47 protein-coding genes (2 of these 47 cut by a window edge) are annotated in these 56,507 nt (G+C 72.4%); 21 read left to right on the top strand and 26 right to left on the bottom strand.

Annotated features, from left to right (window positions below; all coding sequences use genetic code 11):
- Window positions 1-1,160, top strand: partial view of a VWA domain-containing protein gene (locus ACZ4E1_RS11015; RefSeq protein WP_467537941.1) — the 3' portion only. 463 nt of this gene lie to the left of the window's left edge; the window shows 1,160 of its 1,623 coding nt (coding positions 464-1,623); its start codon lies beyond the left edge, outside the window; its stop codon occupies window positions 1,158-1,160.
- A 118-nt stretch (window positions 1,161-1,278) separates the two neighbouring features.
- Entirely contained in the window at window positions 1,279-3,006 is a 1,728-nt protein-coding gene (gene metG, locus ACZ4E1_RS11010) for a methionine--tRNA ligase (RefSeq protein ID WP_467537939.1), read from the top strand.
- Between the two features lie 58 nt (window positions 3,007-3,064).
- On the opposite strand, the gene ACZ4E1_RS11005 is transcribed toward metG, so the two are convergent.
- Together ACZ4E1_RS11005 and aspS are read right to left on the bottom strand one after the other, a co-directional pair.
- A complete protein-coding gene (locus ACZ4E1_RS11005) occupies window positions 3,065-3,655 on the bottom strand; it encodes a Uma2 family endonuclease (protein WP_467537937.1) in 591 nt (196 codons plus the stop codon).
- Window positions 3,656-3,824: 169 nt separating this feature from the next.
- Window positions 3,825-5,591 (bottom strand): aspartate--tRNA ligase, encoded by a 1,767-nt coding sequence (aspS, locus tag ACZ4E1_RS11000; RefSeq protein ID WP_467537936.1) that lies wholly within the window; start codon window positions 5,589-5,591, stop codon window positions 3,825-3,827.
- A gap of 173 nt (window positions 5,592-5,764) precedes the next feature.
- Here aspS and ACZ4E1_RS10995 point away from each other — a divergent pair, with 173 nt between their 5' ends.
- Window positions 5,765-7,891 (top strand): ATP-binding SpoIIE family protein phosphatase, encoded by a 2,127-nt coding sequence (locus tag ACZ4E1_RS10995; RefSeq protein ID WP_467537935.1) that lies wholly within the window; start codon window positions 5,765-5,767, stop codon window positions 7,889-7,891.
- A gap of 11 nt (window positions 7,892-7,902) precedes the next feature.
- Here ACZ4E1_RS10995 and ACZ4E1_RS10990 read toward each other — a convergent pair whose 3' ends face one another.
- The 3 genes from ACZ4E1_RS10990 to ACZ4E1_RS10980 all read right to left on the bottom strand — a co-directional run bounded on the left by ACZ4E1_RS10990 (window position 7,903) and on the right by ACZ4E1_RS10980 (window position 10,616).
- A complete protein-coding gene (locus ACZ4E1_RS10990; RefSeq protein WP_467537933.1) occupies window positions 7,903-8,976 on the bottom strand; it encodes an AI-2E family transporter in 1,074 nt (357 codons plus the stop codon).
- 92 nt (window positions 8,977-9,068) lie between these two features.
- Complete coding sequence (locus ACZ4E1_RS10985; protein ID WP_467537932.1) at window positions 9,069-10,034, bottom strand: pirin family protein; 966 nt, start codon at window positions 10,032-10,034, stop codon at window positions 9,069-9,071.
- Between the two features lie 123 nt (window positions 10,035-10,157).
- Complete coding sequence (locus ACZ4E1_RS10980; protein ID WP_188338044.1) at window positions 10,158-10,616, bottom strand: SseB family protein; 459 nt, start codon at window positions 10,614-10,616, stop codon at window positions 10,158-10,160.
- Window positions 10,617-10,797: 181 nt separating this feature from the next.
- Between ACZ4E1_RS10980 and ACZ4E1_RS10975 the strand changes: the two genes are divergently transcribed.
- From ACZ4E1_RS10975 to ACZ4E1_RS10945, 7 genes are all read left to right on the top strand, one after another.
- Window positions 10,798-12,636, top strand: coding sequence for an acyl-CoA dehydrogenase (locus tag ACZ4E1_RS10975; RefSeq protein ID WP_467537930.1), 1,839 nt, complete (start codon window positions 10,798-10,800; stop codon window positions 12,634-12,636).
- A 331-nt stretch (window positions 12,637-12,967) separates the two neighbouring features.
- Entirely contained in the window at window positions 12,968-14,266 is a 1,299-nt protein-coding gene (locus tag ACZ4E1_RS10970; protein ID WP_467537929.1) for a M18 family aminopeptidase, read from the top strand.
- Window positions 14,267-14,349: 83 nt separating this feature from the next.
- Window positions 14,350-14,568, top strand: coding sequence for a DUF6458 family protein (locus ACZ4E1_RS10965; protein WP_399124493.1), 219 nt, complete (start codon window positions 14,350-14,352; stop codon window positions 14,566-14,568).
- Window positions 14,569-14,646: 78 nt separating this feature from the next.
- A complete protein-coding gene (locus ACZ4E1_RS10960) occupies window positions 14,647-17,664 on the top strand; it encodes an AfsR/SARP family transcriptional regulator (protein ID WP_467537927.1) in 3,018 nt (1,005 codons plus the stop codon).
- A 113-nt stretch (window positions 17,665-17,777) separates the two neighbouring features.
- The gene (locus ACZ4E1_RS10955) at window positions 17,778-18,374 is read left to right on the top strand and encodes a hypothetical protein (protein WP_467537925.1); all 597 of its coding nucleotides are present in this window, start codon (window positions 17,778-17,780) and stop codon (window positions 18,372-18,374) included.
- A 54-nt stretch (window positions 18,375-18,428) separates the two neighbouring features.
- Window positions 18,429-21,161, top strand: a complete 2,733-nt coding sequence (locus ACZ4E1_RS10950) for an AfsR/SARP family transcriptional regulator (RefSeq protein WP_467537924.1) — start codon at window positions 18,429-18,431, stop codon at window positions 21,159-21,161.
- Window positions 21,162-21,258: 97 nt separating this feature from the next.
- Window positions 21,259-21,972 carry a DUF4232 domain-containing protein gene (locus tag ACZ4E1_RS10945; protein WP_467537922.1) on the top strand — a complete coding sequence of 238 codons (714 nt, stop codon included), beginning with the start codon at window positions 21,259-21,261 and terminating at the stop codon, window positions 21,970-21,972.
- Between the two features lie 40 nt (window positions 21,973-22,012).
- On the opposite strand, the gene ACZ4E1_RS10940 is transcribed toward ACZ4E1_RS10945, so the two are convergent.
- Window positions 22,013-23,851, bottom strand: a complete 1,839-nt coding sequence (locus tag ACZ4E1_RS10940; protein WP_467537920.1) for an NHL domain-containing thioredoxin family protein — start codon at window positions 23,849-23,851, stop codon at window positions 22,013-22,015.
- 48 nt (window positions 23,852-23,899) lie between these two features.
- Window positions 23,900-24,316, bottom strand: coding sequence for a cupin domain-containing protein (locus ACZ4E1_RS10935; protein ID WP_467537919.1), 417 nt, complete (start codon window positions 24,314-24,316; stop codon window positions 23,900-23,902).
- A 53-nt stretch (window positions 24,317-24,369) separates the two neighbouring features.
- On the opposite strand from ACZ4E1_RS10935, the gene ACZ4E1_RS10930 reads away from it, so the two are divergent.
- A complete protein-coding gene (locus ACZ4E1_RS10930) occupies window positions 24,370-25,386 on the top strand; it encodes a helix-turn-helix domain-containing protein (protein WP_467537918.1) in 1,017 nt (338 codons plus the stop codon).
- 49 nt (window positions 25,387-25,435) lie between these two features.
- On the opposite strand, the gene ACZ4E1_RS10925 is transcribed toward ACZ4E1_RS10930, so the two are convergent.
- Window positions 25,436-26,737, bottom strand: a complete 1,302-nt coding sequence (locus ACZ4E1_RS10925; protein ID WP_467537917.1) for a hypothetical protein — start codon at window positions 26,735-26,737, stop codon at window positions 25,436-25,438.
- A 102-nt stretch (window positions 26,738-26,839) separates the two neighbouring features.
- Between ACZ4E1_RS10925 and ACZ4E1_RS10920 the strand changes: the two genes are divergently transcribed.
- Window positions 26,840-27,337, top strand: coding sequence for an LURP-one-related/scramblase family protein (locus ACZ4E1_RS10920; RefSeq protein ID WP_399124484.1), 498 nt, complete (start codon window positions 26,840-26,842; stop codon window positions 27,335-27,337).
- Window positions 27,338-27,352: 15 nt separating this feature from the next.
- Here ACZ4E1_RS10920 and ACZ4E1_RS10915 read toward each other — a convergent pair whose 3' ends face one another.
- The gene (locus ACZ4E1_RS10915; RefSeq protein ID WP_467537915.1) at window positions 27,353-28,153 is read right to left on the bottom strand and encodes a carbon-nitrogen family hydrolase; all 801 of its coding nucleotides are present in this window, start codon (window positions 28,151-28,153) and stop codon (window positions 27,353-27,355) included.
- Between the two features lie 193 nt (window positions 28,154-28,346).
- Between ACZ4E1_RS10915 and ACZ4E1_RS10910 the strand changes: the two genes are divergently transcribed.
- Window positions 28,347-29,171, top strand: a complete 825-nt coding sequence (locus ACZ4E1_RS10910; protein ID WP_467537914.1) for a maleylpyruvate isomerase family mycothiol-dependent enzyme — start codon at window positions 28,347-28,349, stop codon at window positions 29,169-29,171.
- Here ACZ4E1_RS10910 and ACZ4E1_RS10905 read toward each other — a convergent pair.
- The 3 genes from ACZ4E1_RS10905 to ACZ4E1_RS10895 all read right to left on the bottom strand — a co-directional run bounded on the left by ACZ4E1_RS10905 (window position 29,161) and on the right by ACZ4E1_RS10895 (window position 32,015).
- Window positions 29,161-29,913: a class I SAM-dependent methyltransferase gene (locus ACZ4E1_RS10905; protein ID WP_467537912.1), complete on the bottom strand. Its 753-nt coding sequence runs from the start codon at window positions 29,911-29,913 to the stop codon at window positions 29,161-29,163. The two genes, ACZ4E1_RS10910 and ACZ4E1_RS10905, sit on opposite strands and share 11 nt — an antisense overlap.
- A gap of 75 nt (window positions 29,914-29,988) precedes the next feature.
- Window positions 29,989-31,326: an MFS transporter gene (locus ACZ4E1_RS10900; RefSeq protein ID WP_467537910.1), complete on the bottom strand. Its 1,338-nt coding sequence runs from the start codon at window positions 31,324-31,326 to the stop codon at window positions 29,989-29,991.
- A complete protein-coding gene (locus ACZ4E1_RS10895; RefSeq protein ID WP_467537908.1) occupies window positions 31,323-32,015 on the bottom strand; it encodes a GntR family transcriptional regulator in 693 nt (230 codons plus the stop codon). Before ACZ4E1_RS10895 ends, ACZ4E1_RS10900 begins: the two co-directional genes overlap by 4 nt.
- Window positions 32,016-32,150: 135 nt before the next feature.
- Between ACZ4E1_RS10895 and ACZ4E1_RS10890 the strand changes: the two genes are divergently transcribed.
- Window positions 32,151-33,065, top strand: a complete 915-nt coding sequence (locus ACZ4E1_RS10890) for a D-alanyl-D-alanine carboxypeptidase family protein (protein WP_467537907.1) — start codon at window positions 32,151-32,153, stop codon at window positions 33,063-33,065.
- A gap of 58 nt (window positions 33,066-33,123) precedes the next feature.
- Here ACZ4E1_RS10890 and ACZ4E1_RS10885 read toward each other — a convergent pair whose 3' ends face one another.
- Genes ACZ4E1_RS10885 through pdhA (ACZ4E1_RS10875) form a run of 3 tightly spaced genes read right to left on the bottom strand, consistent with a single transcriptional unit; the run spans window position 33,124 to window position 36,670 of the window.
- Entirely contained in the window at window positions 33,124-34,479 is a 1,356-nt protein-coding gene (locus tag ACZ4E1_RS10885; RefSeq protein WP_467537905.1) for a dihydrolipoamide acetyltransferase family protein, read from the bottom strand.
- Window positions 34,480-34,493: 14 nt separating this feature from the next.
- Window positions 34,494-35,474, bottom strand: a complete 981-nt coding sequence (locus tag ACZ4E1_RS10880) for an alpha-ketoacid dehydrogenase subunit beta (RefSeq protein WP_467537903.1) — start codon at window positions 35,472-35,474, stop codon at window positions 34,494-34,496.
- A 2-nt stretch (window positions 35,475-35,476) separates the two neighbouring features.
- Window positions 35,477-36,670, bottom strand: coding sequence for a pyruvate dehydrogenase (acetyl-transferring) E1 component subunit alpha (pdhA, locus tag ACZ4E1_RS10875; protein ID WP_467537902.1), 1,194 nt, complete (start codon window positions 36,668-36,670; stop codon window positions 35,477-35,479).
- 390 nt (window positions 36,671-37,060) lie between these two features.
- On the opposite strand from pdhA (ACZ4E1_RS10875), the gene ACZ4E1_RS10870 reads away from it, so the two are divergent.
- Both ACZ4E1_RS10870 and ACZ4E1_RS10865 read left to right on the top strand, forming a co-directional pair.
- A complete protein-coding gene (locus ACZ4E1_RS10870; protein WP_467537900.1) occupies window positions 37,061-37,720 on the top strand; it encodes a response regulator in 660 nt (219 codons plus the stop codon).
- 110 nt (window positions 37,721-37,830) lie between these two features.
- Entirely contained in the window at window positions 37,831-38,256 is a 426-nt protein-coding gene (locus ACZ4E1_RS10865; protein ID WP_467537898.1) for a pyridoxamine 5'-phosphate oxidase family protein, read from the top strand.
- Window positions 38,257-38,282: 26 nt separating this feature from the next.
- On the opposite strand, the gene ACZ4E1_RS10860 is transcribed toward ACZ4E1_RS10865, so the two are convergent.
- Window positions 38,283-39,869 (bottom strand): protein kinase domain-containing protein, encoded by a 1,587-nt coding sequence (locus ACZ4E1_RS10860; protein ID WP_467537896.1) that lies wholly within the window; start codon window positions 39,867-39,869, stop codon window positions 38,283-38,285.
- 402 nt (window positions 39,870-40,271) lie between these two features.
- Between ACZ4E1_RS10860 and ACZ4E1_RS10855 the strand changes: the two genes are divergently transcribed.
- A complete protein-coding gene (locus tag ACZ4E1_RS10855; protein WP_467537894.1) occupies window positions 40,272-41,924 on the top strand; it encodes a protein kinase domain-containing protein in 1,653 nt (550 codons plus the stop codon).
- A 76-nt stretch (window positions 41,925-42,000) separates the two neighbouring features.
- Here ACZ4E1_RS10855 and ACZ4E1_RS10850 read toward each other — a convergent pair whose 3' ends face one another.
- Window positions 42,001-42,543: a bacterial proteasome activator family protein gene (locus ACZ4E1_RS10850; RefSeq protein ID WP_467537892.1), complete on the bottom strand. Its 543-nt coding sequence runs from the start codon at window positions 42,541-42,543 to the stop codon at window positions 42,001-42,003.
- 148 nt (window positions 42,544-42,691) lie between these two features.
- On the opposite strand from ACZ4E1_RS10850, the gene ACZ4E1_RS10845 reads away from it, so the two are divergent.
- Window positions 42,692-43,129 (top strand): hypothetical protein, encoded by a 438-nt coding sequence (locus ACZ4E1_RS10845; protein ID WP_467537890.1) that lies wholly within the window; start codon window positions 42,692-42,694, stop codon window positions 43,127-43,129.
- 15 nt (window positions 43,130-43,144) lie between these two features.
- Here ACZ4E1_RS10845 and ACZ4E1_RS10840 read toward each other — a convergent pair whose 3' ends face one another.
- From ACZ4E1_RS10840 to ACZ4E1_RS10825, 4 genes are read right to left on the bottom strand one after another with little or no spacing between them, the layout of a single operon-like run.
- Window positions 43,145-44,125: an NAD(P)H-quinone oxidoreductase gene (locus ACZ4E1_RS10840; RefSeq protein WP_399124467.1), complete on the bottom strand. Its 981-nt coding sequence runs from the start codon at window positions 44,123-44,125 to the stop codon at window positions 43,145-43,147.
- Between the two features lie 51 nt (window positions 44,126-44,176).
- A complete protein-coding gene (locus ACZ4E1_RS10835; protein ID WP_467537888.1) occupies window positions 44,177-45,274 on the bottom strand; it encodes a potassium channel family protein in 1,098 nt (365 codons plus the stop codon).
- A complete protein-coding gene (locus ACZ4E1_RS10830; protein WP_467537886.1) occupies window positions 45,271-46,914 on the bottom strand; it encodes a molybdopterin molybdotransferase MoeA in 1,644 nt (547 codons plus the stop codon). Before ACZ4E1_RS10830 ends, ACZ4E1_RS10835 begins: the two co-directional genes overlap by 4 nt.
- Entirely contained in the window at window positions 46,911-47,924 is a 1,014-nt protein-coding gene (locus ACZ4E1_RS10825) for a DUF6457 domain-containing protein (protein WP_467537884.1), read from the bottom strand. The genes ACZ4E1_RS10830 and ACZ4E1_RS10825 overlap by 4 nt, the downstream gene beginning before the upstream one ends.
- Before the next feature lie 155 nt (window positions 47,925-48,079).
- On the opposite strand from ACZ4E1_RS10825, the gene ACZ4E1_RS10820 reads away from it, so the two are divergent.
- Window positions 48,080-49,321, top strand: coding sequence for an RNA-guided endonuclease InsQ/TnpB family protein (locus ACZ4E1_RS10820; RefSeq protein ID WP_467537882.1), 1,242 nt, complete (start codon window positions 48,080-48,082; stop codon window positions 49,319-49,321).
- A gap of 88 nt (window positions 49,322-49,409) precedes the next feature.
- Here ACZ4E1_RS10820 and ACZ4E1_RS10815 read toward each other — a convergent pair whose 3' ends face one another.
- From ACZ4E1_RS10815 to pdhA (ACZ4E1_RS10805), 3 genes are read right to left on the bottom strand one after another with little or no spacing between them, the layout of a single operon-like run.
- Window positions 49,410-50,783 carry a dihydrolipoamide acetyltransferase family protein gene (locus tag ACZ4E1_RS10815; protein ID WP_467537880.1) on the bottom strand — a complete coding sequence of 458 codons (1,374 nt, stop codon included), beginning with the start codon at window positions 50,781-50,783 and terminating at the stop codon, window positions 49,410-49,412.
- Window positions 50,784-50,806: 23 nt separating this feature from the next.
- Window positions 50,807-51,829 carry an alpha-ketoacid dehydrogenase subunit beta gene (locus ACZ4E1_RS10810; RefSeq protein ID WP_467537878.1) on the bottom strand — a complete coding sequence of 341 codons (1,023 nt, stop codon included), beginning with the start codon at window positions 51,827-51,829 and terminating at the stop codon, window positions 50,807-50,809.
- On the bottom strand, window positions 51,829-52,980 hold the full coding sequence (pdhA, locus tag ACZ4E1_RS10805) for a pyruvate dehydrogenase (acetyl-transferring) E1 component subunit alpha (RefSeq protein WP_467537876.1): 1,152 nt from the start codon (window positions 52,978-52,980) through the stop codon (window positions 51,829-51,831). The genes ACZ4E1_RS10810 and pdhA (ACZ4E1_RS10805) overlap by 1 nt, the downstream gene beginning before the upstream one ends.
- Window positions 52,981-53,154: 174 nt before the next feature.
- Here pdhA (ACZ4E1_RS10805) and ACZ4E1_RS10800 point away from each other — a divergent pair, with 174 nt between their 5' ends.
- On the top strand, window positions 53,155-53,655 hold the full coding sequence (locus ACZ4E1_RS10800; protein WP_467537874.1) for an Lrp/AsnC family transcriptional regulator: 501 nt from the start codon (window positions 53,155-53,157) through the stop codon (window positions 53,653-53,655).
- Window positions 53,656-53,680: 25 nt separating this feature from the next.
- Here the strand turns inward: ACZ4E1_RS10800 and ACZ4E1_RS10795 are convergent, their stop codons facing one another.
- Window positions 53,681-54,292, bottom strand: a complete 612-nt coding sequence (locus ACZ4E1_RS10795; RefSeq protein WP_467537872.1) for a TetR/AcrR family transcriptional regulator — start codon at window positions 54,290-54,292, stop codon at window positions 53,681-53,683.
- Window positions 54,289-55,797, bottom strand: a complete 1,509-nt coding sequence (locus ACZ4E1_RS10790) for a 3-hydroxyacyl-CoA dehydrogenase (protein ID WP_467537870.1) — start codon at window positions 55,795-55,797, stop codon at window positions 54,289-54,291. Before ACZ4E1_RS10790 ends, ACZ4E1_RS10795 begins: the two co-directional genes overlap by 4 nt.
- 198 nt (window positions 55,798-55,995) lie before the next feature.
- Here ACZ4E1_RS10790 and paaN point away from each other — a divergent pair, with 198 nt between their 5' ends.
- Window positions 55,996-56,507, top strand: partial view of a phenylacetic acid degradation protein PaaN gene (gene paaN, locus ACZ4E1_RS10785; protein WP_467537868.1) — the 5' end (the start) only. It continues 1,204 nt past the right edge of the window; the window shows 512 of its 1,716 coding nt (coding positions 1-512); its start codon is at window positions 55,996-55,998; its stop codon lies beyond the right edge, outside the window.

Genomic DNA, 56,507 nt, shown 5'->3' with positions numbered 1-56,507 from the left:
CCGCCGAGGCAGCCGCGAAGGCCGACCCGGTCGCGGCCGAGGCGGAGGTGGCTCAGGCCGAGGCGGAGGTGGCTCAGGCCGAGGAGGCCGAGCCGACTGCCGCCGAAGCGAGCGAGACCCCGGCCGAGGCCCCCGAGCCGGTCGCCGCCCCCGCCCAGGAAGCCGAACCGGTCGCGGCCGAGCCGTCCGACGCTCCCACCCTCGCCGAGGAGCCCGAGGCGGCTGCCGCCCCGGCCCAGCCGGAGCCCGCCGAGGCCAAGACGCCCGAGCCGGTCGAGGAGGCCGAGCCCGCCGAGAACTCCGAGCCGGTCGCCGCCCAGCCTGTCGAGGAGGCCGCGCCGGTCGCCGCCGAGCCCGAGCCCGCCCCCGCCGAGGAAGCCCAGCCGGTCGCCGCCGAGGCTGCCCCCGCCGAGGCAGAGCCGACCGAGCCGATCGAGCCCACCGGAGAAGCCCCGGCCCCCGCGTCGGAGACCCCGGACGCGAAGCCGGCCAAGCCCGCCCGCACCCCGGCCGAGATCAAGTCCCGCACCCCCGCCCTGGCCCCGGCCTACAAGGCCGCCGGCGCCGAGCTGAAGAAGAACGACCTCACCGGCGTCCGCGCCACGGTCTACCTCGTCCTGGACCGCTCCGGCTCCATGCGCCCGTACTACAAGGACGGCTCCGCGAACGCCCTCGCCGAGCAGACCCTCGCCCTGGCCGCCCACCTGGACCCCCGGGACACCCCCACCGTCCACACCGTCTTCTTCTCGACGGACATCGACGCGACGGGCGACCTGACCCTGGACGCCTCGTACGAGGGCAAGATCGACGCGTGGCACGCGGCGGCGGGCCGCATGGGCCGCACCAGCTACCACCGCGCGATCGAAGAGGTCGTCGCCCACCACGAGAAGTCGGACGATCCGACGCTCCCCGCGCTGGTCGTGTTCCAGACGGACGGCCCCCCGGACGTGCAGCGCCCGGCGAACGAGGCCCTGGCGAAGGCGGCGAGCCACCCGATCCACTTCCAGTTCGTCGCGTTCGGCGACCCGGAGGCCAAGGCCTTCGACTATCTCCGCAAGCTGAAGGCGGACAACGCCGGCCACTTCCTCGCGGGCGCCACCCCCCGCGAGCTGACCGACGCCGAGCTCTACAAGGGCCTCCTGGCGACCTGGCGCCCGTAGCCCCGGAGCCCGCCCACCGCCCCCCGGCCGTCCGCGCTGTAAAACACCGCGCGGGCGGCCGCCCCATGTCGGATACGATTTCTGGATTCAGATCGTCACGACTTGGGAGCAGCCTCCGATGGCTCGACACCTCATCACCAGCGCCCTTCCGTACATCAACGGGATCAAGCACCTGGGCAACATGGTGGGGTCCATGCTCCCGGCCGACGTGTACTCCCGTTACCTGCGCCAGCGCGGCCACGAGGTCCTGTACATCTGCGCGACGGACGAGCACGGCACCCCGGCCGAGCTGGCCGCGAAGGAGCGGGGCATCCCGGTCGCGGAGTTCTGCGCGCAGGCGCACGACGCGCAGAAGGCGGTCTACGACGGGTTCGCGCTCGCCTTCGACCACTTCGGCCGCTCGTCCTCGGCGCAGAACGCGGAGATCACCCAGCACTTCGCCCGCAAGCTGAACGAGAACGGGTTCATCGAGGAGCGCGCGATCCGGCAGGTGTACTCGCCCGCCGACGGCCGCTTCCTCCCGGACCGCTACGTCGAGGGCACCTGCCCCCACTGCGGCTACGACAAGGCCCGCGGCGACCAGTGCGAGAACTGCACGCGCGTCCTGGACCCGACCGACCTGATCAACCCGCGCTCGGCGATCTCCGGCTCCACCGACCTGGAGATCCGCGAGACGAAGCACCTCTTCCTGCTCCAGTCGAAGCTGCAGCACGAGGTCGAGGCGTGGATCGACGAGGTCGCCGGCGAGTGGCCGCACCTGGCGTCCTCCATCGCCCGCAAGTGGCTGACCGAGGGCCTCAACGACCGCGCGATCACCCGTGACCTGGACTGGGGCGTCCCCGTCCCGGCCGACACCTGGCCGGAGCTGGCCGCCGAGGGCAAGGTCTTCTACGTCTGGTTCGACGCCCCGATCGAGTACATCGGCTCGACGAAGGAGTGGGCGGACCAGGACCCGGAGAACCGCGACTGGAAGTCCTGGTGGTACGAGCCGGCGGGCGCCGCCGACGTCCGGTACACGGAGTTCATGGCGAAGGACAACGTGCCCTTCCACAGCGTCATGTTCCCGGCCACCGAGATGGGTGTCCGTGAGCCGTGGAAGAAGGTCGACTACCTGAAGTCCTTCAACTGGCTGACGTACTACGGCGGCAAGTTCTCCACGTCGCAGAAGCGCGGCGTCTTCACCGACCAGGCGCTGGACATCCTCCCGGCCGACTACTGGCGCTACTTCCTGATCGCCAACGCCCCCGAGTCGGACGACTCGTCGTTCACCTGGGAGCACTTCACGGCGACGGTGAACAAGGACCTGGCCGACACCCTCGGCAACTTCGTCAACCGCGTCCTGTCCTTCTCCAAGAAGCGCTTCGGCGAGGAGGTCCCGGCGGGCGGCGAGCCCGGCGAGGCCGAGGCGAACCTGGGCGCGGAGATCTCCCGGCTGCTCGCCGAGTACGAGGAGCAGATGGAGGCCCTCCAGTTCCGCAAGGCCGCGGCGGCGCTGCGTGCCCTGTGGTCGGCGGGCAACTCCTACCTGGAGGAGAAGGCCCCCTGGCTGGAGATCAAGACCGACAAGGACGGCGCGGCCCTCACCCTCCGCACGGCGATGAACCTCATCCACCTCTACTCGGTGGTCTCCGAGCCGTTCATCCCGTCCTCGGCCGCCGCGATGCGCGCCGCGTTCGCCCTCCCCGGCGACGAGGCCCGTACGTGGATCTCCGCCGAGGAGGCGACGGCGCTGACGACGGTCCCGGCCGGCACCCCCTTCACCGTCCCGCCGGTCCTCTTCGCCAAGATCACCGACGAGGACCTGGAGTCCTACAAGGAGCGCTTCGGCGGCGAGCCGGCGGCGTAACTCCCGCTCAAAACGGAAGGGCCCGGAACCACCTGGTTCCGGGCCCTTCCGTCTGCGTTCAGCGCGCCCACTCCTTGAGTGGCTCGGTGTCCACCTCGATCCCGACCGGCGCGGGCAGCGCCACCGTCTTGCCGAAGGGCACGGTCACGACCTGCTCGTACCGCACCCCGTCCGGCTGCGAGTGGACCTTCACCTCACAGGTGTCCCGGTCGATCAGCAGATAGACCGGGATCTCGGACTCGGCGTAGGCGCGGGGCTTGTCCTCACGGTCGCGGCGGTTGGTGTCGCTGTCACGTGAGGTCACCTCGACGACCATGAGCACACCGTCGGTCGCGGCCCATTCGCCTTGACCCGCGAACGTGCCACTGCGCGCGAGCGCGCCGTCCGGCCGGGCGTTCCCCTTGCGGTACGTCTCCACGCGCAGGCCCTGCTCCGGGTAGAGCCACCAGCCGTTGTCCGCCTGAATGCACAGCCTCGCGAGCCACTCCATGATCGTGCCGTGATCGCCGTCCGGCATGCCCTTGACCCCCAGCTTTCCCCCGATGAACTCCAACCGCAGCGCCTCGTTCGTACCTATGGCGTGACGGTGCAGCTCCTCGAAGTCCTCCTGGCTCAGCACCACAGCGGACCGCTCCTCTACGAGACTCATGGCGGGCTCCCCCTTCGTCACCGCGGATCACGTTCTCTCCACCACGGTACGGGCCGCCACCGACGACGGCGCGCCGCTCACGGCCCGTCACCCTTACGGGCCCGCAAACGGCACTGGGCCCGGGGTCATGGTGACCCCGGGCCCAGCCGCACACGTTCCGCGCGGAGCGTTACTTCTTCTCGACCGGCTTGCGGAGCTGGATGTTCAGCTCGCGCAGGCGGGCCTCGTCCAGCTCGGTCGGGGCGCCCATGAGGAGGTCCTGGGCGTTGCCGTTCAGCGGGAAGGCGATCGTCTCGCGGATGTTCGGCTCGTCGGCGAGGAGCATCACGATGCGGTCGACACCCGGGGCGATGCCGCCGTGCGGCGGGGCGCCGTACTCGAACGCGCGGAGCATGCCGGCGAACTCGCTCTGCACGGTCTCCTTGGAGTAACCGGCGATCTCGAACGCCTTGAACATGATCTCGGGCTCGTGGTTCCGGATCGCGCCGGAGGACAGCTCGATGCCGTTGCACACGATGTCGTACTGCCAGCCGAGGACGTCCAGCGGGTCCTGGGTCTCCAGGGCCTCAAGACCGCCCTGCGGCATGGAGAACGGGTTGTGCGAGAAGTCGATCTTGCCGGTCTCCTCGTCCTTCTCGTACATCGGGAAGTCGACGATCCACGCGAAGCGGAAGACGCCCTCCTCGAAGTGGCCGGCGCGCTTGGCGGCCTCGACGCGGACCGCGCCCATGATCTTGGAGACCTCGTCGAACTCGCCCGCGCCGAAGAACACGGCGTGACCGTGGACCAGGCCGAGGCGCTCGGTGAGAACCTTCGCGTTCTCCTCCGTGAGGAACTTCGCGATCGGGCCCTGGAAGGAGCCGTCCTCGCCGACGCGGATCCAGGCGAGACCCTTCGCGCCGTGCTCGACCGCGTAGTCACCCAGGCCGTCGAAGAACTTGCGGGACTGCGAGGCGGTGTCCGGGACGGGCAGCGCACGCACGTGCTTGCCGGCGAACGCCTTGAACTCCGAGCCCTCGAACACGTCGGAGATGTCGACGAGCTCGAGCTTGGCGCGCAGGTCCGGCTTGTCGTTGCCGTACTTCAGCATCGACTCGCGGAACGGGATGCGCGGGAACGGCGAGGTGACCTCACGGCCGCCGCCGAACTCGGTGAACAGCTCCGTCATGAGCTTCTCGATGGGCTGGAAGACGTCTTCCTGCTCCACGAAGCTCATCTCGACGTCGAGCTGGTAGAACTCGCCCGGCGAGCGGTCCGCGCGCGCGTCCTCGTCGCGGAAGCAGGGCGCGATCTGGAAGTAGCGGTCGAAGCCCGAGATCATCAGCAGCTGCTTGAACTGCTGCGGGGCCTGCGGCAGCGCGTAGAACTTGCCCGGGTTCAGACGGGACGGGACGACGAAGTCGCGGGCGCCCTCGGGGGAGGTCGCGGCGAGGATCGGCGTCGCCATCTCGTTGAAGCCGAGGGCGACCATCTTCGAGCGGATCGAGGCGATCACGGCCGAGCGCAGCATGATGTTCTTGTGCATGCGCTCGCGGCGCAGGTCGAGGAAGCGGTACTCCAGGCGCCGCTCCTCGTTCACCCCGTCGTCCGCGTTGATCGTGAACGGGATCTGCTGGGCCGCGCCGAGCACCTCGACCTCGGTGGCCTCGATCTCGATCTCGCCCGTCGACAGCTCCGCGTTGACGTTGTCGGCGCCGCGCGAGACGACCTTGCCGTCGACGCGGACGACCGTCTCCTTGGTCAGCTTGTCGAGGACCTCGGCGGCCTTCGTGCCCGGACGGGCGACGAGCTGCGTGATGCCGTAGTGGTCGCGCAGATCGATGAAGAGGATGCCGCCCAGGTCTCGGCGATTGTGCAGCCAGCCGCTCAGCCGGACGTCGCTGCCGACGTCAGAGGCGCGGAGCTCGCCGCAGGTGTGGGACCTGTACCGATGCATCGTCGTTCATCCAGCCTTTGCGATTCGGGATCTCCCGGGGTCACGACCCGGATCTCCCAAGGGTACCGGCCGCGTCGTGATCGGTTTCCGAATACTCCCGCGGTGCCCGTCGCGCCCGCCTGTGCGGCCACTCTCGGTGGCAGTGTGCGATCTCCTCTTCTTACAGTGGGGCCATGAGCACTGGTGAGCCCCTCCCGCCGGTGGAGGACGTCCTCGCCGCTCTCGCGACCGGCCTGTGGCGGTGGGACAACCGGGCCGGCCTCGTCACGTTCGACGCGGAGGCCGCCCGGCTCATCGGAGTGCCCTCGCCCGACGGCAAGACCGTCACCCTCACGGAGGCCGGTGCGCGCGCCTGTTTCCATCCGGTGGACTGGAACGAGATCGACGGCGTCGTGCGTCTCGCCGTCGCCGAGGGCACACTCGCCGAGGCCCGCCTGCGGATCATGGACGAGCAGGGGCACGTCATCCGTACGGTGCGCAGCCGCTCCCGCCCCGTCGTGCACGGCGACGACCCCGGCTCCTACGAGCTGATCGGCACCCTCCAGGAGGTCTCCGACCAGAGCCCCGGCGCCGCCTCCCGCACCCCCGTCACCGGCGACTGGCGCCGCTCCCGCGAGGCGTTCCTACTCGACGCGGGGCGCGCCCTCGCCGAGGCCGGTTCGACGGCGGAGGTGCTGCGGGTCGCGGCCGGACTGTCGATGCCCGGGTTCTCGCCCAGCGGCCTGGCCGTCTTCGGGGTCGCGGGCGAGCGGCTCACCGTCATCGGCCACCACGGGCAGCAGGCGGGCGACGAGGGCCCCTTCACCGACATGGACCTGGCGACGGACTACCCGGCCGCCGAGGTCGTGCGCTCCGGCCGCGCCGTCTACCTGTCCTCGCCCGAGGAGTACCGCGACCGCTACCCGGCGGCCTGGCCGCTGGCCGCGCCGTTCCAGCGGCAGTCCTGGGCGTTCCTGCCGCTGGTCGTGGCGGGCCGCACGATCGGCGCGTGGATGGCGGGCTTCGCCTACCGGGTGTCGTTCACCCCGGACGAGCGCTCCGTCCTCACCACCGTCGCCCGCATGCTGGCGCAGGCCCTGTCCCGGGCCGGGGTCGCCGAGTCCGAGCGGGAGCTCACCGACGGCCTCCAGAAGTCGATGCTGCCGACGCTCGGTCCCGAGATCCCCGGCATGAGCATCACCGCCCGCTACGTCCCGACCGGCGGCGGCCTCCAGGTCGGCGGCGACTGGTACGACATGATCCCGCTGCCCGGCGACCGCATCGCCCTGGTCATCGGCGACGTGCAGGGCCACGACGTGCGCGCGGCCGGACTGATGGGCCAGCTCCGCGTCGCCCTGCGCGCCTACGCCGCCGAGGGCCACCACGCCGACGCCGTCCTCTCCCGCGCCTCCCGCTTCCTGTCCGGGGTCGGGGACGCGGCCCGCTCGGAGAACGAGGACCCGCGCTTCGCGACCTGCCTCTACATCGAGGCCGACCCGGCGACCGGCGTCCTGGAGATCGCCCGCGCGGGCCATCCCGAACCGGCGGTCCGCACCGCCGACGGCACCGTCCTGATCCGGCCCACCGCCGGCGGCCTGCCCCTGGGCATCGACCCGGACGCCGACTACCCCACCTCCCGGCTCGTCCTGGAACCCGGCGAGACGCTCCTGATCTGCACCGACGGGCTGATAGAGACCGGCGGCCACGACCTGGACACCGGCTGGTCCCGGGTCCGCGAGGCCCTGGAGTCGGGCCCCGCCGAACACCTGGAGGAGCTGGCCGACGCCCTCGTCCAGGCCGTGCTCGGCCCCGCCTCGCACTACACGACGGGCCCCCTCGCCGACCGCCGCGAGGACGACATCGCGCTCCTCCTGCTGCGCCGCACAGCCGCGGTGAGCCTGCCGGTGCCGGTCCGGCGCACCGCGATGACCATCGCCCAGGCCGAGCCCGAGCGGATCTCCGCCGCCCGCCAGCAGCTGCGCGAGCTGCTGCACGACTGGGCCGACGGGGACCAGGTCGACTCGGCGGTCCTGATGGTCTCCGAGATGGTGACGAACGTCCTGGTCCACACCGACGGCGACGCCCTGCTGGTCGCCGCGGTCAGCGGCGCCACGGGCGGCCCGCGCCGCCTGCGCGTCGAGGTCGCCGACAGCTCCGACGACCTCCCCCACAAACGCCGCCCCGGCGAACTGGCCTCGTCCGGCCGCGGCCTCGTCCTGATGGAACTCCTCGCCTCCCGCTGGGGCGTCGACCCGCGCGGCGAGGGCAAGTGCATCTGGTTCGAGCTGTACGAGTCGGATCCGACGAACGTGGCGGCGTGAGGACGCCCCGATCAGCCCCCTGTTTCACGTGAAACGGTCACGCCACCGGACCCGTACCGCCCCCGCAGCTCGCTCAGGATGCCGAACGCCGCCGCCGTGAGGGGCACCGCCAGAAGCATGCCGAGGATCCCGGCGACGGAGGCGCCCGAGGTGATGGCCAGCAGCACGACCGCGGGGTGCATCTGCACGGTCCGCGACTGGATCATCGGCTGGAGGACGTGCCCCTCCAGGACCTGCACGGCGAGGACGACGCCCAGCGCCCAGAGCGCGATGACGAAACCGCGGTCGGCGAGGGCGACGAGGATCGCGACGGCGCCGGAGATGAACGCGCCGAGGTAGGGGATGTAGGCACCGACGAAGACGAGCGCCGCGAGCCCGACCGCGCCGGGCACCTGAAGGATCAGCAGTCCGATGCCGATGCAGAACGCGTCGATGAGGGCGATGACGGTCGTGCCGCGCATGAACCCCGAGATCGCGGCGAAGGCGCGCCGCGCGATGGCCTCCAGGGTCTCGCCGCCGGCGCCGGGCGCGGCCTGGCGCAGGGCGACACGGAAGCGTCCGGCGTCGCGCAGGAAGAAGAAGCAGAGCAGCAGGGCGAGCACGGCCATGGCGGCGATCTCCCCGGCCACGCTGAGCCCGCTGATGACCCCGGACGCGGCGGACCCCCCGTACTTCTTGATGAGGTCCTGCGCGTTGTCGGCCAGGTGGTCGAGGTCGAGCGCACCGGTGCCGAACTTGTCGGAGAGGTCGCGGGCGGCCTGCTTCACGGAGGCGATGATCTGGTCGCCGGTGTCGATGAGCGCGGCGACCACGATGTATCCGGCGCCGCCGACCACGACGAGGATCAGCGCGCAGGTGAGCCCCGCCGCGAGCGACTGCTGCACCTTGGCCTTGCGCAGGGCGAGGTAGACGGGCCGCAGCAGGGCGGTGCCGAGCAGCGCGAGCAGCACCGGCACGACGGCCGTGCGCAGTTCGACGCAGAGCCAGATCCAGACCCAGGCGACCCCGGTGACGAGCAGGGCCACCGCGCACCAGGCGGCGACGCGGCGGGCGGGGCGGGGGAGAAGTTCGGTGTCCGGCTTCACCCGACCAGTTGAACACGGCCGGGCGCCGGGCCACGCGCCGGGCGGGGCCGCGCGAGTGACGATCCGTCACGTCACGCGGCCCCGGGGCCCGGTCAGGTGTGGGGCAGGCGCTCGGCGGTGGGGATGACGCCCAGGCGGCCGGCCTGGAAGTCGTCGAAGGCCTGCTGGAGTTCGGCCTTGGTGTTCATCACGAAGGGGCCGTAGTGGGCCATGGGCTCACGGATCGGCTGCCCGCCGAGGATGACCACCTCGAGGTCCGGGGTGTTCGAGTCCTGGGACTCGTCGGCCCGCACGGTCAGCGAGCCGCCGGCGCCGAAGACGGCGGTCTGGCCCATGTGGACCGGACGCCGGTCGGATCCGACGGTGCCGCGGCCGGCGAGCACGTAGACGAGGCCGTTGTAGTCCTCGCGCCACGGCAGGGTGGCCTCGGCGCCGGGGCGGACGGTGGCGTGCACCATCGTGATCGGCGTGTGCGTGATGCCCGGGCCCTCGTGGCCGTCGAGCTCACCGGCGATGACGCGGAGCAGCGCGCCGCCGTCGGCGGTGGTGAGCAGCTTGACCTGGCCGCCGCGGATGTCCTGGTAGCGCGGGTCCTTCATCTTGTCCTTGGCGGGCAGGTTCACCCACAGCTGGAGGCCGTGGAAGAGGCCGCCGGACATGACGAGGGACTCCGGCGGCGCCTCGATGTGCAGCAGGCCGGAGCCCGCCGTCATCCACTGGGTGTCACCGTCGGTGATGGTGCCGCCGCCGCCGTGCGAGTCCTGGTGGACGAACGTTCCGTCGATCAGGTACGTCACGGTCTCGAAGCCGCGGTGCGGGTGCCACGGGGTGCCCTTCGGCTCTCCGGGTGCGTACTCCACCTCGCCCATCTGGTCCATCATGATGAACGGGTCGAGGTACTTGTAGTTGATTCCGGCGAACGCGCGGCGCACCGGGAATCCCTCCCCCTCGAAGCCGCCCGGTGCGGTCGTCACGGCGAGCACGGGGCGCGCCACGGCTTCCGCCGGAGCTTCCACTCGGGGCAGGGTCAGCGGGTTCTCGACGGTCACAGCGGGCATTTTGGAGACCTCCTGGCTTCCTCGTACCTCGACTTTAGTTGAACGTAGAACTTTCTGCCACCTGGAACACGAAAACGCCCGGAGGAAATTCCTCCGGGCGTCAAAAACGGGACGTAGGGGCTGCTAGCCGTACATACGACGCATCGCGAAGTCGACCATCTGTTCGACCGCCTTCGCGTCGAAGACCATGCGGTGCTCGCCCTCCATGTCGAGGACGAAGCCGTAGCCGGTCGGCAGCAGGTCGATGACCTCGGCGCCCGTGATCACGAAGTACTTGGACTCCTTGCCCGCGTACGTCCGCAGCTCCTTGAGCGAGGTGAACATCGGGATCACGGGCTGCTGGGTGTTGTGCAGCGCGAGGAAGCCGGGGTTGTCGCCGCGCGGGCAGTAGACCTTCGACGAGGCGAAGATCTGCTGGAAGTCCTCCGCGGACATCGAGCCGGTCGTGAACGCCCGGACCGCGTCGGCGAGCGACGGCGGCGACGGCTCCGGGTACAGCGGCGGGGCCTGCTGCCCGTAACCGCCCTGCTGCGGGGGCGCGTACTGCTGCCCGGCGCCCGGGGTCTGGTCATAGCCGTACATGGACGCAAGACTACCGAGCCCCGCAAGCGCGGGGCCGAGTTCGTCACAGTTGGCCCGCTGGGGGTTGATTCTTATTACCGGCGGGTAGCATTGTGGTGGTTACTAGTTGGTACGCGTACGAGGAAGGTCCGCGGGACACCGCCGGACGACCCGCCTCCCAAGCCTTTACGGAGCCGTCGCCATGGGGCACTACAAGTCGAATCTCCGCGACATCGAGTTCAACCTCTTCGAGGTGCTCGGCCGCGACAAGCTGTACGGCACCGGACCGTTCGGTGAGATGGACGTCGACACCGCCAAGAGCATCCTCGACGAGGTGGCCCGCCTCTCCGAGAACGACCTGGCCGAGTCCTTCACCGACGCGGACCGCAACCCTCCGGTCTTCGACCCCGAGACGAACACCGCGCCGATCCCGGCCAGCTTCAAGAAGTCCTACAAGGCCTTCATGGACTCCGAGTACTGGCGCCTGGGCCTGCCCGAGGAGATCGGCGGCACCACCGCGCCGCGCTCCCTCATCTGGGCCCACGCCGAGCTGATCCTGGGCGCCAACCCGGCGATCTGGATGTACTCCTCCGGTCCCGCGTTCGCCGGCATCCTCTTCGAGGAGGGCAACGAGCGGCAGAAGAAGGCCGCCGAGATCGCCGTCGAGAAGCAGTGGGGCTCGACGATGGTCCTGACCGAGCCGGACGCCGGTTCGGACGTGGGCGCCGGCCGCACCAAGGCCGTGCAGCAGGAGGACGGCTCCTGGCACATCGAGGGCGTGAAGCGCTTCATCACGTCCGGTGAGCACGACATGTCGGAGAACATCCTCCACTACGTCCTCGCCCGCCCCGAGGGCCACGGCCCCGGCACCAAGGGCCTGTCGCTCTTCCTCGTCCCCAAGTTCGAGTTCGACTGGGAGACCGGCGAGCTGGGCGAGCGCAACGGCGTGTACGCGACCAACGTCGAGCACAAGATGGGCCTCAAGGCCTCCAACACGTGCGAGATGACCTTCGGCGACCAGCACCCCGCCAAGGGCTGGCTGATCGGCGACAAGCACGAGGGCATCCGCCAGATGTTCCGCATCATCGAGTTCGCTCGCATGATGGTCGGCACGAAGGCGATCTCGACCCTGTCGACCGGCTACCTGAACGCGCTGGAGTACGCCAAGGAGCGCGTCCAGGGCCCCGACCTCGCCCAGTTCATGGACAAGGCCGCGCCCAAGGTCACCATCACGCACCACCCCGACGTGCGCCGCTCGCTGCTCACGCAGAAGGCATACGCCGAGGGCATGCGCTCGCTGGTGCTCTACACGGCCTCCGTGCAGGACGAGATCCAGGTCAAGGAGGCCGCCGGCGAGGACGCCTCCGCCGCGCACGCGCTCAACGACCTGCTCCTGCCGATCGTCAAGGGCTACGGCTCCGAGAAGGGCTACGAGCAGCTCGCCCAGTCGCTCCAGACCTTCGGCGGCTCCGGCTTCCTGCAGGAGTACCCGATCGAGCAGTACATCCGTGACTCGAAGATCGACACCCTGTACGAGGGCACGACCGCGATCCAGGGCCAGGACTTCTTCTTCCGGAAGATCGTCCGCAACCAGGGCGCCGCGCTGAACGGGCTCGCCGAGGAGATCAAGAAGTTCCTCGCGGTCGAGACGGGCGGCGAGGAGCTCGCCGGGGCGCGCGAGTCGCTGGCCAAGGCGGCCGTCGAGCTGGAGGCCATCGTCGGCGTCATGCTGACCGACCTCGCGGCGACCGAGCAGGACCCGAAGAACATCTACAAGGTGGGCCTGAACACGACCCGGCTGCTCATGGCCTCCGGTGACGTGGTCGTCGGCTACCTGCTGCTCAAGGGTGCCGCCGTCGCGGCGGAGGCCCTCGCGGGCGGTGCGTCCGCCAAGGACGTGCCCTTCTACCAGGGCAAGATCGCCGCGGCGAAGTTCTTCGCGGCGAACGTGCTGCCGGGTGTGACCGGTGCCAGGAAGCTGGCGCAGGGCACGAGTGCCTCCGGCCTGGACGTGATGGAGCTGGACGAGGCGGCGTTCTAGGCTCCGCCGAGCTGGATTCATGGCCCGAGGTCCGTCGCCGCTGCTCAGCGGAGGCGGGCCTCGGGTCTTTCGCGTGCGCGTCTGCCTGGGGGCGCTGGTCCGGCGGCTTTCGGCCTGTGGGGCTTCTCGCGCAGTTCCCCGCGCCCCTGAAATGCAGACCCTTCGGGTCGCATTTCCCCGATGCGCAAGCGCCCGATGAGATCGCGCACGAAGTGCGCATCTCAGGGGCGCGGGGAACTGCGCGAGAAGCCCCACCCACCCGCACCCGCAGGACAAGGGCGCCCGGCAGACGAGTGGGCGGCATGGGTGGGCCAGGGCCTACCCTGACGGCATGCGCACACCCTCCGGCCCCTTCGATCGTGGGCACACCGACGACCTGATGACCTACCTCGCCGCGAGCCCCACCCCGTACCACGCGGTGGCGAACGCCGCGGCACGGCTGGAGAAGGCCGGGTTCCAGCAGGTCGCCGAGACCGACGCCTGGGACGGCACGACGGGCGGCCGGTTCGTCGTCCGCGGCGGCGCGATCATCGCCTGGTACGTCCCGGAGGGCGCCGCCCCCCACACCCCGTTCCGGATCGTCGGCGCGCACACCGACTCCCCGAACCTGCGGGTCAAGCCCCAGCCGGACATGGGCAGTCAGGGCTGGCGCCAGGTCGCCGTCGAGATCTACGGCGGCCCGCTGCTCAACTCCTGGCTCGACCGCGACCTGGGCCTGGCCGGCCGGATCACCCTGCGCGACGGCACCGAGCGCCTCGTCAACGTGGACCGCCCCCTGCTGCGCGTCCCGCAGCTCGCCGTCCACCTCGACCGCTCGGTCACCCCCGAGGGCCTCAAGCTCGACAAGCAGCGCCACATGCAGCCCATCTGGGGCCTGGGCGACGACGTCCACGAGGGCGACCTGCTCGCCTTCCTGGAGGAGGAGAACGGGCTGGAGCGCTGCTCCATCACCGGCTGGGACCTCATGACGTACGCCGTCGAGGCCCCCGCCTACCTGGGCCGCGACCGCGAGCTCCTCGCCGGCCCGCGCATGGACAACCTGCTGTCCGTGCACGCCTGCACGGCCGCGCTCACCGAGGTCAGCAAGCAGGGCGACCTGCCCTACATCCCGGTGCTCGCCGCGTTCGACCACGAGGAGAACGGGTCGCAGTCCGACACCGGCGCCGACGGCCCGCTGCTCGGCGGCGTCCTGGAGCGGTCCGTGTTCGCGCGCGGCGGCTCGTACGAGGACAAGGCACGGGCGTTCGCCGGCACGATCTGCCTGTCCTCGGACACGGGGCACGCCGTGCACCCCAACTACGCCGAGCGGCACGACCCGACGCACCACCCCCGCGCCAACGGCGGCCCGATCCTCAAGGTGAACGTCAACAACCGCTACGCCACGGACGGCAGCGGCCGGGCCGTGTTCGCGGCGGCCTGCGAGAAGGCCGGCGTGCCGTTCCAGTCGTTCGTGTCCAACAACGCGATGCCGTGCGGCACCACGATCGGCCCGATCACCGCGGCCCGGCACGGCATCAAGACCGTCGACATCGGCGCGGCGATCCTGTCGATGCACAGCGTGCGCGAACTGTGCGGCGCCGACGACCCGTTCCTCCTCGCGAACGCTCTGGTGGCGTTCCTGGAGGGCTGAGTCCCGCGGGTGTGAGAGCGGAGGGGTCCGGGGTACCCGGACCCCTCACGCATGTCCGCGCACACCTCAGGAAGGCGGTTCCCATGAGCTTGGGCGGCTGCATCATCCTCGTGGCCCTCGGGGCGATCCTCGCGTTCGCGACCGACTGGCACATGAAGGGCGTCGACCTCCACCTGGTCGGCTGGATCCTCATGATCGTCGGGCTGATCGGAGTCTTCGTGTTCCGCAGCATCGGCCGGCGCAGGGGCCTGACCCCCACTCAGACCACCGTCATAGAAGACGACCGCAACCCTCGTCTGTAGGCCGCACGCGCGGCCGGTACCCGGCGCGGCGCTATCGTGGCATGTCAGCGACATCCGCCGCGCCGGGAGTACACGGGAATGAAGTTCCAGCTTCTGGGGCCCGTCGCGGTCCAGGGCGGCGCGGAGCCCGTGCCGCTCGGACCCGCCAAGCGGCGCAGCCTGCTGGCGGTCCTGCTGCTGCGGTCCCCGGCCGCGGTCTCCGTCGACGCGCTCACCGACGCGCTGTGGGAGGACGAGCCGCCGTTGCACGCGCGCACGGTCGTCCAGGGGCACGTGTCCCGGCTGCGCGCCATGATCTCCGGGTCGGGTCTGGACGGGTACGACGTCGAACTCAGCACGCACGCGGGGGCGTACGCGCTGCGGCTGCCCGAAACACTGCTCGACGTCCGGCACTTCGAGGACCTGGTGGCCCTGGCCCGGCGGCAGCGCGACCCGGCGCGGGCGGCGTCGATGCTGCGCGAGGCGCTCGCGCTGTGGCGGGGGGACGCGCTGGGCGGCACCGTCGCCACGGCCCCGCTGCTCGCCGCCGCGGCCGCCCTGGAGGAGAGCCGGCTGGCGACGATCGAGCAACTGGCGGCCACCTACCGGGATCTGGGCACCCCCGAGCGGGCCGTGGCGCTGCTCGGCGCCGAGGCCGCCCGCCACCCGCTGCGCGAACCGCTGATCGCGGCGCTGGTCCGGGCGCAGTACCGGGCGGGCCGTCAGTCGGACGCCCTGGAGCTGTACCACCGCACCCGCAAGGCGCTCGCCGAGGCGCTGGGCGTCGATCCGGGCCCCGTACTGCGGTCCGCGTACGAGGAGGTCCTCGCCCAGACGGTCCCCGTGGCGCCGCTCTCCGCCGCACAGTCCGCCTCCGCGCCACGCGTCCCGGCGGCGGCCCCCACCCCACCGAGCGTCCTCCCGGGGTCCCCCGCGCCACCGGGCGGCGCCGGCCGAAACCCCGGGACCGCCCCCGCCCCACTGCCCGCCACCCCCCACAGCTTCCACGCGCAGGACCCCGAACCCACCCGCACCGCCGGCCCCACCGCGACACCCGACGCCGGCCCCGACCCCAGGCCCGCGCCCGCCCCGCTGCCCGCCACCCCCCGTAGCCTCCACAGGCGGGACCGCGAACCCACCCGGGCCGCGGGCACCACCGCGACACCCGGCGCCGGTCCCGACCCCAGGCCCGCGCCCGACCTGCTGCCGCGCACCCCCCGCGGGTTCCACGGGCGGGATCGGGAACTCGGCGGGCTGACGCGGGCCGCAGAAGCCGGCGCCTCGCCCGTCGTCCTGGTCACCGGGCCCGCCGGGGTCGGGAAGACCTCCCTCGCCGTCCACTGGGCGCACGCGCACGCCGACGCCTACCCCGACGGCCGGCTCTTCGCCGATCTGCGTGGGCACGGCGACGCCGAACCGGCCCGGCCCCTCGACGTCCTGCGGGAGTTCCTGATCGTGCTCGGTGTGCAGGCGGCGGCCGTGCCGGCCGACGTCGAGGCCGCTGCGGCGCTGTTCCGGTCCCTGGTCAGGGAGCGGCGGCTGCTCGTCGTACTCGACAACGCGCGGGACTCCGCGCAGATCCGGCCGCTGCTGCCCGGCGGCGACGCGTGCGCCACCCTCGTCACCAGCCGCGCCCGCCTGGACGCCGTGATGGCCGAGGAGTGCGCGACCCCGCTGCCGGTCACCGTGCTCGACGCGGACGACGCGGCCGGCCTGCTGACCGCCGCCCTCGGCGGCACCCAGGACCCCGACGCCGTACGGGAGATCGCCCGGCTGTGCGACGGGCTGCCGCTCGCCCTGCGGATCGCCGCGGCCCGGCTGCGGGGCCGGCCCCGCTGGTCCGCCGCCGACCTGGCCGCCGAACTCGCCGACGAGCACGGCCGGCTCGCCCTGCTGGCCGCGGAGGACACCGGTGTGGCGACCGCCCTGCGCTCCTCCGTCGCCCGCCTGGACGCCGCCGACGCCGCGCTGCTCGGCGCGCTCGGGCACTCCTTCACCCGGGAGAGCGATGTGTACGCGGCGGCAGCCGCCGCCGGGGCCACGGTCCCCGAGGCCCGCGCCGGCCTCGACCGGCTCGCCGCCGCCCATCTCGTCCAGGAGACGCGCCCCGACCGGTACACGCTGCACGACCTCGTACGGCTCTACGCCCGCGGGCTGCCCCGCGCCGAGGGGGCCGACGCGGTGACCCGGCGCATGGTCGACCACTGGCTGCGGGCCCAGCACGCCGCCGTGGACGTGTTCGACCCCACCGGCACGCGGACCGTCGAGCTGCCCGAAGGCTTCGACACGGGGCTGCCCGTGCCCCGGATCGGAGCGCGCGAGGCCGTGTTCGGCTGGTTCCTGCGGGAGCAGGAATCGCTCATGGCCGCGGTCTTCGCCGCCGCCCGGCTCGGCGACGAGGACCGCACCTGGCGGCTCGCCGCCCACCTGTGGCCGCTCGTCCACTGGCACCCACACCCCGGCTGGCAGCCGCCGCTGCGCACGGCGCTCGCCGCCGCCGAGCGGACCGGCAGCGTCCAGGGCATCGGCTGGCTGCGGGCCGTCATCGGCATGCTGTTCGTGGAGACCGGCCAGTTCGCGCGGGCCGAGACCTTCCTGGCCGGAGCGGTGCCGCCGCTGCGCACCTTCGCCCCCGGCGTCTCCTGCCAGATCCTCGTGCTGCTCGCCATCGCCCGCCACCGGCACGGCGATCCGGCCGGCGTGCTCGACGCGCTGGCGGACGCGGTGCGCGACGCCCGCACGGCCGGCCACCCGATCGCCCCCACGCTGGAGCACTACCACGCCTCCCATGTCGCCCTGGCCCGGCGCGACTTCACGGCGGCGGCCGAGCACACGGCCCGCTGCGTCGCGGCGATCCCCGAGAACGAGATCGCCGGCTGGCGCCCGCTGATCTGGGAGTCGTACGGCATCGCGCTGCACTACGCCGGACGGCACGAGGAAGCACGCGAGGCGCTGCTCACAGCGGTCGCCGCCAACGAGGAGGAGGACCTTCCGGCGCGCACGGTGCGCACGCTGACCCGGCTCGGCGACGTCGCCACCGTGCTCGACGAACCGCTCTCGGGAGCCGCGTACCGGGCCAGGGCCGAACAGCTCCAGAAGTCCCTCACACCGTCATGACAGGCCCTTCACCTGCGGGGCTTCCGCGTTAGCGGGCTGTTAGCGAAACGTCAGCGGCGGGCGGCAGGGTCGTGACTGTAAACAAACCTGACGATCACGGGGGACCTGCCACCATGCGTATCGCCCTGCGCAAGAACACCGCCGTCGCCGCCGTCGCGGCGCTCGCCTTCTCGCTGACCGCCTGCAACGACGGTGACGGCACCCAGGACAGCGGCGCCGCCGCACCGTCGAACAGCGCGAGCGGCAGCGCCGCGGCGCAGAGCCCCGCCGACTCCGCCGACTCCACCGACGGCGTGCCCGCGGGCGACGGCCAGGGCGGCGGCAGCGACAGCGGCGGCGGGAACAGCGGTGGCGGCACGGGGGACAGCGCCGCCACCGGCAACCCCGCCCCGGACACCGGCGCCAAGGGCGAGTGCATCAACACCGGAGGCGCCGACGGCTGCTACACCGGCACCCTCAACTACCTGGCCGACCACAAGATGACCGTCGGCGACCAGGAGTTCCTGGTCGAGAACAGCACCAAGATCCTCGGTGCCGCGGCCATCTGCGGCGGCGCCGACGGCTCCGTCACCGCCGACAACAACGCGGGCACCACCCCGTGCACGTACGACCAGCTGGTGAAGGCGTCGAAGACGAACAGCGTCACGGTCCGCGTCGTCAAGGACGCGGACGGCATCGCCGCGACGGTCACCGAGCTGTACCACCCGTAGCACCCCCGTACCCTGGTCGCATCGGATTTTCGGGGCGTACGAGGGAGCACAAGCGTGGAGTTCCGGCTGCTCGGAACGGTCGGTGTAGCCACCGAGACCGGTGAACTCCCCCTCGGGCCGGCCAAGCGGCGCAGCCTCCTCGCCGCGCTCCTGCTCCGCCCCAACACGGCGGTCCCCCTCGACCAGCTGATCGACACCCTGTGGCCCGAGGGCCCGCCCGCGCGGGCCCGCACGGTCACCCAGGGCCACGTCTCCCGGCTGCGCGCGCTGCTCGCCCAGGGCGGCGCCGACGAGTGGGGCGTGCGGCTCGTCACGCGCGGCGACGCGTACGTCCTGGAGATGCCCGAGTCGCTGCTCGACGCCCACCGCTTCGACGAGCTCGTCCGGCTCGCCCACGAGCAGCGCTCCCCCGACGACGCCGCCGCGCTGCTGCGCGAGGCGCTCGCGCTGTGGCGCGGGCCCGCGCTGGTCGGCGTCGCGACGGGCGGCCCGCTGCGGGTCGCCGCCGACGGCCTCGAACAGGCCCGCATCTCGGCCGTCGAGCATCTGGCCCGCACCTACGGCGAGTTCGGCGACCACGCGCGCGCCGCCGCCCTGCTGCACGCCGAGGCCGTCGCGCACCCCATGCGGGAGTCGCTCGCCGCCGCGCTGATGCGCTCCCTGTACCGGGCGGGCCGCCAGTCCGACGCCATCGACCAGTACCACCGCACCCGCACCCTGCTCGCCGACGAGCTCGGCGTCGACCCGGGCCCCGCGCTGCGCGAGGCCTACGCGGAGATCCTCGCCGGCGACGGCCCCGGCGCCCCGCCCGCCACGCCCCGGCCCGCACCCGAGCCCGCCACCGCCCCGCAGCCGTCCCGCGCCGCCGCGGACGGGCCCGACCTGCTGCCCCGGCCGCCCCGCGGCTTCGTCGGCCGCGACCGCGAACTCGCCGCGCTCGACGCCGCGTCCGGGCCCGAGCACGCCGTCACCGTCCTCACCGGACCGGCCGGCGTCGGCAAGACCGCCGCCGCGCTGCACTGGGCGCACACCGTCCGCGACCGTTACGACGGCGTCCTCTTCGCCGACCTGCGCGGCTTCAGCGACGACGACGGCAGCGGCGACAGCGCCCCCGAGACCGCCGACGTGCTCCGCGAGTTCCTCATCGCCCTCGGCGTGCCCACCCGCGACCTGCCCGAGACCCCGGGCGCGCTCGCCGCCGCGTACCGCACCCGTACCGAAGGCCACCGGCACCTCGTCGTCCTCGACAACGCGCGCACCGCCGCCCAGGTCCGCCCGCTGCTCCCGGCCGGGCCCGGCAGCGCCGCCGTGGTCACCTCGCGGCTGCGCCTGGACGGGCTCGCCGTCAGCGAACTGGCCCGCACCGTCGCCCTCGGCGTCCTCGACCCCGCCGGGTCCGCCGCCCTGCTCGCCGCCGCGACCGGCGCCGCCGACCGGCTCGCCGCCGAACCGGAGGCCGCCGCCCGCCTCACCGAACTCTGCGCCGGCCTGCCGCTCGCCCTGCGCGTCGTCGCCGCCCGCGTCAACGCCCGCCCCGAGTGGCCGCTGGCCGGCCTGGCCGACGAACTCGCCGACGAGCAGCGCCGCCTGGCCCTCCTCGACGTCGACGACACCGGCGTCGCCGCCGCGCTCCGCCTCACCCTGCGCGCCCTGCCCGAGGACGCCCGGCTGCTGTTCCACCGGCTCGGCGTGCTGCCCGGACCCGACCTCGACCGGTACGCGGCCGCCGCCCTCACCGACCGCTCCCCCCAGGAGGCCGCCGCCGCCCTGGACCGCCTCGCCGGCGCCCACCTCCTCACCGAGCCGACGCCCGGCCGCTACCTGATGCACGACCTCGTACGCCTCTACGCGCGCGGCCTGGCCCGCGCCGACGACACCGAGGCCACCGACGAGGCCCTGGTCCGGCTCCTCGACCACTACGTGCGCACCGCGCTCCTCGCCGCGTCCGTCACCGAGCCCGACGACCGGCCCTGCTGCGTCCTGCCCGCCGACATCCGGCCCGACCTCGGCCGGCCCGACCTCACCGACCGGGCCGGCGGCCTGGCCTGGTACTCCGTGGAGCGCGAGAACCTCGTCGCCGCCGCCGTCGCCGCGCACGCCGCGGGCCACGACGACCGCGCCTGGCGACTCGCCGTGCTGCAGTGGCCGTACGTCGTCGGCTACGTCCGCGACGACTGGGTGCCGCTCATGGAGCAGGGCCTCGCCGCCGCGCAGCGGCTCGACGACCCGGACGCCGAGTCCCGGATCCGCGCCCTGTACGGCTGGGTGCTCACCGAGGAAGGGCGGCTCCCGCAGGCGATCGAGCAGCTGGAGCGCGCCCCGGAGCTCGCGGCCCGCGCCGGCGACACGTCCAGCGAGGCCACCGCGCTGGTCAACCTGGCCGTCGCCCTCGACCGGGACGGCGGGCCGAGCGCCGCGTCCCTCGCCCACGTCGTACGCGCCGCCGAACTGGCCCGCGCCACCGACGACATCCTCACCGAGCTGCTCGCCCTGGAGCACCGCGCCCGCCAGCTCCTGGCCACCGCCGACCACGCCGCGGTGCTCGACTGCACCGAGCGCGGCCTGACCCTGCCGGGCGCCTCCGCGGAGGGGCTCGCCCCGCTGCGGCAGATCCTGCTGCGGATCGCGCGCGGCGCCGCACTGCACGCCCTGGGCCGCGAAGCGGAAGCTCTCGACTGCCTCCGTGAAGCCCATGACGAAGCGGTGAAGCGGGGGTTCGAGGACGGCATGCGGAAGGCGACGGCGCAGCTGGAACGGATCGGAAGCGAAACGGCGACGGGGCGATAGCGGAGGAACGACCGGACGGCGACGGCCCCCGGCAGAGTGGTGGTCACAAGGGGCCGACCGGACCAGGCGGCCCCCTCGCACACGGGGGAGTCCCACCATGAACCGCACCATCGCCCGCAACGTCGTCCTCGCCGCCGCGGCCGCCGCCCTGAGCCTCAGCCTCACCGCCTGCAACGGCGACACCGGCACCAAGGACGAGGGCGCCGCGAAGAACACCGCGTCGAGCTCCACGGCCGGCGGCGACACCGCGAAGGACCAGGGCTCCGACACGGGGTCGGGCACCGGTGGCGGCGACTCGGCGCAGGGCTCGGGCGGCGACGCCGCGCAGGCCGGCTCCTCGAAGACCGGCACGAGCACCGGCGGCTCGGGCACGGCCTCGAAGAAGACGCCCGAGTGCAAGGTCGGCTTCCTCACCTACAAGCTGGAGCGCCGCAACCCCGAGCAGCAGGGCGACCACCTGCTGATCACCGCCGAGAGCCGCGCCGCGACGGCCTGCACCGTCAAGGCCTTCCCGGTCATCACCCCGGGCAAGGCCAACGGCGACATCCCGCAGGCCAAGGACGACGAGCAGCCCGCGCAGCCGCTGGTCGTCCAGCCCGGCGGCCGGATCTACTCCGCGATCGCCGTCACCCAGGACGTCAAGGCCGAGGACGACTACTTCACGTCGATCCGCCTGTCCCTGCAGATGAACAACCCCGACGACGCCGAGGTCGAGACGATCCAGACGCCCGGCGAGGTCGAGTACGCGGGCAAGATGGCCGACGGCATCGAGGTCTACTCCTGGAACACGGTCAAGCCGTTCGGCAACTGACCCCGCAGGACCACCGACGCCGCGCGGGGCCGGACCCCCGTCAGCCCCGCGCGGTCTGCTCGTCCAGACCCGCGAGCACCAGCGGCAGCCGGTCCGCCCCGCCCTCGGCCACGCGGACCGGCACACCCCAGTCCTGCTGATGGACGTGGCAGGCCGGGTACTCGTTGGCGGGGTCGTCGTCGCAGGACGCGGCCATCGCCGACACGTGCAGCACGCCCTCCTCGATCTCCGGGTTCAGGACCAGCTCACGGCCCAGCTCGGTGCCCGCGCCGTCGCCCGCGACGAGCAGCTCCGGCGGCGTCGACGAGACGAGCAGCCGGGTCGAGGGCCCGTACCGGAGGTCGAGCTTCTGCCCGGCCGGCGCCTGGAAGATGACGTCGAGGCGCAGCTTGCCGCCCGCGATCTCGGTCGCGGCGCGCTGCGTGTGGTGTGCGACCGCGTCCACCCGTACCGCTTCCTCGGGAAGCCGGAGCCGGGTCAGCCGGTGCCGGGCCGACTCCACGACCACGATGTCGTCGCCGACGAGGACCGCGCCGCTCGGCTCCCGCAGATCCGTCGCCAGCGTGCTGACCTGGCGGGTCGCCGGGTCGTAGCGGCGCAGCGCGTGGTTGTAGGTGTCCGCGACCGCGACCGAGCCGTCGGGCAGCGCGGTGACACCCAGCGGGTGCTGGAACAGCGCCTGCCCCGCGTCCCCGTCCCGGTGCCCGAAGTCGAACAGACCGGTGCCGACGGCCGTGTGCACATGCCCGTCCCGGTCCACGTACCGCAGCGCGCTCGTCTCCGCGTCGGCGACCCACAGCCGGTCCTCGGTCGCGGCGAGCCCGGACGGCTGCGCGAACCACGCCTCGTCGCCGGGACCGTCGACGAGCCCCTCGTTCGTCGTCCCGGCCGCGACCGCGACGACCCCACCGACCGGGTCGTACGTCCACAGCTGGTGCACGCCGGCCATCGCCATCCACACCCGCCCGCCGAACACGGCGACGTCCCACGGCGAGGACAGATCCACCTCCAGCGCGGGCCCGCTGGTCGGCGACCCCTGCCACCACTGCTTCCCGGTGCCCGCGAGGGTCGTGACCGTCCCGCTATCGAGGTCGACGGCGCGCAGCGCGTGGTTCACGGTGTCGGCGACGACCACGGTCCGCTCGTCGAGCAGCGCGAGCCCCTGCGGCTCGTTGAACGACTCGGGCCCGAAGCCGCGCTCCCCGCTGCCGATCCGCCGCACGACGCTCTCGCCGTCCGCGGCCAGCTCGACCAGCTGGTGCCGGGTCGTGTCGGACACCAGGAAGTTCCCCGACGGCAGCACGAGCGCCTTGCCCGGGAAGCGCAGATCACCGGCGACCGGCTCCGGCGGCACGTACGGCCCGTCGCCGCGCCGCAGCGTCCCCTTCGCCTCGTGCTCGGCCTCCAGCTGCTCGACCAGCTTCTCGATCGCGTGCGCGTGCCCCTCACCGGCGTGCTGCGCGACGACGTACCCCTCGGGGTCGATCACCACGAGCGTCGGCCAGGCCCGCACCGCGTACTGCTTCCAGGTCACGAGCTCCGGGTCGTCGAGCACCGGGTGCTCCACCCCGTACCGCTCGACCGCGTCGACGACGGCCGCGTGCTCGGCCTCGTGCACGAACTTCGGCGAGTGCACGCCGACGATCACGAGCGTGTCCCGGTGCTTCTCCTCCAGCTCCCGCAGCTCGTCGAGCACGTGGAGGCAGTTCACGCAGCAGAAGGTCCAAAAATCAACTACAACGCACTTACCTCGCAGATCGGCGAGGGTCAGCTCTTTGCCGCCGGTGTTGAGCCAGCCGCCCGCGCCGACCAGTTCAGGGGCGCGGACTCGGGCACGGCGGGCGGGGACGGGGCTGGGCACCGGGGCGGCATCGTTCATGCTTCAAGCTTGCCACCCGCGGGGAAGCCGGTCACACCTGGACGACGGTCAGGCCTGGACGGGGTGCCCCGTCGTCGAGTCCACGTGGGCCGGTACGGGGTCGTGGGCGTCGCCCGTCGAGGAGGTGCCGGTGGGTTCCAGGACGAGGAGGGCGGTGCCGGGGGCGGCGTGGGGCTTGTGCCAGGTGCCGCGGGGGACGGTGAAGACGGAGCCTCGGGGCAGGACGACGGCGCGTTCGCCGGTGGGCTCGCGCAGGGCGATGGTCAGTTCGCCCTCGACGACGAGGAAGAACTCGTCGGTGTGCTCGTGGACGTGCCACACGTGCTCGCCCTCCGCCTTGGCGAGGCGTACGTCGTAGTCGTTGACCGTGGTGACGATGCGGGGGCTCCACAGGGCGTCGAAGGTGGTGAGGGTCTGCGGGAGCGAGACGGGTTCCGGGAGTGCGGGGTTCGCGGCGGGGTTCATGGTGTCCAGCGTGCGGGCGGCGCGGGGCCCGGTGTGAGTGCTAGAAATCGCGTATGTCGCAAGGATCCTCGCAGGACTCGTCGTCGCACCGTGTGCACCGGGTGGTCGCGCTCGTCGACGAGGGCTCCAACCCCTTCGAGCTGGCGTGCGCGATCGAGGTCTTCGGGCTGCGCCGGCCCGAACTGGGGCGCGCGCTCTACTCGTTCGCGCTGTGCGCGGCGGAGCCGGACACGGTGATGCGGGACGGGTTCTTCACGCTGAGCGGGGTCGCGGACCTGTCGGCGACGGAGAGCGCCGACACGGTGATCGTGCCGAACCGGCCGGACACCGAGGTGCCCCGGCGGGCCGAGGTGCTGGACGCGCTGCGGGCCGCGCACGCGCGCGGGGCCCGGCTCGTCGGGTTCTGCAGCGGGGCGTTCACGCTGGCCGAGGCGGGACTGCTGGAGGGGCGGCGGGCGGCCTGCCACTGGATGTGGGCGGACGCGTTCCGCCGCCGCTTCCCCGGGGTGCGGCTCGAACCCGACGTGCTGTTCGTCGACGACGGGGACATCCTGACCGCGTCCGGCAGCGCCTCCGCGCTCGATCTCGGGCTGCACCTGGTGCGCCGCGACCACGGGGCGGAGATCGCGAACGCGGTGTCGCGGCGGCTGGTGTTCGCCGCGCACCGGGACGGCGGGCAGCGCCAGTTCGTGGAGCGCCCGGTGCCGCAGGTGCCGGACGCCTCGCTCGCGCCGCTGCTGGTCTGGGCGCAGGAGCGGCTCGGCGAGCCGCTGACCGTGGCCGGGCTCGCGGCCCGCGCCGGGGTGAGCCCGGCGACGCTGCACCGCCGCTTCCGGGCCGAGCTGGGGACGACGCCGCTGGCCTGGCTGCTCGGGGAGCGGGTCGCGCTGGCCTGCCGCCTGATCGAGCGGGGCGAGCTCCGGCTCGACGTGGTGGCGCGGGACAGCGGTCTGGGGAGCGCGGCGAACCTGCGGGCGCATCTGAAGCGGGCGACGGGGCTGAGCCCTTCGGCGTACCGCAGACGGTTCGGGGCGGCGCCGCCGGAGGCCTCTTCCGCGATTACGACGTAAAGGTCCCCGGCGTCCCCGCGGGCTACGGCGGCTTCGGCAGCTACGGCGTCTACGGCGCGAGACCCTCGGGCGGGAGGGAGGCCGGTGAGGCCGCGTCCTGGAATTCCGGGACGTCGAGGAACTCGATGATCGCGAGGGCGCACAGGGCGACGAACGCGATCCAGGCGACGACCGCGCCGGTCGGGTAGTTCCAGGCGATGAGGACGGCGGCGGCGAAGGCCGCCACGGTCCAGTTCAGCCAGGTCCGCATGCGGTGCACCCAGGGCCCGACCGGGCCGAAGGTGCCGGCCGTGACGGACCGGCGGACCGAGCCGATGGCGCCGCACCAGGCGTCGCGGGTGGCCCGCGCCCAGCGCCCGGGACCGCTGAGCCAGGCGGCCAGGGCGATGACGATGCCGAGGGCGGCGATCATGCGGACGCCGGAGCGCAGGAAGCGGACGAGGGTGTCGAAGACGGACTCCGCCGCAGGGCGGGAGACGCCGGCGGGCAGGGCGTCGAGGTAGTAGGCGCGGCCGAGCCACAGGGCGAGCCCGAGCACCAGCGCGCCGGCCGCGATGCCGAGGGCGGCGGTGACCAGGGCGCGGCGGCGGCGCCGGGCGAGCAGGACACCGGCTGCGGCGAGGAGGAAGACGATCAGGGGGAGCACCCAGGACAGGAGCTGGAGGAGCCGGAAGCCCTTGCGCGCCTTGGCGAGGCCGCCGGTGGACTCCATGACGGTGATCTCGGTGTGGACCTCGGGGATCTTCGCGGCGACATCGAGGCCGCGGTCGACGAGGGCGTTCTTGACCTGCTCGACGACGGGGGCGAGGTCGAGGGTGACCATGCCGTTGTCGACCTCGACGGCACCGCCGCCGCTGCCGGTGAGCGCCTTGTCGACGGCGGTGTGGGCGGTGCGGTTGAGCTGTTTCCACACGGTGGCGAAGGCGGGGCTGGTGACGAACCGGTCGGCGACCCCGTGCACGAACGAGGTGAGCCCGTCGGTGATCGGCCCGCTCGCGGCGCCGAGCGCCTTCTCCAGCGCGGGCCGGTCGGCGGGGGCGACGTTCTCGAGCAGGTCGGCGATCTCGATGCGGCTCATGACGGCGGTGGTGACCCGGTCCGCGACGGCGTTCTGCACGTCGGGGTCCTTGGCGAGCGGCGCCATCGTGTCGACGTACCGGTCGGTGTCACCGATCAGCGCGTCGGACCAGACGGCGACGGCGCCGAGCGGGGTGAGCAGGGCGGCGAGCACGATCAGGACGACGGCGAAGGTGGATTTCGTGCGGCCCGCCCGCCGCCGTGCGGGGCGCCCGGCCGCCTCCAGCTCGGCGACCCGGGCGCGCAGCGCGGAGAGTTCGTCGTCCCTGGTCATGGGTCAAGGAGACCCGCGGGGGCGGGTGCGGCGCGCGCGGGGCTGGGCCGTTCGGGTCACTCCCGGGGGTCGGGCCGCCCGTGCGCGGGCAGGCTGGGGCGTATGCGCTACGAAGTTCGGGAACGGCTCTTCGCCGTCGGCGAGGACTACTGGATCGAGGACGAGCAGGGCCGCAAGGCGTTCCTCGTCGACGGAAAGGCGATGCGGCTTCGCGACACGTTCGAGCTCAAGGGGCCCGACGGACGCGTCCTGATCGACATCCGCCAGAAGATGCTCGCGCTGCGGGACACGATGGTGATCGAGCGCGGCGGCGAACCGCTCGCGAAGATCCGCCGCAAACGGCTGTCGCTGCTGCGCAACCACTACCGGGTCGAGCTGGTCGACGGCACCGAGCTCGACGTCAGCGGGAAGATCCTGGACCGGGAGTTCGCCGTGGAGTACGACGGCGAACTGCTCGCGGACATCTCGCGGCGCTGGCTGCGCGTGCGGGACACGTACGGGGTGAACGTGGTGCGGGAGGACGCCGATCCGGCGCTGCTCGTCGCGGTCGCCGTGTGCGTGATCCATCTCGCGGAGAAGGAGCGCGGCGACCTCGACTGAGGGTGCTGCCGGAGGTCAGGGGCGGCGCGGGGTGTCGAGGCCGAGGAGGCGGTCCTTGAGGGCCGGGAACTGCTCGCGGGTGGCGCCGACCTTCGCGGGGTCGAGCTCCACGCGCAGCACCTCCTCGCCGGCGCCGGCCTCGGCGAGGATCTCGCCCCAGGGGTCGACGACGATGCTGTGGCCCGCCTGTTCGACGCCCGCGTGGGTGCCGGCGCTGCCGCAGGCCAGGACGTACGCCTGGTTCTCGACGGCGCGGGCCTGCGCGAGGAGGGTCCAGTGGGCGCGGCGCCGCTCGGGCCAGCCGGCGGAGACGACCAGGGTCTCGGCGCCGCGGTCGACGAGGCCGCGGTACAGCTCGGGGAAGCGCAGGTCGTAGCAGGTGGTCACGCCGAGCACGGTCTCCGGGAGCCGTACGGTGACCAGCTCCTCGCCCGGGCTCATGAGCACGGCCTCGCCCTTGTCGAAGCCGAAGCGGTGGATCTTGCGGTAGGCGGCGGCGAGGGTGCCGTCGGGGGCGAAGACCAGCGCGGTGTTGTAGAGCGGGCCGTCCGGGTCGCGCTCGGGGACGGAACCGGCGTGCAGCCAGACGCCCGCGTCCGCCGCGGCCTTCGACATGGCGTCGTAGGTGGGGCCCTCCAGCGGTTCGGCCTCGGCGGCGAACAGCTCGTAGGCGAAGGCTCCGGTCGTCCACAGTTCGGGCAGGACCACGAGATCGGCCGAAGCCGCCTGCTCCCGGACCAGGGAACTCACTCGCTCCCGCCGCGAGTTGACCGATTCGTCCTCGTTTACCGCGATCTGGATGAGGGAGGCGCGCACACTACCACCGTCCTGGCATTCGAGCCGTCAACACCGGCCTACGATCGTCGTACGAAAGCGCTGCCGGGGTGCCTTCGGGCAGCGTACTGTGCCAGTCCGGGGGATTCCCCCGGACCCCCAGAACCCGCACCGACAGCGTCCGCCGCCGCCTAGCCATACGCCCGCGTACCAACCGCTCGAGGGGTCCCCTTCCGTGAGTCTCCACCCCAGCCTTCAGTCCTACGCCGATGCCTGGACCCACTCCGTGGAAGCGATATCCGAGTTGGTCACGCCGCTCGCGGAGGGTGAGTGGAACCGGGCGACGCCCTGCCCCGGCTGGTCGGTACGGGACATCGTGTCGCACGTCATCGGCGTGGACTGCGAGATGCTCGGCGACCCGCGCCCGATCCACACGCTGCCGCGCGATCTCTACCACGTGCAGACGGAGGGCCAGCGGTACCAGGAGATCCAGGTCGACGTCCGCCGGCACCACACGGCGCCGGAGATGGTCTCCGAGCTGGAGTACACGATCATCCGGCGCTCGCGGCACCTGCGCAACGACTCCCGTGAGCCCGGCACGATCGTGCGCGGGCCGCGCGGCGTCGAGGAGACCCTCGAGTACGCGATGCGGCGGCGGGCGTTCGACATCTGGGTCCACGAGCAGGACCTGCGCCAGGCGCTGGGCCGGCCCGGCAACCTCGACTCGCCCGGGGCGTACGTCACCCGGGACATGCTGCTCGCGGTCCTGCCGAAGATCGTCGCCAAGGACGCGGGCGCGCCGGCGAACTCGGCGGTGGTCTTCGACGTGCACGGTCCCGTCGAGTTCCTGCGGACGGTGCGGGTGGACGCGGAGGGCAAGGGCACGATCGACGGCGCCCCCTCGCTCGGTCCCGCCGCGACGATCGCCCTGGACTGGGAGACCTACGTCCGCCTCGCCTGCGGACGCACGACCCCGGAGGCGGCCCGCGACGCCCTCAAGACGGAGGGCGACGCGGCCTTGGTCGAGGCCATCCTGGCGGCGTTCGCGGTCACCCCGTGACGTACGGCTTGTGGGTCACCCAGAGCAGTTCCGCCGGCCAGCGGCGGGCCCAGTCGGGCGGGTCGGTCTCGTTGTAGCCGTTGGGAGTTCCGGGTTCGGGCCGCGGCTCGATGAGGTCGTCGACGACGAGACCCGCGCCGCGCAGGACCCTGACCCAGTCGCCGTACGTGAGCTGGTAGCTGGTCGCGCCGTCGCCTTCGTCGATGCCGTTCAGGCCGAAGTAGTCCTTCTGCAGCGTCGTGGTGACGCGGGCGGCGGCTTCGTCGTAACAGGCCTCGAACCAGGGGCTGGCGACGTTGAACACCAGGCGCCCGCCCGGGCGCAGGACGCGGGCGGCCTGCGGGACGGCCAGGTGCGGGGGCGCCCAGCTGAGCCCGCCGAAGTCGCAGAACACGAGGTCGAAGGTGCCGTCGGCGAAGGGGAGCTGCTCGGCGGCGCCCTGCACCAGGGGATACCGGTCCGCGCCCATCGCCGCGGTGGCCGCGTCGAGTTGGGCCTCGGACAGGTCGATCCCGACCACCTGGGCGCCCTCGGCGGCGAGCACCCTCGACCACTGGCCGGCGCCGCAGCCGAGTTCGAGGACGCGCCGGCCGGTGACGTCGCCCAGGGCGTTCAGACGCGCGTCGGGGACGGAGTACATGCCCCACAGCCGGGGTGCGGCGCCGATCTGCGGGTCGTGCCGGTCCTGATAGTCGCTGCTGATCCGGTTCCAGAGCCGCCGGTTGGCGGGGATGCTGTCCACGCGCAGACTCCAGCACCCATCGTCAGGGACGGTCAACAGAATTGAGGCGGGAGCGGACCCGCCCCGCGCACCCGTTCACGCCGGCACGTGCACCGAGGTCACCCGGGACGCGACGACCCGTTCCCGCTCCGCGCGGGCGGCCCGCTTGCGCAGGCGCAGGATCTGGCCCACGCCGAGCGCCTGGAGCACGAACACCGCCGAGAACGCGATCCGGTAGTCGTCCCCGGTCGCGTCGAGCAGGATCCCGACGGCGAGCAGCGTGGTCATGGAGGCGACGAAGCCGCCCATGTTCACGATCCCGGACGCGGTCCCCTGCCGCTCCGGCGGATTGGCCGGTCGCGCGAAGTCGAACCCGATCATCGACGCGGGCCCGCAGGCCCCGAGCACCACGCACATCACGACGAGCAGCCACATCGGCGCCTGCCCCGGCCACACGATGGGCATGGCCCACAGCAGCGCCGTCGCGCCGACCGTGCCGAGCGCCAGCGGCAGCCGCGCCGTGTGGTGCCGGGCGACGACCTGCCCGTAGACGAGGCCGACGGTCATGTTGGAGAGGACCACGAGGGTCAGCAGCTCCCCCGCCGTGCCGCGCGAGAGCCCCTGCGCCTCGACGAGGAACGGCAGCCCCCACAGCAGCAGGAACACCATCGCCGGGAACTGCGTCGTGAAGTGGACCCAGAGTCCGAGCCGTGTCCCGGGCTCGCGCCAGGCGGCCGAGATCTGCGCCCGCACGTACGCGGCCCCCTTGTGCGAGGCGGGCAGCGGCGGGGTGGCGTACCCCTCGGGGTGGTCCTTGAGGAAGAGCAGCATCAGCACGAGGACGAGGACACCCGCGCCGGCGGACCCGGCGAACGCGGCCTCCCAGCCGATCCCGTGCAGCAGCCGCGCGATGACGAGCGTGGAGACCAGGTTGCCGGCCATGCCGACGAGCCCGGCGAGCTGCGCGACGAGCGGCCCCCGCCGCGCGGGGAACCACCGGGTGCCGAGCCGCAGCACGCTGATGAACGTCATGGCGTCGCCGCACCCGAGGAGCGCCCGCGACACGAGCGCCGTCCCGTACGAGGAGGAGAACGCGAAGCCGAGCTGGCCGAGGGTGAACAGGACGACGCCGATGGTCAGCACCTTCTTGGTGCCGAGCCGGTCGACCATCAGGCCGACGGGTATCTGCATGCCCGCGTACACGAGCAGTTGCAGGATCGAGAACGTGGACAGCGCCGAGGCGTTGATGTCGAAGCGTTCGACGGCGTCGAGTCCGGCGACGCCGAGCGAGGTGCGGAAGATGACGGCGACGAAGTAGACGGAGACGCCGATGCACCACACGGCGACCGCGCGCCGGCCGCCGGGCGGGTCGCCGGGCAGTCGCAGCGCGGAGTCGGAGGCGGAGGACGAGGAAGAGGAGGAGGCGGAGCTCATCGCACGTCACCCCGCGCCAGGTTCTGGAACCAGCCCACGTGCCGGCGGACGACAGCGACGGCCGCCTCCTCGTCCCCGGCGCGCAGCGCGTCGAGGATCTCGCCGTGCTCGGCCAGCGTCTTGGCGATCCGGTCGGGGTGGGAGTGCATGACGGCGACGCCCATCCGCAGTTGCCGGTCGCGGAGCTGGTCGTAGAGGCGGGACAGGATCTCGTTGCCCGCGCTGCGCACGATCTCGGCGTGGAAGCAGCGGTCGGTGGCGGCGGCGTCGGCGAACTGTCCGGCGGCGGCCTGCTCGCGCTGCGTGTCGAGCAGCTCGGCGAGCCGGTCGAGCAGCCGGGGCGGGGCGGGCACGGCCTTGCGGACCGCGTGTTCCTCGACGAGCAGCCGGGTCTCGACGACGTCCGCGATCTCCTGCGCGGACACCGGCAGGACCAGCGCGCCCTTCTTCGGGTACAGCCTGAGCAGCCCCTCGACCTCCAGCTTGAGCAGCGCCTCGCGCACGGGGGTGCGGGAGACCCCGACGGCCTCGGCGAGCTCGCCCTCGGTGAGCAGGGTGCCGCCTTCGTAGCGGCGTTCGAGCACGCCGCGCTTCACGTGGTCGTAGACGCGCTCCGCGGCCGGGGGCCGCTTCTCGGTGACGGTGGGGGTCGGGGCCGGAGCCGGGGCAGGGGTCGAGGTCGCGGGCATGCGCACATCATAGATACAACACGTACGCAACACAGGGGACGTCCACCATGCGGAACGGGGATCACCCGATCTCGTGCACCGACCCGTACAACCCTGGACGCGTCCCAGAAGTCTCTTACGTGCGCGATCCACCCAATGGGCCGCGCTTTAGGGGCATTTGGAGCGTCCATCTTGAAAATTCGCACTTCGGGCATCGCTGTTCTCGTCGCCGGAACCGTGCTCACCAGCGGAGCGCTGACCACCTCCGCACAGGCCGCCACCGCGCCGGTGAAACCGACCATCGCCGCGGCCGGCGGCTATGTGATGAACAACGGGACGGGCGCGAGCCTGTTCACCAAGGCCGCGGACACCCGCCGGTCCACCGGCTCGACCACCAAGATCATGACCGCGAAGGTGGTGCTGTCCCAGCCGAACCTGAACCTGGACGCCAAGGTCACGATCCAGAAGGCCTACAGCGACTACATCGTCAGGAACAACGCCTCGTCCGCCCGCCTGATCGTCGGCGACAAGGTGACCGTCCGCCAGCTCCTGTACGGGCTGATGCTGCCCTCGGGCTGCGACGCCGCCTACGCGCTCGCGGACAAGTTCGGCTCGGGCACCACGCGCGCCGCCCGCGTGAAGTCCTTCATCGGCAAGATGAACAAGACGGCGTCGAGTCTCGGCCTGCGCAACACGCACTTCGACTCGTTCGACGGCATCGGCCAGGGCTCGAACTACTCGACGCCGCGCGACCTCACGAAGATCGCCTCGTCGGCGATGAAGAGCTCCACGTTCCGCACGGTCGTGAAGACGAAGTCGACGAAGCAGAAGGTCACGACGAAGTCCGGCGGCTACCGCTACATGTCGTGGACCAACACGAACAACCTGCTCGGCTCGTACACCGGCACCATCGGCGTCAAGACGGGCTCGGGCCCGGAGGCCGGCTACTGCCTGGTCTTCGCCGCGACCCGCAACGGCAAGACGGTCATCGGCACGGTCCTGAAGTCGACGTCGGTCACGGCCCGCACGTCCGACGCGAAGAAGCTCATGGACTACGGCTTCAAGCGATAGTCCCGCACGGCACGAGGCCCCGCACCCTGTGGTGCGGGGCCTCGCTGCGATCTACGGACTAACCCCAGGTGATCAGGCGCTTCGGCTGCTCCAGAATCGCCGCCACGTCCGCCAGGACCTTGGACCCCAGCTCCCCGTCCACCAGCCGGTGGTCGAAGGAGAGGGCCAGGGTCGTCACCTGACGCGGCTTCACCTTGCCCTTGTGGACCCAGGGCTGGAGCTTGATCGCTCCGACGGCGAGGATCGCCGACTCGCCCGGGTTCAGGATCGGCGTACCGGTGTCGACGCCGAAGACACCCACGTTGGTGATCGTCACCGTGCCGCCCTGCATGGCCGCCGGGGACGTCTTGCCGTCCCGGGCCGTCGCCACCAGCTCCCCGAGGGACGCCGCCAGCTCCGGCAGGGCCATCGCGTGCGCGTCCTTGATGTTCGGCACGATCAGGCCGCGCGGGGTGGCCGCGGCGATGCCCAGGTTCACGTAGTGCTTCTGGACGATCTCCTGGGCGGCCTCGTCCCACGACGCGTTGACCGCGGGGTTCCGCTTGATCGCGACGAGCAGCGCCTTGGCGATGAGCAGCAGCGGGTTGACCCGCAGCCCCTGCATGTCCTTGTCGCCCTTGAGCTCCTCGACGAGCTTCATCGTGCGGGTCACGTCGACCGTCACGAACTCCGTGACGTGCGGCGCGGTGAACGCCGAACCCACCATCGCCGCGGCGGTCGCCTTGCGGACGCCCTTCACGGGGATCCGGGTCTCACGCACCGTGTCGTACGAGACGGGCGCCGCGGGGGCCGGGGCGGCCTGGACCGGCGCGGGCGCCTGGGCCGGCACCTCGGGTGCGGCGACCGGCGCGGTCAGCTCGACCGCGGCGTGCACGTCCTCGCGGGTGATGATCCCGTCGGGGTTCGACGGAATGACCGTGGCGAGGTCCACGCCCAGGTCCTTGGCGAGCTTGCGCACCGGCGGCTTCGCCAGCGGACGCTGCTCGACGACGGCCTGCGCCGCCGTCCCGTTGGCCACCGGGGCGGCCGTGTCGCCCTTGCGGGCGCGGCGCTTGGTGGAGGACTCCGCGACGCCGTAGCCGACGAGCACGGGCTGGCGCCCGGTCGGGGCCTCCTCGGGCTCCTCCGCGGCCACCGGCTCGGCGGCGGCCGGCGCGGGGGCGGCGGGCTCCTCGCCCGCGACGTCCACGGAGATGATCGCCTGGCCGACGTCGACCGTGGCGCCCTCGGCGAAGATCAGCTCGCGCACGACCCCGTCGTAGGGGATCGGCAGCTCGACGGCGGCCTTGGCCGTCTCGACCTCGCACACGACCTGCCCGTCGGTGACCGTGTCACCGGGCTTGACGTACCACTTGAGGATCTCGGCCTCGGTCAGGCCCTCGCCCACGTCGGGCATCTTGAACTCACGTGCCATGTCTTCAGCCCTCCTCAGTACGCAAGCGAGCGGTCGACGGCGTCGAGCACCCGGTCCAGGCCCGGCAGGTACTCCTCCTCCAGGCGCGCCGGCGGATACGGCGCGTGGTACCCGCCGACCCGCAGCACGGGCGCCTCCAGGTGGTAGAAGCAGCGCTCGGTGATCCGGGCGGCGATCTCCGCGCCGGAGCCGAGGAAGACGGGCGCCTCGTGCACGACGACGAGGTGCCGGGTCTTCTCCACGGACTTCTGCACGGCGTCGAAGTCGATGGGCGAGATCGAGCGCAGGTCGAGGACCTCGATCGACTTGCCCTCCTCCTGGGCGGCCGCGGCGGCCTCCAGGCAGACCTTCACCATCGGCCCGTACGCGACCAGCGTCAGGTCCGTGCCCTCGCGCGCGACGACGGCCTTGTGCAGGTCGCCGGGGACGGCCTCGGTGTCGACCTCGCCCTTGTCCCAGTAGCGGCGCTTGGGCTCGAAGAAGATCACCGGGTCGTCGCTCTGGATGGCCTGCTGGAGCATCCAGTACGCGTCCGAGGAGTTCGACGGCGTGACCACCTTCAGGCCGGCCACGTGCGCGAACAGCGCCTCGGGCGACTCGCTGTGGTGCTCGACCGCGCCGATCCCGCCGCCGTACGGGATGCGCACGACGACCGGCACCTTGACCGTGCCGAGCGCACGCGCGTGCATCTTCGCGAGCTGCGTGACGATCTGGTCGTACGCGGGGAAGACGAAGCCGTCGAACTGGATCTCCACCACAGGGCGGTAGCCGCGCAGCGCGAGACCGATCGCGGTGCCGACGATGCCGGACTCCGCGAGCGGGGTGTCGATGACCCGGTCCTCACCGAAGTCCTTCTGGAGCCCGTCGGTGACCCGGAAGACACCGCCGAGCTTGCCGACGTCCTCGCCCATGACGAGGACCTTGGGGTCGCTCTCCAGCGCCTTGCGCAGCGACTCGTTGATCGCCTTGGCGATCGGAAGCTTCTGTACCGCCATGATCAGGCACCCTCTTCCGCGAACGACGCCTGGTAGGCGGCGAACTGCGCGCGCTCCTCGTCGACGAGCGCGTGCCCGTCCGCGTACACGTTCTCGAAGATCGCCATGTGGTCCGGGTCCGGCATGGCCCGCACCGCATCGCGCACTCGCTTGCCCAACGCCTCGGCCTCGGCGTCGAGTTCCGCGAAGAACCCCTCGTCCGTGTCCGTCTGCGCTTCGAGGTAGGTGCGCAGGCGCAGGATCGGGTCCTTCGCCTCCCACGAGGCGCGCTCCTCGTCGGCCCGGTACTTGGTCGGGTCGTCGGAGGTGGTGTGGGCGCCCATGCGGTACGTGAACGCCTCGACGAGGGTCGGGCCCTCGCCGTCGCGCGCCCGCTCCAGGGCCCAGCGGGTCACCGCGAGCACCGCGAGGACGTCGTTGCCGTCGACGCGGACGCCCGGGAAGCCGTAGCCCTGGGCGCGCTGGTAGAGCGGCACACGGGTCTGCTTCTCGGTGGGCTCGGAGATGGCCCACTGGTTGTTCTGGCAGAAGAACACGACCGGCGCGTTGTAGACCGCCGAGAACGTGAAGGCCTCCGCCACGTCACCCTGGCTGGAGGCGCCGTCGCCGAAGTAGGCGACGACCGCCGAGTCGGCGCCGTCCTTGGCCACGCCCATGGCGTAGCCGGTGGCGTGCAGCACCTGGGAGCCGATGACGATCGTGTAGAGCTGGAAGTTGTTGCTGTTCGGGTCCCAGCCGCCGTTGTTCACCCCGCGGAACATGCCGAGCAGCTTGGTCGGGTCGACCCCGCGGCACCAGGCGACGCCGTGCTCGCGGTAGGTCGGGAAGACGTAGTCGTCGTCGCGGGTGGCGCGCCCGGACCCCACCTGGGCGGCCTCCTGGCCGAGCAGCGAGGGCCACAGGCCCAGCTCGCCCTGGCGCTGCAGCGTGACGGCCTCCGCGTCGAAGCGGCGGGCCATGACCATGTCGCGGTACAGGTCGCGCAGGGCGTCGTCGGTGATGTCGGTGACGTACTTGTCGTACGCCGCGTTCTTGACCCGCTTGCCCTCGGGCGTCATGAGCTGGACCAGCTCGGGACGGCCCTTCGCCGCGGTCGTGCCGGTGGACTTCTTCGCGGACTTCTTCGCAGCGGCCCGCTTGCGCGGCGGCTGTGCCTCTTGCGCAGCGGCAGTGCTGTCAGCACTGTCTACGGTCACGTGTGCTCCTCCGTCGGTCCGGCCCCGGGATTGCCGGATGGCCAGTCGGCTCGGCTCGCCTGATCCGTCCACGCACGGGGTGGGTGCGCTGCGCCGGGGTTCAGGCGTGACTAGAAAGAACGAAACAGATCCTGCGTCCCGGCAGACCCTTCACCCAGCACGTTACCCAGTGGGTCGCACATCTGCGAAACCCCATCTGACCTGCGTTTTTGCTTGGATTTCCAAGTAAATTCGATGCTTGGAAATCCTAGTAATCACGCCGGAGACGAAGCGTCGCAGGTCACAGCTGTGCGGCCGGTCACTGGTCACAGCCTGGCAGGGGGCCGGAACACCGGCACGTTATCCCGGTCACCTGGGGCGCGGGAAGGGCTTGCGTGTAAGACTGGCGCCGTGCACGAAGACGGAAAAATTCGCGTATTTCTGCTCGACGACCACGAAGTGGTCCGGCGGGGAGTCCACGAGATGCTGTCCGTGGAGGACGACATCGAGGTCGTCGGAGAGGCCGGCACGGCCGCCGACGCGCTGGTGCGGATCCCGGCCACCCGGCCCGACGTCGCGGTCCTGGACGTGCGCCTGCCGGACGGCAGCGGCGTGGAGGTGTGCCGCGAGCTCCGCTCCCAGGACGACTCGATCAAGTGCCTGATGCTGACCTCGTACGCGGACGACGAGGCCCTCTTCGACGCGATCATGGCGGGCGCCTCCGGCTACGTCCTGAAGGCGATCAGGGGCAACGAGCTGCTGTCGGCCGTACGGGACGTGGCCGCCGGCAAGTCGCTGCTCGACCCCGTGGCCACCGCCCGCGTCCTGGAGCGGCTGCGCGACGGCGGCCGGGCCAAGGCCGACGACCGGCTGGCGGGCCTGACCGACCAGGAGCGCCGGATCCTCGACCTGATCGGCGAGGGCATGACGAACCGGGCGATCGGCGAGCAGCTGCACCTCGCCGAGAAGACGATCAAGAACTATGTGTCGAGCCTGCTGTCGAAGCTGGGGATGGAGCGCCGCTCGCAGGCGGCCGCGTTCGTCGCCCGGATGCAGGCGGAGAAGCACTAGACCCCGCCCTTCCCCCTCCCCATACGGGGAGAAACCGGGACTTTGGTCCCTGGGTCGACGGGGCAACGTCCTCTTCTTCCGTGCCCGGGCGGCGGCGCACAGTAGGGGGTATGCCCTCCGATCCCCAGCCCGAGCACGATCGCGGCTTCGAGCTGCTCGCCCGCGTGGACCACGGCCGTGTGGCCACCAGCATGCGCGCGCTGCCCTTCCTGGCGGCCGCCCGGCACGTCGTGTCCGACGGCCGGCTGCTGCTGCGCATGCACGGCGGCTACGGCTACCACCTGGCCTGTGTCGGCAGCGTCGTCGCCTACGGGGCGGACAACCTGGGCGCCGAGCACCCGGAGGACGAGGGGCAGTGGTCCGTGCAGTGCGTCGGCACCTGCGCGCGGGCCGAACCGACCCCGGCCGAGCTGGACCTCTTCGGCGCCACGCCGCACTCCGCGGACGGGGAGCCCTACGACCCGGTGTATCTGCGCGTCGACCCGCAGTTCGTCACCGTGCACGAACTGCGGGGCGGATCCGCGCGGCGGTCCTGAGCGTCCGGCCCCGGGCCGGACGCCGCTCAGACGTCGCTGTCGACGCCTCCGTCGACGCCACCCGTGTCGGTACCGGCCGTGTCACCCGTCGGATCGGTCGTCGGGTCGGTCGGCCCGTCCGTCGGGTCGCCCGTCGGCTCGCCCGTGGGCTCCGTCGGCTCGTCCGTCGGCGTCGTCGGCTGGTCCGTGGGCTCCGTCGGCTGGTCCGTCGGCGTCGTCGGCTGCTGCGTCGGCTGCTGGGTGGGCGTGTAGTCGGGCTCGCCGCCCGTGTCGCCGCCCGGCTCCTGCGTCTGGCCGCCCGTGTCCGTCTCGTCGGTGGCGTCGTCGGTCGGTTCCTTCGACTCCTTCGTCTGCGAGACGGACGGGGACTGCTTGTCGCCGTCCTTCTTCGCGCCGCCGTTGTCGCTCGCGTTGATCGCGAAGGCGACGCCCACCGCGACGGCGATCACGGCCAGCACGGCGACGATCCACATCTTGCCGCGACCGCCGGAGCCGCCGTTCCCGTGGCCGTCGAAGCCGCCGTCGTCACGGCCCGGCGGACGCAGCATCGGCTGCGCGGCCGTTCCGGCGTCGCCCGGGTGCGGCAGCGCCGTGGTACCGGCCATGCCCATGCCCATGGCCGGGGTGTTGCCGCCCTCGTGCATGTCGACCGGGCCCGTGTTCCAGGTGCCGGTGTGGCCGCCCTGCTCGTACAGCATCTGCAGGCCGTACTGGACGAGCCCGCGCATCTCCTCGGCCGTCTGGAACCGGTCGTCCGGGTCCTTGGCGAGGGAACGCATGACGAGGCCGTCCAGCTCCGGCGGCGTCGCGTCCGAGACCTCGGACGGCGGCACCGGCATGTCCTGGACGTGCTGGTAGACGACGGAGAGCGGCGTCTCACCGGTGAAGGGGGGCCGCAGCGCGAGCAGCTCGTAGAGGAGACAGCCGGTCGCGTACAGGTCGGAGCGGTGGTCGACGGCCTTGCCGAGGGCCTGCTCCGGGGACAGGTACTGGGGGGTGCCCATGACCATGCCGGTCTGCGTCATGGTCGACTGCGCGCCGTGCAGGGCGCGGGCGATGCCGAAGTCCATGACCTTGACCGCGCCGGTGTCCGTGATGATCACGTTGGCGGGCTTGATGTCACGGTGCACGATGCCGTGCTGGTGCGAGTACGCGAGCGCCTCGAGCACCCCGGAGACGATGATGAGGGCCTGCTCGGGGCCCGGCGCTTCCGCGTTGATGAGCAGGTCGCGGATGGTGCGGCCCTCGACGAGCTCCATGACGATGTACGGCACCGCGGTGCCGTTCACGAAGTCCTCGCCGGAGTCGTAGACCGCGACGACCGCGTGGTGGTTCAGGCCGGCGACGGACTGGGCCTCGCGCGTGAAGCGGGCCTTGGAGACCGGGTCCTCGGCGAGGTCGGCCCGCAGCAGCTTGACGGCGACGGTGCGTCCGAGGCGTACGTCCTCGGCCGCGAAGACCTCGGCCATGCCGCCCCGGCCGAGGCGGTGGGTGAGCCGGTACCGGCCGTCTCCGACCAGCCCGCCGTTGCCCCACGCCTCCGGCGCGTCTGACATACCGCCGCCAGTCGCCTCGGGGTCGGACGGGCCCTGAGCGCGCTGCTGCTGTGCCATCAGTCCTCGCCGTCGTTTCTGTCCGTGCTGTTGCCGTGTGTGCTGCCGGATCCGCGCATTCGGAGTACGCGCGGTTGTGAACACGGGCTCCGGCGGGCCACGCTACAGGCTTGGGCGCCGGCCGCGTCCGGAGATGGATCCGGTATCAAACCCGTTGCCGTGTACGTCGTGCAAATCGTGCGCGCAATTTCTGTGCGGGACCCATGGCCTTCGTATGCCTGCTCCGGGCCCCTTTCTCCCGCCGATCGCCTGTAACGCTTCCGCGACGCTTCTTGCCCGTACGGTCACGGAACGGGCATCGAGCTTGACGTGTCGGTGCCCTGGGGCAGACTTGGCCGGGAATAGCTGATTCGATCACCGGGCCGCCGCCGTCAGCGGGGCGCCTATGGGGGACGTGGAGACATGACCGAGGGCAGCGCCGGCGGCGGGCAGAGCGGGCGGTACGCGGGCAGTTCCGTGGCCGGTGGGCGGTATCAGCTGCGCGACCTGCTCGGTGAGGGCGGTATGGCCTCCGTGCATCTCGCGCACGACACGCGGCTCGACCGCGCGGTCGCCATCAAGACTTTGCACACGGAACTCGGCCGCGAGGACGCCTTCCGTCAGCGCTTCCAGCGCGAGGCCCAGTCGGTGGCCAAGCTCACGCACACGAACATCGTCTCGGTCTTCGACTCGGGCGAGGACGAGCTCAACGGCACGATCACTCCGTACATCGTCATGGAGTACGTCGAGGGCCGGCCGCTCGGTTCGGTGCTCGACGAGGACGTCCGCCAGTACGGCGCGATGCCCGCCGACAAGGCGCTGAAGATCACCGCCGACGTGCTCGCCGCGCTCGAGATCAGCCACGAGATGGGCCTGGTCCACCGCGACATCAAGCCGGGCAACGTGATGATGACGAAGCGCAACGTCGTCAAGGTCATGGACTTCGGCATCGCGCGCGCCATGCAGTCGGGCGTCACGTCGATGACGCAGACCGGCATGGTCGTCGGCACGCCCCAGTACCTGTCGCCGGAGCAGGCCCTCGGCCGCGGCGTCGACGCCCGCTCCGACCTGTACTCGGTCGGCATCATGCTCTTCCAGCTGACCACCGGCCGGCTGCCCTTCGAGGCGGACTCGCCGCTGGCCATAGCGTATGCGCACGTCCAGGAGGAGCCGGTGGCTCCGTCCTCGATCAACCGCTCGCTGCCGCCGGCGATCGACGCGCTGGTCGCCCGCGCCCTGAAGAAGAACCCGAACGAGCGCTTCCCGAGCGCCGAGGCGATGCGGGACGAGTGCCTGCGGGTCGCCCAGTCGCTGACGCACGCCGCGCCGAGCATCGTGCCGGGCGCGCAGACGTCGAGCGGTGCGGGGGTCGGCGCGACCGTCTTCCCGCCCGTCGACCAGAACGGGATGCCGACCCCGGGCCCGGTCCAGACGCCGTACCAGCCGCAGACGCAGAACCCTTACGGCGCCCCGACCCCGGCGCCGCAGCCCGCGTACGGGTATCCGCAGCAGGGCGGGTACCAGACGCCGCCCCCGTCGATGTCCTACGCGCCGCAGACCCCGGCCCCGTACTCGGCGCAGCCGGTGACGACGGCGAGCCCGCAGAGCGGCGGCTCCGGCGGTTCCGGCGGCCGGAACAAGAACATGCTGGTGATCATCGCCTCGATCGTCGTCGCGCTGGTCGCCATCGGCGGCCTGATCGCGGTCCTGACGAACCAGGGCGAGGACCCCGACCCGGGCGGCAACGGAAAGCCGAGCGGCGGCACCTCGGAGGTCGCGGGTCACAGGGGACCGGACAAGACGAAGACGATCGAGCCGGACAAGTGCACCGAGCCCGAGACCGGATTCAACGACGAGAACAAGATCAAGGTACCGGACCTCTACCTGAAGAACATCGACTCGGTGAAGGCCTGCTTCCGGGCCGCCGGGTGGGTCGCTCAGATCGTCAAGGTGGACGAGAACACGTACGGCGAGGGCACGGTCATGAGCCAGACCCCGGCCGCCAACACGGAGATCGACCCGACCGGCGTGAAGATCCAGCTCCAGGTCTCGACGGGCAATCCGATCGGCGGCTGATCCTTCGGACGCACAGCAAAGGGCCCGGTCCGCGCGTGGAGCGCGGGCCGGGCCTTTTGCTTTCGGTGTCGGTCGCCTACAGGTACGGTCCGCCCGAGCGGCCGACCGTGCGGGGGTCCTCGTCGCCGTCCTCACCGCCGGCGCCCGGCGGCAGCGCGCGGCGCATCTGCTCCAACTGGGCGCGGGCGGCCATCTGCTGGGCGAAGAGCGTGGTCTGGATCCCGTGGAAGAGGCCCTCCAGCCAGCCGACCAACTGGGCCTGCGCGATGCGCAGTTCCGCGTCGCTCGGGGTGGCCTCGTCGGTGAACGGCAGGGAGAGCCGCTCCAGTTCCTCGACGAGCTCCGGCGCGAGGCCGTCCTCCAGCTCCTTGACCGAGCTGTGGTGGATCTCCTTGAGCCGCTGCCGGCTCGCCTCGTCCAGGGGAGCCGCGCGCACTTCCTCCAGCAGCTGCTTGATCATGCTGCCGATGCGCATCACCTTGGCGGGCTGCTCCACCATCTCCGTCACCGGGACCTCGCGGGCTTCGTCGCCTCCGCCGCCGCCCAGAGCCATTCCGTCCTGGCCCACGACCAGGATCTGCGGGTTCTCGGGCGACCGTTCGTTCCTCGGCATCTCCATGCCGCCATTCTCTCGCACGGTGCTCTCACCCCTCGGTGGTGCCCCCGTCGAACGATGATCCACCGCGTCCGGGCGCCCCGAAATCCGGCGTGCCCGTTTTATTGACCTATGTGAGGCTTATCGCAAGCACGGCAGAAGGGGGCAGCGCATGGTGTGGCTTCGGCGGGTGGCCGGACGGGTGACGGGAGCCCTCGCGGCGACCCTGCTCGCGCTCCTGGCGGCCCTGCCGACCGCGGCGGCCTGTGCCGCCGTCTCCGCCGTCGCGCAGGCGTCCCCGGCGTACGCCGCCGAACCCTCGCCCGGAGCCTCCCTCGCGGGCAGCCAGGCGGGTCAGGGCCGGACCCCGCCGGGGCGGCCCCGGCCGCACCCGACCGGCTCCGCCGCCCTGCGACCGCCCGCGCCGCCCGCCGAGGAGCCCTCCGCGACCCCGACACACCGCCCGCGGCCCCCGGCCGCCGCCCGGCAGCAGACCGTGGTGCCGGGCGGCGACGGGACGAGCCCGCTGATGAACGTGCTGCCGCTGGGTTTCGGCCTGCTCCTCACCGGGCTCGGCCTCGGCTTCCTGGCCCTGCGGCTGCGGCGCTGACCGCCGGGGCCGCGGCTACGGCAGCGTGAGCAGCACCTTGCCGATGTGCCCGGACTCCTCCAGGACCCGGTGGGCCTGCGCCGCGTCGGCCATCGGCAGCGTCCGGTCCACGACCGGCCGCACATGGCCGCCCTCGATCAGCGGCCAGACGTGCTCACGGACCGCCGCCACGATGGCCGCCTTCTCGGCGAGCGGCCGGGCCCGCAGCGTGGTCGCGGTGATCGCGCCGCGCTTGCCGAGCAGCGTGGCGATGTTCAGCTCGCCCTTGACGCCGCCCTGCATGCCGATGATCGCGAGTCGGCCGTTGACGGCGAGGACGTCCACGTTGCGGCCCAGGTACTTGGCGCCCATGTTGTCGAGGACGACGTCGGCGCCGCCGCCCGCGGTGTTCTCGCGGATCTCCTCGACGAAGTCCTGCTCGCGGTAGTTGATCAGGATGTCGGCGCCCAGCTCGGCGCAGAAGTCCAGCTTCTCCTTGGTGCCCGCGGTGACGGCGACCTTGGCGCCGACGGCCTTCGCCAGCTGGATCGCCATCGTGCCGATGCCGCTGGAGCCGCCGTGCACGAGGAAGAGCTCGCCGGGGCGCAGGTTCGCCACCATGAACACGTTGGACCAGACGGTGCAGGTCACCTCGGGCAGCGCCGCCGCCGTCACGAGGTCGACGCCCCGCGGCACGGGCAGCAGCTGACCGGCCGGGACGACGACCTTCTCCGCGTAGCCGCCGCCTACGAGCAGCGCGCACACCTCGTCGCCGACGGACCAGCCGCCCACGCCCGGCCCGAGCGCGGCGATCCGGCCCGCGCACTCCAGACCGGGGTACGGGGAGGAGCCGGCCGGCGGGTTGTAGAAGCCCTGGCGCTGGAGCAGATCGGCGCGGTTGACGGCGCTGGAGACCACCTCGACGAGGACCTCGCCCTCGCCGGGCACGGGGTCGGGGACCTCCGCCCAGACGAGCGCCTCGGGTCCGCCGGGTTCCGGGATCGTGATCGCATACATGGCCGCGAGGCTACTCCCGTGGGCCCGGCGCGGCCCTTCGTCACGCCCGGGTCAGTCCTGGGGCAGCGGCTTGGAGTCCGGCGCCACGTGCGTGGTCGGGGTGGCCCGCACGATGGTGATCAGACGGTCCGTCAACTGCAGGGTGCCGATGGCCTTGTCGTCGTAGCCGAGCAGCCGGTGGCCGCGTACGACGCTGACGACCAGGTCGTCGACCTGCCTCGGCTCCAGGCCCACCTCGGCCTTTATCACCGGGCGTTCGATCAGGTCGAGGCCGCTGCCCTGCTGGATGAGGTCCTCCATGACCATGCCCGCGTTGGGGCTGAGGACCGACAGACCCAGCAGCCGGCCCGCCGCGCTGGCGCTGGTGATGACCGCGTCGGCGCCGGACTGGCGCAGCAGCGGCGCGTTCTCCTCCTCGCGGACCGCGGCGACGATCTTCGCCCCCCGGTTCAGCTGCCGCGCCGTGAGCGTCACCAGGACCGCCGTGTCGTCGCGCTGCGTGGCGATGATGATCTTCCGGGCGCGCTGCACCTCGGCGCGGACCAGGACGTCGCTGCGGGTCGCGTCGCCCATGACCCCGGCGTAGCCGAGCGCGTTGGCCGCGTCGATGACCTTGCTGCTGGGGTCGACCACGACGACCTGTTCGGGCTTGAGTCCGGTCGCGCAGACGGTCTCCACCGCGCTGCGGCCCTTCGTGCCGAAGCCGATGACGACAGTGTGGTCACGCAAGTTGGACCTCCAGCGGTTCAGGCGCCATTCCTCCCGGGTCCGTTCGGTGAGGACCTCCAGCGTGGTGCCGACCAGGATGATCAGGAACAGCACGCGCAGGGGTGTGATGACGAGGATGTTGGTGAGGCGGGCGCTGTCACTGACCGGCGTGATGTCGCCGTATCCCGTCGTGGAGAGCGTGACGGTCGCGTAGTAGAAGGAGTCGAGCATGTCGACCGTGCGGTCGGAACTGTCGTTGTACCCGGCCCGGTCGAACCAGACGAGGAACCCGGTCAGGACGAGCACACCGAGGGCCATCGCCAGCCGGCGTGCCACCTGCTTCAGCGGCGGCACGACGACGCGGCGCGGCAGCTTCACCCGGTAGGTGGCCGTCTTCTCGTCCGCCTGACGCGCGATGGCGTCATGGCCGGCCAGTTTCACGTGAAACACCCTTCGTTTCCCGGGAGGTTGATCCCTGGGTTCCCTGTGCTCCACGACCATGGCAGATCGAGAATCTCGACCTCCTGGGCGCCCTGGGCTCCGCCCGGCGGGATCACGGCGAGGGCGTCGGCGGCGGCGATGCCGCGCAGCATGGCCGGGCCGTTGTAGTGCAGCGGCACCGCCCAGTCGTGGCCGCTGTCGCGGTCCTGGCGCAGCACGACGGGCACGAGCCGGGTGTCGTGCGGGTGCCCCTGGACGGCCGCGTGCAGCGGCGCGGTGTCCGGCTCACCGGCCTCGTCCTCACGCCCGTACGAGGCCTCGGGCGCGGCCCGGCCGGACAGTTCGCGCAGCAGGGGTTCGGCGAGGGTGAGCAGGCCGGACACGGCGGCGAGCGGGTTGCCGGGCAGGCCGACGAGGTGCCGGCCCTCGGCGAGCCGGGCCAGCAGCATCGGGTGGCCGGGGCGGACCTTGACGCCGTCCACGAGCAGTTCGGCGCCGAGGGCGCTGAGCGTGGGGTGGACGTGGTCGACGGGGCCGGACGCAGTGCCTCCGGTGGTCACGACGAGGTCGGCGGTGGAGTCGCGGACGGCCTTGAGGACGGCCTCGGCGTCATCGCCGAGCCGGCGCACGGCGATCACCTCGACGCCGAGCGCGCGCAGCCAGTGCGGCAGCATCGGGCCGAGCGCGTCGCGGATGAGGCCGTCGCGGGGGCGGCCCGCGGTGAGCAACTCGTCGCCCAGGACGAGGACTTCGACCCGGGCCCGGGGCACGACGAGCAGGTCGTCGTAGCCGGCGGCGGCCGCCAGGCCGAGGACCGCGGGCGTGACCACGGAGCCGGACGGCAGGAGCAGTTCGCCGCTGCGGCACTCCTGGGCGCGCGGCCGGATGTCCTGTCCGTGCGCGACCTCGCGCAGCGGGTGCAGTTGCCGCTTGTCGTCGAGGTGACCGTGCTCGCTGCGGATGACGGCCGTCGTCTCGGGCGGGATCCGGGCGCCGGTCGCGATGGCCGCGGCCTCCCCGTCGGACAGCGGCGCGGGCGGCTCGTGCCCGGCGAGGATGCCCTCGTCGCGTACGGCCCACGGGCCGGGGCCCGCCACGACCCAGCCGTCCATCGCGGACGTGTCGAAGGACGGTAGGTCGGTGAGGGCGGTGAGCGGCGCGGCCAGGACGAGGCCGAGGGCCTCGTCCAACGGGACGCGGGCCGCTCCGCGCGGGAAGCGCTCCGCGCGGGGGGCGGTCGAGGCGTCGGCCACGGGGTCGACGGACAGGCCCGTCGCCGGGTCGGTCTGCGCGCCGGTGACCGGGTCGGTGGGCGGCTCGGTCGTCCGGGCCCGGTGCGCGGCGGCCTGCCGGCCCGCCTGGGCGGCGATGCGGCGGGCGGCTGGCCAGGGGGTGGCGCGGTGGCGGTCGCGGGTGGCCTCGCGCGCGTGCTCCTGGCCGGGCCGGGGAGCGCGGAGGGCGTCCCGGCCGGCGTCGGCGGGACCGGGCGTGGCCGCGCGCGGCGCGCCGCCGGTGCCCTGACCACCGGGAGTTCCCTCACCGCGCGGGGCGCTGTGCGCGTTGGCCAGGGCCAGCGCCTCGTCGACGTCGCCGTCGATCGGGTCGGCCTGCGGCGCCGAACGACCGTCCTGCGCGGTCATACCGCGCCCGGTGCCGAGTCGTCCGAGGCCGCGGCGGTCTCGGCCTCCCGCGCCCAGCGTTCGGCGAGCGCGACGGCCTTCGCGGTGGCGGCGGCGACCGCTTCGGGGCCGCCGCCCGCCCGCCCGGCCGCGTATCCGACGAGGAACGTCGTCAGGGGCGCGGCGGGGCGGGCGACCCCGTGCGCGGCGTCGCGGGCGAGGTCGAGCAGTGCGCCGGTGTCGACGTCCAGGTCGATGCCCAGTTCGTCCTTGGCTGCGGAGATCCATTCTTCAAGCACGCGTCCATGCTCCCTGATCCGTGTCCGGGCTTCGGCGATGTCGTCCCAGGTGTCGCAGTCGAACGACGCGACGGGGTCCTCCGGGTCGGCGACCCGGGCGAGGCGCAGCCCGCGCGTGAGGAGACGCAACGGCAGCCCTTCGAGCGCACCGTGCTCGGCGACGAGGGCACGGAGCGCACGGTCGAGCGCGGCGCGGCGATAGACGGCGACGAGGGGCTGGTCGCGGCCGTCGCGGTCGGTGAGGAGAACGGCGTCGGCGGGCTCGGCGGGGCTGGGGGGATCGGCCTGCTCGGCGAGGCCGGCCTGTTCGGCCTGGTCGGTGTGCTCGGCAAGACCGGCATCCGCGGCGAGGTCGGCGTGCAGCGTGTCGAGCAGCAGCCGCACCGTGCGGGGCGTCAGGAACGGCAGGTCGGCGGAGAGCACGACCACGCTCTGCGCCGCTCCGTGTCCCAGCGGCGGCAGGGCGCGGACTCCCGCGTCCAGCGCGGCGAGCGGGCCCCCGCCGGGCGGGTCCTCGCGGGCCCAGGTGACGGGGCGTCCGGTCGCGCGGGGCGCGGCGACGACGACGGTGGCAGAGGCCCCGGCGCAGGCGGTGAGCACCCGGTCGAGCAGGGCGCGGCCACCGACCCGGACCCCGGGCTTGTCGGCCCCGCCGAGCCGTCGCGCGGCGCCCCCGGCGAGGACGACGGCGTCGTACGCGGGTGCGGGGCCACGGGCGGCGTTCTCGTTCATCTGACGTCCTTTCGTGGACTCCCCTGCCTTCAGGCCAGGGAGAAAACGAAACTCCCGCGGAGCAGAGTAGCGGGGTGGAGTTCGCTCCCAGGGCGAAAGGCCACACTCTGACCAGCAGGTTTGTACTTAACCTACAGTGGGCCTAGTTTGTGAGCATGGCTCCGACGTATGTGAAGCGGGCGTTCAAGTACCGCTTCTACCCGACAGATGCGCAGGCAGCCGAGCTGTCGCGCACCTTCGGGTGCGTACGGAAGGTCTACAACCTGGCGCTGGCTGCCCGCACCGAGGCATGGACGCGTCAGGAGCGGGTCAACTACAACCAGACCTCCGCGATGCTGACGGCGTGGAAGAGGACCGAAGAGCTCGCGTTCCTGAACGAGGTGTCCTCAGTCCCGCTCCAGCAAACTCTGCGTCACCTGCAAGGCGCGTTCACCAATTTCTTCGCCAAGCGGGCCAAGTACCCCCGCTTCAAGTCGAAGAAGAAGTCCCGAGCGTCGGCCGAGTACACGACCAGCGGTTTCCGCTTCCGTGACGGCAAGCTGACCCTGGCGAAGATGACCGCCTCTCTGGACATCGTGTGGTCGAGGCCACTGCCCGAGGGGGCGAACCCATCCACGGTGACCGTGTCCCGCGACAGTGCGGGACGCTGGTTCGTCTCTCTGCTCGTCGAAGACCCCAGCGTGAAGCCACTCCCGGCCGCGGACACCGTCGTCGGCATCGACGTCGGCCTGGACCACCTGCTGGCCCTCTCCACCGGAGAGAAGGTGACCAACCCCCGTCACGAGCGCAGGGACAGGGCCCGCCTGGCGAAGGCCCAGCGTGCACTGGCGCGTAAGGCCGAGGGGGACGGCGCCAACCGGGCCAAGGCCCGGCGACGTGTGGCAAAGGTGCACGCCCGGATCGCCGACCGGCGCCGGGACCACCTGCACAAGCTGACCACTCGACTCGTGCGTGAGAACCAAACGCTCGTGATCGAGGACCTGACCGTCCGCAACATGGTCAAGAATCAGACGCTCGCCCGCGCCATCAGTGATGCGAGCTGGGCCGAGTTCCGGTCCATGCTGGAGTACAAGGCAGCCTGGTACGGGCGGGACGTGGTCGTCGTCGACCGGTTCTTCCCCTCTTCCAAACTGTGTTCGGTCTGCGGCACCCTCCAGCGGAAGATGCCGCTACACGTCCGCACCTGGACGTGCGACTGTGGCACGACCCATGACCGGGACGTGAACGCCGCGAAGAATCTGAAGGCCGCCGGACTGGCGGTGTCGGCCTGCGGAGCCGGTGTAAGACCTCAACGGAGCACTCCGGGCGGGCAGTCGGCAGTGAAACAGGAAACTCAGCGGGCGACCGCTGGAATCCCCCGCCACCAGGCGGGGGATCAAGTCAACCCCCGAGTATGAGCGCCACCAGCCAGCCGAAGGATCATTGCCACCCTCGCGTACGGGGTCCCGGGGCGTGCCGCCGCTCACGGCACGCCCGGCCCCCGGGTCACAGGGTGCGCAGCAGCACCGCCGGCTGTTCCACACAGTCCGCGACGTGGCGCAGGAAGCCGCCCGCCGTGCCGCCGTCGCAGACCCGGTGGTCGAAGGTGAGCGACAGTTGGACGACCTGACGGACCGCCAGCTCCCCGTCGTGCACCCACGGCTTCGGCACGATCCGGCCCACGCCGAGCATGGCCGCCTCGGGGTGGTTGATGATCGGCGTCGATCCGTCGACCCCGAACACGCCGTAGTTGTTCAGCGTGAACGTGCCGCCGGTCAGCTCGCCCGGCGTCAGCGATCCGGCCCGGGCCGCGTGGGTGAGCCGCGCGAACTCGGCGCTCAGCGACTCGGCGCCGCGCGCGTGCGCGTCCCGGACGACGGGGACGACGAGCCCGCGTTCGGTCTGCGCGGCGAAGCCGAGGTGCACCTCGTCGAACCGGACGATCTCGCGGCGCTCGGTGTCCACCGTCGCGTTCAGCTCCGGGTAGCGGGCCAGGGCCGCGGTGCAGATGCGGGCGAGCAGTGCCAGGACGGAGATCTTCGGGCCCGCGGAGGGACCGGTCGCCCCGTTCATGGCCGCGCGGGCGCGCATCAGCTCCGTGGCGTCGGCGTCCACCCAGCAGGTCGCGTCGGGGATCTCGCGCCGGCTGCGGGAGAGCTTGTCGGCGACGGCGCCGCGGACCCCGCGCAGGGGAGTGCGGTGGCCCTTGAGCGCCGGGGCCTCGGGGGCCGGGGCCGCCACCGGTGCCGCCGTGGCCTGAGCCGCCACCACCGCGCGCTCCACATCGGCGCGCAGGATCAGCCCCTCGGGCCCGGAACCGGTCAGCTCCCGCAGGTCGAGGCCGTGATCGCGGGCCAGCTTGCGCACGAGCGGCGAGATGACCGGGACGGGCCCGGACGCGTGCACCGGCTTCGCGGGCGCCGGAGCGACCGGAGCCGGGGCCACGGGAACGGGGGCCGCCGGAGCGGCGGGAGCGGGCGGCGCGGCCGGCGCCGACTGTGTGCTCGGCGCGCTCGGCCTCACCCGCCGGCGCCGGGCGGGCGCGGCGGTCGTCCCGTACCCCACCAGCACGTTCCCCGAGCCCTCGGACTCGGCCGGGGCGGCGCTCGGCGCCTCCAGGAGCGTGCTCGCGTCCGCGCCGACGGCGACCGTCAGCAGCGGGGCGCCCACGGGCAGTTCGCTCCCCTCGTCGCCGAAGCGGGCGGTGACCACGCCCCCGTAGGGGCACGGCACGTCGACGAGCGCCTTGGCCGTCTCGACCTCGACGACCGGCTGGTCGACGGCGACGACGTCGCCGACCTGCACCAGCCAGCGCACGATCTCCGCCTCGGTGAGCCCCTCGCCGAGGTCGGGCAGCTTGAACTCCAGCACCTGAGCCATCAGACCGATCCCCTCACTGGCTCTCACTGATCCCACTGGAGACGTGCGACGGCGTCCAGCACCCGGTCCACGCCGGGCAGATGGTGCCGCTCCAGCATCGGCGGCGGGTACGGGATGTCGAGCCCGGCCACCCGGAGCACCGGCGCTTCCAGGTGGTGGAAACAGCGCTCGGTGATCCGCGCGGCGATCTCGCCGCCGGGCCCGCCGAAGCCGTGGGACTCGTGGACGACGACCGCGCGCCCCGTGCGGCGCACGGACGCGGCGACCGTCGCGTCGTCGAACGGCACCAGGGAGCGCAGGTCGACCACTTCGAGGTCCCAGCCCTCGGTGCGGGCCGCCTCGGCCGCCTCCAGGCAGACGGTCAGGGACGGCCCGTACGTGATGAGCGTGGCGCTGGTCCCGGGGCGGCGGACCACGGCCGTGCCGATGGGGTCGACGGTCGACGGGCGCTCCGGGTTCCAGGTGTCCTTGGACCAGTACAGGCGCTTGGGTTCGAGGAAGACGACCGGGTCGTCGGAGGCGATGGACTGCCGCAGCAGCCCGTACGCGTCGGCGACGGTGGCGGGCGTGACGACGGTCAGGCCCGGCGTCGCCATGTAGTACGCCTCGGAGGAGTCGCTGTGGTGCTCGACGCCGCCGATGCCGCCGCCGTAGGGGATGCGGATCGTGATCGGCAGCGGCATCGTCCCGCGCGTGCGGTTGCGCATCTTGGCGACGTGCGAGACGAGCTGCTCGAAGGCCGGGTAGCCGAACGCGTCGAACTGCATCTCGACGACGGGCCGCAGCCCGTACATCGCCATGCCGACGGCCGCGCCGAGGATGCCGGCCTCGGCGAGCGGGGTGTCGGTGCAGCGGTCGTCGCCGAACTCCTTCGCGAGTCCGTCGGTGATGCGGAAGACACCGCCCAGGGTGCCCACGTCCTCACCGAGGACGTGCACGGACGGGTCCTCGGCCATGGCGTCGCGCAGGGCGCGGCCGAGGGCCTGGGCCATGGTGGCCGGCTTGGTGGCGGGCTTCGCGGCCTGCTCGGGGGCGACGGTCGCCATCAGCGGCCTCCCTCGGAAGCCTCGGCCTCGGCGTCGAGCTCGGCGCGCAACTGCTCGGCCTGCTCCCGCAGTTGGGAGGTCTGCTCGGCGTAGACGTGGGTGAAGAGATCCATGGGGTCGAGCACCGGGTCCGCGTTCATGCGCTCGCGCAGCGCGGCGGCCATCCTCTCGGCGTCGTCGCGCACGGCCTGCATCCCGGCCTCGTCGATGAGGCCGCGCTCGGTCAGGGTGCGCTCCAGGAGGAGGACCGGGTCGTGGTCGCGCCATGCCTCGACCTCGGCGTCCGCGCGGTAGCGGGTCGCGTCGTCGGCGTTCGTGTGCGCGTCCATGCGGTAGGTGACGGCCTCGATCAGCGTCGGGCCGCCGCCCTCGCGCGCGTGGGTGACGGCTTCGGTGAGGACCTCGTGCATCGCCACCGCGTCGTTGCCGTCGACCAGCCGGCCCGGCATCCCGTACCCGACGGCCTTGTGGGCCAGGGACGGCGCCGCGGTCTGCTTGGCGAGCGGCACGGAGATCGCGTAGCCGTTGTTCTGCACCAGGAAGACGACGGGGGCCTGCCAGACGGCCGCGAAGTTGAGCGCCTCGTGGAAGTCGCCCTCGCTGGTGCCGCCGTCGCCGACCATGGCGAGCGCCACCACGTCGTCGCCCTTGAGGCGGGCGGCGTGGGCGAGGCCGACGGCGTGCGGCAGCTGGGTGGCGAGCGGCGTCGACAGCGGCGCGACACGGTGCTCGTGCGGGTCGTAGCCGGTGTGCCAGTCGCCGCGCAGCAGGGTGAGGGCCTGGACGGGGTCCAGGCCGCGGGCGACGGCGGCGAGGGTGTCGCGGTAGCTCGGGAAGAGCCAGTCGCGCTCCTCCAGGGCGAGCGCGGCGGCGACCTCGGCGGCCTCCTGGCCGGTGGTCGAGGGGTAGACCGCGAGGCGGCCCTGCTTGGTCAGGGCGGTCGCCTGCGCGTTGTACCGCCGGCCGCGGACCACCTCGGCGTACAGCCTGCGCAGCAGCCCGGGGTCGGTCTGCGCGGCGGCGTCGGTGCCCAGGACGCGGTACGGCTGCGCGTCGGGCAGCAGCGGCGCGGGGTCCGTGCGGGGCTGCCAGGCGGGCGGCGGAGCGGTCCTGCCTGCGCGGCGGGAGCTCCGCTGCTCCATGACCGTCATGACGGCACCTCCTCGTGGGAGCGGCTTCGACGACGCGTCGGGTGTGATGCGCCTCACCTACCGATTGTTCGGTCGTCGGCACATTTTGGCTACAGGCACCTCCAGGCTGTGGACAAACGGTTCTCCACAGCCTGAGATGAATGCAGTACGTCCATGGTAGGGAGGCGCGGGCACATGGCATCTGAACAAATGGCCGACGACTCCGGAGGGCCGCCGCCGGAGTCCGTGGCCCGCCCGCTCGATCCCATCGACCGCGACATCCTCCAGATGCTCCAGAAGGACGGCCGCGCGTCGATACGGTCCGTCGCCGAGCGCGTCCACGTGTCGCGGGCGAACGCCTACGCGCGTATCAACCGGCTCATCGACGACGGCGTGATCCGCGGTTTCGGCGCCCGCGTCAACCACGAGCGGGCCGGGCAGGGCGCCTCCGCGTACATCACCCTGAAGATCGTCCAGAACTCCTGGCGCACGGTGCGCGACCAGCTGCGCCGGATGCCGGAGGCCTCGCACATCGCGCTGGTCAGCGGCGATTTCGACGTGCTGATCCTGGTCCACACGCAGGACAACCGCGCGCTGCGCGAGCTGGTCCTCACCAAGCTCCAGGCCATCCCGGAGGTGCTCAGCAGCCGCACGCTCCTGGTCTTCGAGGAGGAGGACCTGGGGCCGGACGCCTGAGGGCCCCGAAGGGCCCTCAGGGCGCTCAGGCGGGCTTGCGCATGCCCTGGAAGACCAGCTCCACCACCGCGTCGGCGACCTCCTGGGGGCGGAGCTGACCGCCGCCGTCGGGCCGGTACCACTCCACGATGGAGTTGATCATTCCGAAGAGGAGGCGGGTCGCGAGCCGCACCTCTATGTCGTCCCGTACGTCCCCGTCGGCCGCGGCGGCCTTGAGCAGCGCGGCGACCTGGTGGTCGAACTCGCGGCGGCGCGCCATGGCCCACCGCTCCGTGTCGGTGTTCCCGCGCACGCGCAACAGCAGCGTCACGTAGGGAAGTTCGCCGGTCAGGACCTCGACCATGCGGCGCGTGACGTGCTCCAGGCGCTCCACCGCGCGTCCCACGCGCGCGGGTTCCTCGTCGAGGATCCCGAAGAGCCCGTCGAGCGCGCGGCTGACCGCGCGGCGCAGCAACTCCTCCTTGCCCGACACGTGGTGGTAGATCGACGACTTGGAGATGCCCGCGGCCTTGGAGAGGTGCTCCATCGAAGTGCCGTCGTAGCCACGCTCGTTGAAGACCGCCACGGCGACCGTCAGCAGCGTCTCGGGGGTGTACGTGTCGCGGCGCGGGCCCGCGGCACGTCGCGGCGTGGTCATGCGGAGCCCTCCCACTTCTTCGGGTTGTACGAGTGCCGGAACAGCGCGAGGGAGGGGGCGTAGCGGCCCGAGGGGTCCCGCTCGTGCAGCTCCTCCAGCACGCCGCAGGCCCAGCCGCGGCCGAGCCTGCGGCTCCATTCGACGGGCCCCAGCGGGTAGTTGACGCCGAGCCGCATCGCGGTGTCGACGTCCTCCTCGGTGGCCACCCCGCGCGCGACCGCGTCGTGCGCGAGGTCGATGATCCGGGCCACGGTGCGGGCCACGATCATGCCCGGCACGTCGCCGATGACGCTGACCTGCTTGCCGAGCGCCTGGAAGAGGCCGACCGCCTCGTCCAGGGTGCGCGGGTTGCCGTCCTTGCAGGCGGCGAGCGCGATCCGGGTCGCCGAGCGGTAGTCCAGGGCGAGGTCGAAGTAGACGACGTCGCGGAACTCGACGGAGGTCTGGCCGTCCGCCTGCACCAGCTGACCGCCGCTGGGCAGCACGATGCGGGTGCCCTTGTCCTCGTCCTCCTGCACGACCTCGATGCCGGCCTCGCGCATCATCGGGATCAGCTCGGCGGCCGAGTCCAGGTCGCCCTCGACGCTCACGCGCGCGGGGGGCTCCGCGGGCACCGCCGTGTGCGGCTCGGGACGCTCCTCGCCCTCCCCGTACGCGTACCAGCCCTGGCCGGTCTTGCGGCCGAGCCGGCCCGCCTCCACCAGGCGGCGCTGGGACAGGGCGGGGCGGAACTTCACGTCCTGGTAGAAGCCTTCCCACACGGATCGGGTCACGGCCTCGTTGACGTCCTGGCCGATGAGGTCGGTCAGTTCGAAGGCGCCCATCCGGAAGCCGCCGCTCTCACGCAGCACGGCGTCGATGGTGGCGGGGTCGGCGCCCTGTTCCTCGTGCACCGCGAAGGCCTCGGCGTAGAAGGGCCGCGCGATCCGGTTGACCAGGAAGCCCGGGGTGTCCGCGCAGGCCACCGGGGTCTTGCCCCAGGCGCGTGCGGTCTCGTACGCGCGCGTGGCGGCGGTGACGTCGGTGGCGGCGCCGGAGACGACCTCGACGAGCGGCATGAGCGGCGCCGGGTTGAAGAAGTGCAGGCCGACGAAGCGGCCGGGCAGGCGCAGGGCGCCGGCGATCGCGGTGACGGACAGGGACGAGGTGTTCGTGGCGAGCAGACAGTCGTCGTCGACGACGTCCTCGAGCTCGCGGAACAGCCGCTGCTTGACGTCCAGTTCCTCCAGGACGGCCTCGACCACGAGGGTCGTGTCCGCGAACGCGTCGAGCGACTGCGCGGGCGTGAGACGGGCGACGGCGGCGGCGCGCTCCTCGTCGCTCATGCGGCCCTTGTCCACGAGCCGGTCGAGCCGTGCGGCGATCGACTCGGCGGCCGTCCGCGCGCGGCCGGGCGCGGCGTCGTACAGCCGGACGGGGTGCCCGGCGACCAGGGCGACCTGGGCGATGCCCTGGCCCATCGTGCCGGTGCCCACCACGCCGACGGGGCGGTCATGTGCTGTCATGCGCGCGATCCTTCCGCATGCAGCCGAGCGCGTGGGCTCCGGGGGCCGTCAGGCCCGGCCGGCGAAGGGGTGTCGTCCACAGGTTCGCCGCACCCCCTTGTCCCGACCGATCGTTCGGTTACTCTAACTCTGTCTGCCCGTCCCTGCCCAGCTCGCCGGCTCGACGAGGAGCCGCCGCCGAGGAGGAGTTGGTCCCCCATGGCCGCCGAACGCACCGCGCACGACCTGATCGCCGAGCACCGGCCGACGCTCGACCGGACGCTGGAAGCCATCAGCACGCGCGCGTACTGGTCCCCGCACCCGGAGCACCCGAAGGCGTACGGGGAGAACGGGAGCCTGAGCATGGCCGAGGGCAAGGCCGCCTTCGACGCCCTGCTCGGCACCCGCCTCGACCTGGGCCAGCCCGGCACGGACGACTTCGTCGGCGGGGAGGTCTCCCCGTACGGCGTCGAGCTGGGCGTCACGTACCCGCACGCGGACATCGACGTGCTGCTGCCCGCCATGCGCGCGGGCCTGCGCGCGTGGCGCGAGGCGGGCGCGGAGCTGCGCGCCGCGGTCTGTCTGGAGATCCTGGCCCGGATCAGCGCCCGCACCATGGAGTTCGGGCACGCGGTCATGCACACCAGCGGCCAGGCCTTCATGATGGCGTTCCAGGCGGGCGGCCCGCACGCGCAGGACCGCGGCCTGGAGGCGGTGGCCTACGCGTACGC

It is taken from the genome of Streptomyces sp. NPDC025806, assembly GCF_055558275.1.
The sequence above is the reverse complement of the archived record's forward strand: the minus strand, read 5'-3'. Positions and strand labels throughout refer to the sequence as shown.

Coding starts and splice junctions, on each gene's coding strand:
- metG (WP_467537939.1), top strand. CDS start 1,279: ATGGCTCGACACCTCATCACCAGCGCCCTTCCGTACATCAACGGGATC.
- ACZ4E1_RS11005 (WP_467537937.1), bottom strand. CDS start 3,655: ATGAGTCTCGTAGAGGAGCGGTCCGCTGTGGTGCTGAGCCAGGAGGAC.
- aspS (WP_467537936.1), bottom strand. CDS start 5,591: ATGCATCGGTACAGGTCCCACACCTGCGGCGAGCTCCGCGCCTCTGAC.
- ACZ4E1_RS10995 (WP_467537935.1), top strand. CDS start 5,765: ATGAGCACTGGTGAGCCCCTCCCGCCGGTGGAGGACGTCCTCGCCGCT.
- ACZ4E1_RS10985 (WP_467537932.1), bottom strand. CDS start 10,034: ATGCCCGCTGTGACCGTCGAGAACCCGCTGACCCTGCCCCGAGTGGAA.
- ACZ4E1_RS10980 (WP_188338044.1), bottom strand. CDS start 10,616: ATGTACGGCTATGACCAGACCCCGGGCGCCGGGCAGCAGTACGCGCCC.
- ACZ4E1_RS10975 (WP_467537930.1), top strand. CDS start 10,798: ATGGGGCACTACAAGTCGAATCTCCGCGACATCGAGTTCAACCTCTTC.
- ACZ4E1_RS10970 (WP_467537929.1), top strand. CDS start 12,968: ATGCGCACACCCTCCGGCCCCTTCGATCGTGGGCACACCGACGACCTG.
- ACZ4E1_RS10965 (WP_399124493.1), top strand. CDS start 14,350: ATGAGCTTGGGCGGCTGCATCATCCTCGTGGCCCTCGGGGCGATCCTC.
- ACZ4E1_RS10960 (WP_467537927.1), top strand. CDS start 14,647: ATGAAGTTCCAGCTTCTGGGGCCCGTCGCGGTCCAGGGCGGCGCGGAG.
- ACZ4E1_RS10955 (WP_467537925.1), top strand. CDS start 17,778: ATGCGTATCGCCCTGCGCAAGAACACCGCCGTCGCCGCCGTCGCGGCG.
- ACZ4E1_RS10945 (WP_467537922.1), top strand. CDS start 21,259: ATGAACCGCACCATCGCCCGCAACGTCGTCCTCGCCGCCGCGGCCGCC.
- ACZ4E1_RS10940 (WP_467537920.1), bottom strand. CDS start 23,851: ATGAACGATGCCGCCCCGGTGCCCAGCCCCGTCCCCGCCCGCCGTGCC.
- ACZ4E1_RS10935 (WP_467537919.1), bottom strand. CDS start 24,316: ATGAACCCCGCCGCGAACCCCGCACTCCCGGAACCCGTCTCGCTCCCG.
- ACZ4E1_RS10930 (WP_467537918.1), top strand. CDS start 24,370: ATGTCGCAAGGATCCTCGCAGGACTCGTCGTCGCACCGTGTGCACCGG.
- ACZ4E1_RS10925 (WP_467537917.1), bottom strand. CDS start 26,737: ATGACCAGGGACGACGAACTCTCCGCGCTGCGCGCCCGGGTCGCCGAG.
- ACZ4E1_RS10920 (WP_399124484.1), top strand. CDS start 26,840: ATGCGCTACGAAGTTCGGGAACGGCTCTTCGCCGTCGGCGAGGACTAC.
- ACZ4E1_RS10900 (WP_467537910.1), bottom strand. CDS start 31,326: ATGAGCTCCGCCTCCTCCTCTTCCTCGTCCTCCGCCTCCGACTCCGCG.
- ACZ4E1_RS10895 (WP_467537908.1), bottom strand. CDS start 32,015: ATGCCCGCGACCTCGACCCCTGCCCCGGCTCCGGCCCCGACCCCCACC.
- ACZ4E1_RS10890 (WP_467537907.1), top strand. CDS start 32,151: ATGGGCCGCGCTTTAGGGGCATTTGGAGCGTCCATCTTGAAAATTCGC.
- ACZ4E1_RS10885 (WP_467537905.1), bottom strand. CDS start 34,479: ATGGCACGTGAGTTCAAGATGCCCGACGTGGGCGAGGGCCTGACCGAG.
- ACZ4E1_RS10880 (WP_467537903.1), bottom strand. CDS start 35,474: ATGGCGGTACAGAAGCTTCCGATCGCCAAGGCGATCAACGAGTCGCTG.
- ACZ4E1_RS10865 (WP_467537898.1), top strand. CDS start 37,831: ATGCCCTCCGATCCCCAGCCCGAGCACGATCGCGGCTTCGAGCTGCTC.
- ACZ4E1_RS10860 (WP_467537896.1), bottom strand. CDS start 39,869: ATGGCACAGCAGCAGCGCGCTCAGGGCCCGTCCGACCCCGAGGCGACT.
- ACZ4E1_RS10855 (WP_467537894.1), top strand. CDS start 40,272: ATGACCGAGGGCAGCGCCGGCGGCGGGCAGAGCGGGCGGTACGCGGGC.
- ACZ4E1_RS10850 (WP_467537892.1), bottom strand. CDS start 42,543: ATGGAGATGCCGAGGAACGAACGGTCGCCCGAGAACCCGCAGATCCTG.
- ACZ4E1_RS10845 (WP_467537890.1), top strand. CDS start 42,692: ATGGTGTGGCTTCGGCGGGTGGCCGGACGGGTGACGGGAGCCCTCGCG.
- ACZ4E1_RS10840 (WP_399124467.1), bottom strand. CDS start 44,125: ATGTATGCGATCACGATCCCGGAACCCGGCGGACCCGAGGCGCTCGTC.
- ACZ4E1_RS10830 (WP_467537886.1), bottom strand. CDS start 46,914: ATGACCGCGCAGGACGGTCGTTCGGCGCCGCAGGCCGACCCGATCGAC.
- ACZ4E1_RS10825 (WP_467537884.1), bottom strand. CDS start 47,924: ATGAACGAGAACGCCGCCCGTGGCCCCGCACCCGCGTACGACGCCGTC.
- ACZ4E1_RS10820 (WP_467537882.1), top strand. CDS start 48,080: ATGGCTCCGACGTATGTGAAGCGGGCGTTCAAGTACCGCTTCTACCCG.
- ACZ4E1_RS10815 (WP_467537880.1), bottom strand. CDS start 50,783: ATGGCTCAGGTGCTGGAGTTCAAGCTGCCCGACCTCGGCGAGGGGCTC.
- ACZ4E1_RS10810 (WP_467537878.1), bottom strand. CDS start 51,829: ATGGCGACCGTCGCCCCCGAGCAGGCCGCGAAGCCCGCCACCAAGCCG.
- pdhA (WP_467537876.1), bottom strand. CDS start 52,980: ATGACGGTCATGGAGCAGCGGAGCTCCCGCCGCGCAGGCAGGACCGCT.
- ACZ4E1_RS10800 (WP_467537874.1), top strand. CDS start 53,155: ATGGCATCTGAACAAATGGCCGACGACTCCGGAGGGCCGCCGCCGGAG.
- ACZ4E1_RS10795 (WP_467537872.1), bottom strand. CDS start 54,292: ATGACCACGCCGCGACGTGCCGCGGGCCCGCGCCGCGACACGTACACC.
- ACZ4E1_RS10790 (WP_467537870.1), bottom strand. CDS start 55,797: ATGACAGCACATGACCGCCCCGTCGGCGTGGTGGGCACCGGCACGATG.